We start from the raw sequence: 57,671 nt of genomic DNA, 5'->3' as shown, positions 1-57,671 counted from the left end.
AAGCCCGTATTGTGTACGGTCATTCATCGTTTGAGCATAAATATAGTAATGTTCTTCATCATCTTGTTTCAACCATCCTTTTTCTTGAAAATGGTTGAAGTTTTCTATTGCCTTTTCATAAACTTTCGGATCATGTTCGTCGGTTCCTGGTGCAAAATCGATTTCAGGTTTTATAATATGATATAAAGACTTTTCATTTCCTTCGGCTTCGTTACGTGCTTCTTCTGAATTTAGTACATCATAAGGCCTGGAAGCAACCTCTTCGATAAATTCTTTGGGAGGTCTTATTCCTTTAAATGGTTTTATTTTTGCCATCGTCGTTTTTATAAGTGGTTTATAATGATTACAAAAATAGCATTTGTACATACCCGGCGAAAGAATATTGTAATTGTCCTTTTCGCCGGGTATTTTTTATTTATTTACCCGATATTTGTCGATTCCATCTTTTAGGAAAGCAACCGATTGTTTTGCAGCAGCGATACCGGCGTTAATATTCGCTTCAGCGGTTTGAGCCCCCATTTTTTTCGGAGTGAAGAAATAACGATTTTCGAATTTTTCGGCAAATATTTCTGCATTATCTGGTTTAATATCAGATATATATCGAATATCGGTACGGTCTTTCATTATTTTTACTAATTCTTCTTCGTCGATAACTTCTTTACGCGCTGTATTTATCAATACGGCATTTTTAGGCATACGGTTCAATAGCTTATAGTTGATCGATTTTTTCGTTTCAGCGGTTGCCGGAATATGTAATGAAACATATTGGCAGTTCGAATATAATTCTTCGACGGTAGATACGGGTTTAACGCCGTCTGCTTCCATGATTTCGGCAGGACAATAAGGATCGAAGGCAAAAACTTCCATACCAAATCCTTTTGCAACGCGGGCGACGTTACGACCCACTTGTCCATAAGCGTGTATTCCTAATTTTTTCCCTTTGAGTTCGGTTCCTGAACTTCCGTTATAGAAATTACGAATTAGCATAACAGTCATTCCGAAAACCAGTTCTGCAACAGCATTCGAATTTTGTCCAGGAGTATTCATTACACATACTCCGTTTGCAGTAGCCGTTGATAAATCGATATTGTCATATCCGGCGCCAGCTCTAACGGCTACTTTTAATTTTTTTGCGGCATTAAGTACTTCTGCATCTATGATGTCACTACGAAAGATAATTCCGTCAGCATCAGCTATCGCATCGATTAATTTGCTTTTTTCACCGTATTTTTCGAGCAGTGCAAGTTCCATGCCTGCGGCTTCAATTTCTTCGCGTATACCGTTTATGGCAACAGGAGCGAACGGTTTATCGGTTGCAACTAATATTTTCATATCATCTGGTATTTAAGGGTTTATTTTTGCGATTAAACAAGTCGGGAGGTTGTCGCACATTTTTATTTATCTGGTGAGACAACCTCCCGGTAAATATTTCGATTCCGAAAATATCAATGATTTTTTTCGAATTCTTTCATTGTCTCAGTTAGTGCTTCAACGCTTGATTTGGGCATTGCATTATATATCGAAGCTCTGAAACCGCCTACCGAACGGTGACCTTTGATACCCACCATACCTTTGCTGGCTGCAAATTCTGCAAATTCGTTTTCGAGATCTTTATATTCGTCATTCATTACAAAACAAACATTCATAAGAGAACGGTCTTCTTCTTTTACTGTGCCTCTGAATAATTTGTTTCTGTCGATTTCGTCATATAAAATCGCCGCTTTTTCGATATTCATCTTTTCTATGGCTTTTATACCGCCCAATTGTTTATAATAGCGTAATGTCTGTAAAGCCGAAAAAACCGGTAAACAAGGAGGTGTATTAAACATCGATCCCTTTTTGATGTGTGTGCGATAATCGAGCATGGTAGGAATTTCTCTTCCTGTATTGCCCAATGCTCCTTCTTTAACGATAGCGATCGTAACACCAGCAGGGGCGAGATTCTTTTGAGCTCCAGCGTAAATAACGTCATATTTTGATACGTCGATAGGACGTGAAAAAATATCGGAAGACATGTCGGCAACCAAAGGAATTTTCACGTCGGGATCATAGCGCATTTCTGTTCCGAAGATGGTATTGTTTGTCGTAATATGGAAATAATCGGCATCTTCGGGTACTGTATAGTTTTTGGGAATATAAGTAAAATTAGCGTCTTTTGAAGAGGCAACAACATCGACTTCACCAAATAATTTTGCTTCTTTTATGGCATTTACCGCCCATGTACCAGTTTCGAGATAAGCTGCTTTTTTCTTTAACAGATTATAGGGTACCATACAGAATTGCATGCTTGCCCCACCGCCAACAAAAACAACCTCATAGCCTGAAGGAACTTCAAGTAATTCTTTTACTAATGCCATCGCTTCGTCCATTACGGCTACAAATTCTTTACTCCGGTGCGAGACTTCGAGCAGGGACAATCCGGTACCTGCAAAATTAATAACGGCATCTGCCGTGTTTTTAATAGTGTACTCGCTTAAAATAGAGGGACCTGCATAAAAATTGTGCTTCTTCATTTGATCGTACTTTATCGTTTATCAATTAATACATATTCCACTTAACGGGAACCCTGATGCGAAATTAATTTTTTTTTTGTTTAAAACCAAATAAATACAACAATTAGATAATTACCTGTCTTAAGTTTGTCATTTTGTTATATATAAAGTAAAATATGTGACAAAAATTAATTTTTTAATCGGTTTATTCTGATCTTTTATTACGTAAATTTTTGTTTCTATAAATAAACGATATAGGCCGTTATGCTGTGTTTTAAACGGCATTATTTTATTTGTACCTGTCGCCCCATAGATAATGTAAGTGGTCTTTCAGTTTATTTTCAGATGCGTTTGCCTGTGGTTCCCAAATCGACTTATTTTTAAGTTCATCGGGCAGGAATTGTTGTTTTACAAAATTGTTTTTATAATCGTGTGCATATTTATAATTTTTCCCGTAATCGAGTTCTTTCATTAGTGATGTGGGGGCGTTTCTAAGGGGTAACGGAACGGGCAGATTTCCTGTTTTTTCTACGAGAGATAGAGCGTCGTTTATGGCTTTGTAAGCCGAATTACTTTTAGGGCTACTTGCTAAATAAACCGTTGCTTCAGCGAGTATGATCCGACCTTCGGGCCAACCGATATTTTGTATTGCATCGAAGCAGGCGTTAGCCATCAGTAAAGCATTAGGGTTGGCGAGCCCTATATCTTCGGCGGCAGAAATAACAAGTCTTCTCGCGATAAATTTAGGGTCTTCACCACCAGCCACCATACGAGCCAGCCAGTAAATGGCTCCATCGGGATCACTCCCGCGTATCGATTTTATAAATGCGGAAATAATATCGTAATGCATTTCACCCCCTTTATCATAAGCCGCCGGGTTTTGTTGCAAACGGTCGGTGACGATGGCATCGTCTATTAGGATGGTTTCTTTGTCGGTTGCATTTACGATAAGATCGATGATGTTTAAGAATTTACGGGCGTCCCCTCCGGAGTATCTGAAAAGGGCATCGGTTTCTTTTATTTCGAATTTCCTCTTTTTAAGTTCTGTATCTTCTGAAATAGCTCTTTCGAGAAGTTTTTCCATATCTTTAACGGTAAGAGATTCGAGAACATAAATTTGACAACGTGAAAGCAACGGTCTTATTACTTCGAATGAAGGGTTCTCTGTTGTTGCACCGATGAGTGTAATTGTACCGTTTTCAACAGCGCCTAATAGTGAATCTTGTTGGGATTTGTTGAAACGGTGTATTTCATCGATGAAAAGTATCGGGCGTCCTTTTTGAAACATACGGTTATTTTTACACTTATCGATTACCTCCCGTACATCTTTTACTCCCGAGTGTATAGCGCTAAGGGTATAAAACGGGGCTTCGAGCTGATTGGATATAATACGAGCAAGCGTCGTTTTCCCGACTCCTGGAGGTCCCCATAAGATAAATGAAGATACTTGTCCGGAATCGATCATACGACGGAGAACTGCATTTTTACCGACAAGATGCTCTTGCCCGATGTATTCATCTAAATTTTTAGGCCTTAGCCTTTCTGCCAATGGTTGCAACATATAAATAGATCTGAAGCTTCTGCAACAAAATTACAAAAAATACCTGTAAGGGGAAGCCTTTATGTTTTTTTAGCGACAGGGGATAGATATGTGTTATTTTTGATTTTTTTTAGTTTATTGATGAATGTGGGATTAAACTTTTCCCGATTTTATTTGTCTGATATAATGTTCCGGGACAAGAACATAGTAGATAAATTAAATAAAAAAAATGATGAAAATTAAGGTTGTATTATTATCAATGGCATTTGTATGCAGTGCGGTAGTTTGGGCGCAGGCTCCTAAAGGCGAACCGCAAAAAAGGCAATACCCTTCTGAAAAGATGATAAAGGAGTTGAATTTGAGCAGTGATCAGGTAAAACAATTGCAGGATGCTCAAGAAAAAATGCGTACTCAAATGATGGATTTACGTAAAAATAATAAAGATTCCCGGGAGAAGCAAATGGATGAAATGAAAAAATTGCGTGCTTCACAGCGGGAAACTCTCAAAAAGATACTGACTAAGGATCAATATATTACGTATCTCGAAAACGAACTCGATCGTCGTGATGAGATGAATCGTGGGCCGAGGGTCGATAGAAGAGATGGCCGAATAGATAGAAGAGGAGATGTGAAGATGAAATATGCTCCCCGTCCTGATAGAGATAGTGAACAATAACTTGATTATACGGGGAAATTCCCTTTATAATATACATTTAAGATTGAGATGTTATGTCCTGTCGGAATTGGTTGTTCCGGCAGGATATTTTTTATTTAGGAGCTTTTCGGTAAAGATAAATGGCGATTATCGTATATATGATATTGGGCAACCATACGGCGATACGCGGGGAAGTCAGACCGCTTACTGCAAAAGTAGATGATACTGTTGAGAATAAAATATAAGAAAAACTCAGCAATAATCCTATTCCTATATTAAGTCCCATTCCTCCTTTTACTTTTCGTGATGCCAATGACATGCCAATAGATGTAAGAATAAAAGCAGCAGCAGTCATGGCATATCTTTTTTCGTATTCTATCTCAAATGCTTTTATATTGGCTACTCCTCGTTTTCTTTGTCGGTCGATGTATTCTTTCAATGCAGGTGTAGTCATAAGCTCGCTGTCATATCGGGAGATCAGAAAATCAGCAGGTTCGAAATTAATAACGGTGTCTAATTGAGTGCCTCTTTGCAATGTTTCCTTCAGTCCGTTAAAATTACGTATCATGTAATTTTTTATAACCCAATGGTAGGCAGTATCGTAAGTTACCGATTCTGCCGTAAGTCTCGACTTCAATGTTTTTCCGTCGAATTCTTCCATCGAAAAACGGTAACCTGTTCTGGTCTTATTGTCGTATCGGCTTATGTATGCGATAACATCGGGTTCTACTTGCAACTGTATATTATTGGCATAATTTACACTTTTGTCACTGACATATTTATTCTGAAAAGCAATACGGGTCTTATTTGCCGGAGGAATGACAAAACTGTTAAGATAAAATGTGCCGCCGGCGATTATCGCTGCCGATATCATGTAGGGTATCATCAGCCTTTTAAAGCTGATTCCGCTTGATAGCATAGCGATTATTTCAGAGTTATCGGCCAGTTTAGATGTGAAGAATATAACTGCGATAAAAGTGAATAAAGGGCTGAATAAGTTTGCGAAATAAGGGATGAAATTAAGATAATAATCGATTACGATAGCTTTTAAAGGGGCATTCAGGAACTTATCGAGTTTTTCGTTGATATCGAAGACCACTGCTATGGAAATGATCAGGATAATGGCGAAAATGTAAGTTCCCAAGAATTTTTTAATGATATAGAAATCGATCTTTTTTAACATTTCCTTTACTTTTACAGTCGGTATGTAACTCGTTTTATCATTTCGTCTTTCCAGCTTTTAAAGTTTCCGGCAATGATTTGCCTGCGTGCTTCTTGTGTAAGCCAAATATAAAAGGCTAAATTGTGCACCGAAGCTATTTGCATAGCCAGTATTTCGTCACTGATAAATAAGTGTCTTACATAGGCTTTCGAATAATGATGATCGACGAAAGAAGTCCCATATTCATCCAAAGGAGAGAAATCATCAGCCCATTTTTTATTACGCATATTCATAATTCCGTTGCGGGTGAAAAGCATCCCGTTTCGGCCGTTACGGGTAGGCATAACGCAGTCGAACATATCTACGCCTCTTTCGATACCTTCGAGAATATTGGCCGGAGTTCCTACTCCCATTAGATAACGGGGTTTTTCTTTAGGTAATATTTCGTTTACCACCTCTATCATTTCATACATCTTTTCGGTGGGTTCTCCTACCGCAAGGCCACCGATGGCGTTTCCATCAGCTCCGAGACCGGCGACATGTTTGGCAGCCTCCCGGCGTAAATCGGGATAAACACAACCTTGTACGATCGGGAAAAAGGTTTGACGGTATCCATATAGTCCTTCGGTTTCATTAAAATGTTTCCATCCTCTTTCAAGCCAGCGTTGGGTAAGAGCCAGAGACTTTTTGGCATAATTATAGTCGGCTTGTCCAGGAGTACATTCATCGAGAGCCATCATAATGTCCGAACCGATAATGCGTTGTGTATCTACAACATTCTCGGGAGTGAAGAGATGTTTGGATCCGTCGATATGGGAACGAAAATGTGCGCCTTCTTCGGTTAGTTTCCGGTTATCGGAAAGAGAAAAAACTTGGAATCCTCCGCTATCGGTAAGGATAGGCCGGTCCCAACCGTTAAATTTATGTAATCCTCCGGCCTGTTGCAATATCCCGAGCCCGGGTCTAAGATAAAGGTGATAGGTATTTCCTAATATAATTTGGGCTTCGATATCCTCTTTTAGTTCGTGTATATGTACGGCTTTTACCGATGCTACCGTACCTACCGGCATAAATATGGGGGTAGTTATGGAACCATGGTCGGTCGTAATAGTTCCTGCACGGGCATTGCTCCGATTATCGGCATATTCTAATTTAAAATCCATCCGGTAACAAAATTTCCCGCAAATATAGTTCTTTTTCGCCATACGACAATTATGTTATCTTTACAGATTATTGTCGATAAGGTTATCTGGAGTATTCTCGTCTTTTTTGCATTTTTTCGCGATTGTTTTTTATTGTGTAGGTAGGTTAAATTAGGCTGATATCAAATAATTGGTAATAGAAAAAAATATATTTGTAAAAATAATTCGAGGATGTTTCGTTGTGAAAATACGGTGAGGAGGTGTTTTTTTTATATTATATTACTGGTGCCTGCCGGTATATATGCTCAGCAAGATACGACTTTGGTCCTCGGTATTCATAAAAAGGAAAACAAAAAAATAGATATTCAGCCATATGTATCGCCGGATAATGTTATAAATCAGAAAACCGATAGTTTAAAAGAAATGTCTATCGATGCTTTTATTCAACCGTTCGATGTTAAAAAATATTTGGATAATAAATCGCGTTTGTTTTTGCCTCCCAATCCTTCTGAACATATAAAAAGAGCGCTTATCTTGTACATGGCCAATGACTTTAACTGTATTTCTCCCGATGATCGAAAAATGATCGAAAATGCGGCGGTGAATGTTCGAAAAATGTTTGAACGGTCAGGAATAAAAAAGATAAAAACAGCCCCCGGTTTTAATTTCGATCTGGCTGATTATGTGCGTCGGAAAAAACAAATGAAGAATTATGAAAAGTCTTTACAAATTACAGGAGAATTAAGTAAACTCCCCATGAAAGATACGATTGCCCGATAAATAAATTCATTCTCTTTCTAAATATTTCTATTTGAACAGTCTAATTTACGAACAATTCAAAATACCGGTTTGTTTTAGTGACAGTATGGCCAAAATGTCAGTCGGATAATTAGTTCACTGTGAATCTTATCGACAAGATATGTTGATTCATTTTAGGTTAAATATAGACAAATTGTCATTTTAAGATATTGAAAATCAGAAATTTTGACGTATTTTAAGTTTGGCATTCAGTTTGATTTTATTCGAGTGAATATTCAAAATCCCAATCGCAAAGAGAGGGTGCAAAAGTGAAGAGAAAGGAGAAATTAAGATATGAATTTTAATAATTTTACAATTAAATCCCAAGAGGCTGTGCAGAAAGCGGTACAGATTGTTAGTGATAAAAGCCAGCAATCTATAGAGCCAGTGCATTTGCTTAAAGGGTTACTCGATGTAGGAGAAAGCCTTACGGGGTATATTTTCCAGAAATTAGGAGTAAATATTTCACAATTAACCAGTATGGTAAATCGTGAAATAGATACGCTCCCTAAAGTTAGTGGCGGGGAACCTTATCTGAGTCGAGAATCGAATACCGTGTTGCAGCGTGCCAATGATTATTCATCGAAAATGGGAGACCAGTTCGTTTCTCTTGAAGCTATATTGATGGCTTTACTTCAGGTGAAAAGTTCAGCCTCGTCTTTTTTGAAAGATATAGGGGTTACCGAAAAAGATCTGGGAGCAGCTATTGACGAATTAAGAAAAGGTAAAAAGGTAACAGATGCTTCTGCTGAAGACACTTATAATGCATTGAGCAAATATGCTATAAATTTGAATGAAAGAGCTCGTTCGGGAAAACTTGATCCGGTTATTGGCCGGGATGATGAAATACGCCGGGTTTTGCAGATACTGAGCCGTCGTACCAAAAATAATCCTATCCTTATCGGAGAACCTGGTACTGGTAAAACAGCGATAGCAGAAGGTCTGGCTCATCGTATAGTGAGAGGTGACGTACCCGAAAATCTGAAAAGTAAACAGATATATTCTCTCGATATGGGCGCCCTTGTAGCCGGTGCTAAATATAAGGGAGAGTTTGAGGAGCGTTTAAAAGCGGTTGTAAATGAAGTGACACAAGCCGAAGGGGAGATTATCCTGTTTATCGACGAAATTCATACTTTGGTCGGGGCGGGGAAAGGTGAGGGAGCAATGGATGCTGCCAATATACTGAAACCTGCTTTAGCCCGGGGCGAATTGCGTTCGATAGGTGCTACCACATTAGATGAATATCAAAAATATTTTGAAAAAGACAAAGCTCTTGAAAGACGTTTCCAGATCGTTATGGTGGATGAACCCGACGAGTTGAGTACGATTTCTATTTTAAGAGGACTGAAAGAACGTTATGAAAATCATCATAAAGTACGTATCAAAGACGACGCAATTATTGCGGCAGTTCAGCTTTCTGAAAGGTATATTACCGATCGTTTCTTGCCTGACAAAGCAATAGACTTGATGGATGAGGCTGCTGCTAAATTGAGGTTGGAGGTCGATTCGGTACCTGAAGCTCTTGATGAGATCAGTCGTCGTATAAAACAGCTCGAGATCGAGCGGGAAGCCATTAAGAGAGAAAGTGATACCGGTAAGTTGAAACAGCTCGAGGAGGAAATTGCTAATTTAAAAGAAGAAGAAACCCGGTATAAGGCTAAATGGCAGGCCGAAAAAGAATTGCTCAATCGCATTCAGCAGAATAAGATCGATATCGAAAATATGAAGTTCGAAGCCGATCGTGCCGAGCGAGAAGGCGATTATGGGAAAGTAGCTGAGATACGATATGCTAAAATCACTCAGAAAGAAAACGAAATAAAAGAAATACAAGAGCAGTTACGCAAACAGCAAGGCGGGGCGGCTATGATAAAAGAAGAAGTGGATGCGGAAGATATTGCCGATGTCGTATCCCGGTGGACTGGTATTCCTGTTAGCAAAATGATGCAAAGTGAGAAAGAGAAATTATTACATCTCGAAGAAGAACTGCATAAACGTGTAGTTGGCCAGGAAGAGGCGATACAAGCTGTAGCCGACGCTGTGCGACGCAGTCGTGCCGGATTGAGTGATCCTCGCCGTCCTATTGGTTCGTTTATATTTTTGGGTACTACTGGTGTCGGTAAAACCGAGTTGGCAAAAGCTTTGGCTGAATATTTGTTCGATGATGAGAACATGATGACGCGTATCGATATGAGCGAATATCAGGATAAGTTCAGTGTGACACGTCTGATCGGTTCACCTCCCGGATATGTTGGTTATGAAGAGGGAGGTCAATTGACCGAAGCTATACGTCGTAAACCATATTCAGTGGTATTGTTCGATGAGATTGAAAAGGCGCATCCCGATATTTTCAATATTCTTTTACAGGTACTTGATGACGGTCGTCTTACCGATAATAAAGGTCGTTTGGTAAACTTTAAGAATACCATTATTATCATGACTTCGAATATGGGATCGTCGCTTATTCGGGAAAATTTTGAGAAAATTACTCCTGAGAATAAAGAGAAGATTACCGAAGAAACTAAGGTGCAGGTTCTCGATTTATTGAAACAGACTATACGTCCTGAATTTTTGAATCGTATCGACGAAACGATTATGTTTACGCCGCTTAACGAGGAAGAGATAAAAGAGATCGTGATGATGCAGATAAGGGGAGTTGAAAAATTATTGAAAAATAATGGTATCGATCTCGAGATTACACCCGAAGCTCTTGCTTTTATTGCGCATGAGGGCTATGATCCTCAGTTTGGTGCCAGACCTGTAAAAAGAGTAATTCACCGTTATATTCTGAATCAGTTATCGAAAGATTTGCTGGCACAGAAAGTAGATAAAGATAAACCTATTATTATCGATTCACACGGTGATAAGTTGATATTTAAGAATTAAGTGTAATAGCTAAAATTATAAAAAGGAGATGTGAAGTTCGTCTTTACGTCTCCTTTTTGGTTTTACTCTTATATTAAGGGAATGTTTAAAAAGCTTGTAAAATGGTTCTTTTTACAAGAACGGTTTGGAAAAGTCGATCGTGTTCGTTACTTTTACCCGATAAACAAATACATAAAGATTATGAGTCAGGAAGAAGATTTGTTTGAATATGATGATGAAGATTCTGTTAAATTTATCAGAAATTATCTCCCTCAGGAATTAAAAGAAAAGTTTAGCGACGACGATATTAATTATGTCATCGATCTTATCTATGAGTTTTATGAAGATAAAGGTTATATGGATGACGATGCCGATGAAGAAGTTGACATCGATGAAGATGAGTTAGTTGCCTATGTCGTTAAAAATGCGAAGAATAACGGTTTCGAGAATTTTACTCCCGAAGAAATACAGTTTATCGTTCAGGGTGAACTGAATTATTGTGATTCTTTGGGAATGTTTGATGATTAATTTGCTGTTTTTTCCTGCTTACCGCAGATAAGTTTAATCGCATAGCAAATACAGGATACCTTTGGCTTGGTTTTCTGTGTTTGTTTATTTTTGTTTTTTATTGAGAATGAAGAATAGACTGTATATAATTTTACTTTTTGCAAGTATTTTATCGATAACTTCCTGTACTCCGGTGAAGAAGGCGATGAATTCTACCCGTGATGCATTCGGTCGTTTGACCGAATCGAGTAAGAATCTTTTCCATCATAAGGATACGGTAGAAGCGCACCCCGATATACACCAATTCGCCCTCGATGAAAATCTGCTTGTTCCGGCAATACCGTCAAAATCCCTTGAAGAAATTCAGGACATGGTAACGCAAGAAGTACGTCGTTTGTCTAAAATAAAAAATCTACGGGTTTCTACCGTACGTCAGGGAGAAGTTATAAAAGTCGTGATGCCGCTTAATCAGTTATTCCTACCGAATGATACTACTTTGTGGGGTAGGGCCGATCTTTCTTTACGGCCTTTTATGCGTTATGTCCGCATTCCCGATTATTTCCATATCATGCTGGTCGTACATTCCGATAATACCGGAAGCCCTTTATATACAATGAATTTATCGAAATCCCGGAGTATAGCGGTACGAGATTGGTTTGTGTCGCAAGGTGGCTCACCCGAATATATCGTTACTTATGCCAAAGGCAGTACCGAACCTATTTATACGAATAATTCCGAAATAGATCGGGATCGGAACCGTCGAATCGAGATATATCTTATTCCGGCCGAAGGCGTTATAAAAGATGCCAGAAAAAAACGTATTAATTTTAGCGAATGATTCTCGGTTTTTATTCTGAGTGATATATTGAATGCAGTAGCTTTATAATATCCGAAAGTCCGACTTCTTAAAAAACGGAGATTTTTTTATATCCCTTTTATCTCTCGTCTTTTTTGTCTATTTTTGCACACCCGTAATACATAGATGCGGGAAGCGATCGAATATAAAGTAACAATCATAACAAAAATGGCAAAAGAATTAAAGGATTTGACCAAACGCAGCGATAATTATTCGCAGTGGTATAATGATTTGGTCGTAAAAGCCGATTTGGCCGAACAGTCTGCTGTGCGCGGATGTATGGTGATAAAGCCTTACGGATATGCAATCTGGGAAAAAATGCAGCGTCAGCTCGATGATATGTTTAAAGAAACCGGACATGTAAATGCCTATTTTCCGTTATTGATTCCCAAATCATATCTGAGTCGTGAAGCGGAGCATGTAGAGGGTTTTGCGAAAGAGTGTGCGGTAGTGACACATTACCGGTTGAAAAATGCAGAAGATGGTTCGGGGGTCATTGTCGATCCGGCGGCAAAACTCGAAGAGGAACTAATAATAAGACCGACCTCGGAAACGATTATTTGGAGTACGTATAAAAATTGGATACAGTCTTATCGCGATCTTCCTATCCTTTGTAATCAGTGGGCCAATGTGATGCGATGGGAAATGCGTACCCGACTTTTCTTACGTACTGCAGAGTTTTTGTGGCAGGAAGGGCATACGGCGCATGCGACTCGGGAAGAAGCAGAGGAAGAAGCTCAACGTATGTTGAACGTGTATGCCGATTTCGCTGAAAATTTTATGGCAATGCCTGTTATAAAAGGTGTAAAATCGGCGAATGAACGTTTTGCAGGAGCTCTCGATACGTATACTATCGAAGCCTTGATGCAAGATGGAAAAGCATTGCAATCGGGAACTTCGCATTTTCTCGGACAGAATTTTGCCAAGGCTTTCGATGTTCAGTTTGTAGATAAAAACAATAAACTCGATTATGTATGGGCTACATCATGGGGGGTTTCTACTCGTCTTATGGGTGCACTCATCATGTCTCATTCAGATGATAATGGTTTGGTGTTACCTCCTAAATTGGCTCCGATACAAGTCGTTATTATTCCTATCTATAAAAATATGGAACAGTTGGCTCAAATCGATGAGAAAGTTGCCGGTATTGTCGCTCGTTTAAAAACTATGGGAATATCTGTAAAATATGATAATGCCGATAACAAGCGTCCTGGATTTAAATTTGCCGATTATGAGCTGAAAGGAGTGCCGGTTCGTCTGGTGATGGGAGGTCGCGATCTTGAAAATAATACAGTAGAAGTTATGCGTCGGGATACTCTTGAGAAGGAAACAATTTCTTGTGATAATATCGAACAGGTAGTTAAAGATCTTCTGGAGGAGATTCAGGCTAATATTTATAAAAAAGCGGCAGATTTTCGTGCTTCTCAAATACGTGAAGTCGATAGCTATGATGAATTTAAGGAAGAGATCGAAAAAGGCGGATTTATTCTTGCACATTGGGACGGTACCCCTGAGACCGAAGAGAAGATAAAGGAGGAGACTAAAGCGACTATACGTTGTATACCTTTTGATGGAGATAAGACTCCTGGTGTATGTATGGTTACCGGTAAACCTTCTCAACGTCGGGTATTGTTTGCAAGGGCTTATTGATGTGATATATAGTTTATAAAAAACGACCGCTTTCAAGCGGTCGTTTTTTATAAACTATATATCACCATTTGATTTTAAAGGTTTTATTCTTGGATTTTATAATATAAATACCCGGTGTTAAAGCAGGCGTATATATATGTGTACCCGGTTTATTCTTTAACTGTTCTATCAGTTTTCCTTCGGTTGTATAGATAGAAATTAATTCTTCCTGCTTGCTTGTAACGATTAATTTTCCTGTTGATACATTTATATCAGTTGTCGTAGCGGTACGGATGATTGTTCCAGAAGACTTTCCTTTTACAGCTTCATTCCAGGAAGAGGCAACCCGTATGCCTCCGATTACGATATCTTGACCTTCGTATCCGGGGCGTATTCCGAGTCCGGCAGGTACAATATCTCCTTTATTTGCATCCGATAATGGGCCGATAAGTGGACTATCCGGTTCTGCATCGGGCATCGAATCGAATAAAAACAGACTTACTTTATCGTTATTGTTTCCCGAGACTATTTCATATTTGAGAACAAAAAGATACACTTTCTCCGGATCTATTGTTTCTCCGATTGTCATAACGCGTTTGCTATTATCGCCGAATGACAATCCTACATTTTTACCGTCTGCCGATCCATAGATCCGACCGTTATAAAGAAAATTCCTGTCGGTACCTCCGTTCCAAAAGGGAAGGTTTCCATCCCAAAGATGTATAAAATACTGATCTTTACTACTTGCTTTTATTCGGGCCAGAAATGCCATGTAAATATTTCCGGATTCGATTGCCGGGAAAGCAGTGCATTCCGCGGCACCATCATTCTCTAAACGTACTGCATATCCCTGGTTCGACCCCGGGTAACCCGGAAAAGAAAGTCCATCGGTAATATGCAAAACATCATTTCCTGATGAAAGCATTTCCCAGTTTTCCTGATTGCTTAATAAATTTCCAGTTCCATAGTTAAAATATTCAGTCCATACATTTTGTGCTTGTATAGTAAAAATGGAAGGGAACAGGAAAACAAAGGCGTGGATTAACCACGCCTTTGTCGGTATTATAAATTGTCTTTTCATCAGAGTTTAACCGATTGGGTTTTGTTTCCGACTTTTACCAGATAAATACCTTTTTGGGCTTTTTGTATACTGATCGTAGTAAGACCGTCGATAGCTGTCGTTTGTGCAACGATTTGCCCGAGAATATTATATACTTCGATATTCGATCCTGCGGGTGCGTTTACATAAACGGTTCCGTTAGAAGCATATACCTTTAGGGTATTTATGTCCGAAGTTTCTATGCTTCCGGGGATAGAAGTCACGAATGATTGGGGAACCAGTTGTATGGTCGTGTTAAATACCAGAACGACTCCGGTAATATCCTGTGCTTCGGCAGGTATTGGCTGTCCGATATAAGGCATATCGTCATACTGGGTTCTGATAACCGGAGAAGCGATATTTTTCAGGTTGTAACTCTGACCTTTTGCCCAATTACCCGTTGCGTCGATTTCGACATTTTTTATAAGTACTAATGCAGCGGCATCGTCAGCCGTAATATCGGCCGGAATTTTTTCTTGAGGGGTTACAGTTTTACCTGATTCTCCTTTTACGGCATCTGCCAGCGGTGCGAATTGCATCATTCCGTTATAAATAGAAAGTGTTCCTTTCAGATTGCCTATTTCATCTCCTACGGCATATTCACCGGTAATAATACCTTCCCGGTCAAATATCAAAAGGTTACCGGTGGCATCTTGAATATATTTTGCATGAGTATAATCGGGTGACACGAAAGTTACTACCGGTTTACCGGTAAGTGAAAATTCTTGATCGGGGTTGGTTTCGAATGCCTCCTTCATGGCGGCAATCGTTGCGACTTCCGTAGGAGTAGCTTTTCCGTTACCAGTTAAAGCTATTGTAACGGCTTTATCTCCCGCAAAATCGACTGCACTTGTAATAGTTACCGTACCGGTATAACTTTTAACTTCGGTGGGAGCAAATGTAATTTCAATGTCCTTTCCGGTTTCCGAAGTCAATTCAGCGGCGGTAATCGTACCACTTCCTGAGAATGCATCGCCGGTAACAGTATAATTGAATTCACTGTCGGTTAACTGGTCTCCTTTTATATTCAGTGTTTTCGGGGTTGAAGATCCTACATATTGAGTTTCGAAATCGAGATTTTCGGCTACAGTAAGAGTCGGTACGGTAGGTGCTTCATACTGCGAAATTTTAAGATCATGAATATAAGTGGCTCCTATTACTTCGATTTTTAGCGTAACGGGAGTTTTAATGTTCACGGTTTCGGTATATAATTTTCCTGTTTTATTATTTGCCGCACAATCATATACAAATGTTGCGACTTCATCTCCGTTTGCATTATTCGTTATTTTTACGGTTCTTGTTCCCGAAGCCGAACTCGATATGATACCGATTGTAATGTCTCCTATCGAAGCTACTTCAGGTAACACTAAAGTACTACTTTTAGTGTTATTCATTTGTAAGTATCCTTCTGAACATTCGCCTAAAGTAGTTCCGTTCGGATTTCCGGTTGCAAAGTTCATACACTGTGTAGCATTATAAGTTCCTGCACCTGTTACTTCTTGTGTAAAAGTGGAGTAGGATTTGTGTTCGGTCCAACTTTGAAAGTTCTCATCGATGAGATAAGTTTGCGCATTCCCAATAAAGGCCAGTGCGCAAAATAAGGAAATTAATCCTGTAATTCGAGTAAAATTCTTCATACAATAAACTGTTTTGGTTAATACTAAGTGGTATATATCATAGAAACAATCAAATTTAAGGATTCTGCAATAGAATTACAAATAATTTTTCATATTTCGATGTACTTTTTATTTATTAGCAAATGTAGATGAAAATGATTTTACAACTAATTACAAAATGATGACAATACCGATAATTTATGATTTTATTATATTTTATCTTACTAAAATTATAGGGCGATATATTTTGCAACTCGAAAGGATTATCGTACCTTTGTGCCGCTAATGCAAATATTAACTAATTAAAAAATTTCAAATGGCAACAAAAATCAGATTACAAAGACACGGACGCAAATCATATCCGTTTTATCAAATTGTAATCGCCGATAGCAGGGCACCACGTGATGGTAAGTTTATTGAAAGGATAGGTTCATATAATCCGAACACTAATCCTGCTACAATAAATTTGGATTTCGATAGAGCTTTGTATTGGCTGCAAACCGGTGCTCAACCCACCGATACCACTCGTAATATTTTGTCTGCGCAAGGCGTGATGCTGAAAAAGCATTTATTGGGTGGTGTAAAGAAAGGCGCATTTTCTCAGGAAGAAGCCGATAAGCGTTTCGATGCTTGGTTGAAAAACAAACAGAGTGCAACTGATGCTGAAAAGGCAAAATTAAGCGAAGCTAAGGCTCTCGATGCTAAAAAACGTCTCGAAGCCGAACAGGAAGTCAATAAAGCTATCGCTGAGGTGGTCGCTAAAAAGAAAGCAGAAAAAGCTGCCGCTGCTGCTGAAGCCGCTGCTGCCGCAACTGCAGAGGAAGCTCCTGCCGAAGAGGCTGCACCTGCTGCAGAGGAAACTCCTGCTACAGAAAGTGCTGAATAATAAATACAGCATAGAATTATTAAACGGTTGATCTTATCGGGATCAGCCGTTTTTTATTTACAATCTTCCGGTATGCTTTATTTTATTGAGGAGAGGTTTAATGAGGTGATTTATGTTGAAAATAACGCAGAATTAAATTATCCATAGGTATTGTTATCGTACAATAAATGAGGTATTTTGTTCTGTTGTACTATAAATAGTATTCTTACTTAATTATATTGGGATAGTAAACAATGATCTTTTTGTAGTTATTGATTCAACCTTTAGCTTATACATTGATGTTTATTTCTTTCGTGTTTTTCTTTTTTATCCGGTTGAAATGAATAAATAAAGTAATTACTGCGATAACGGATGCAATGAAGTCTGATGCCGGCATACTGGCCCATATTCCGGTTGTTCCATAATGTTTCGGCAAAATTATAAGACAGGGAATAAGAAATAATAATTGTCGGGAGAGAGAAAGAAATATAGATACTTGGGATTTGCCGATCGACTGAAAAAAGTTAGAAATAATAATTTGGCAACCCACCAACGGAAACATCAAGCAGGCAATGCGTAATCCTGTGTTGGCCAATTCGGTAAGTTCTGCACTGTTGGTAAACATCGCTACAACGGCGTGAGGAAAAATTTCGCTTATGAGAAAACCGAATGTGGTAATGCTTACACCCGCCAGTATACAATAACGTAGAGTTGTGCGTACGCGGTCGAATTGGCGGGCTCCGTAATTATATCCGATTATAGGCTGCATGCCTTGGGATAATCCCATGACAATCATTACAAAAAGGGTAAGCATACGGTTAACGATACCGTAAGCTCCTATAGCGAGGTCTCCGCCGTAGCTTCTTAGGCTGGTATTGATAATTATGACGACGATACAGGCGCAGGCATTCATGAGAAACGGAGACATTCCAATGGCATATATGCTCAGGATAATACGTTTTTTTAGCTTGTAATCTCCTTTTTCAAAATGGATAAAGCTTTTTTTATTATAAAAATGATTCAGAATCCATATCATACCGCAAACTTGAGAAAGAATTGTGGCAAATGCAGCACCACGCATTCCCCATTCCATCCAAAAAATGAATATGGGTGCGATAATAATATTGGCGCCCACGGTAAATAAAGAGGATAGCATCGCTTTTTTAGGATATCCTGTAGCCCGCATGATATTGTTAAGTCCGATAAATACAAACGAAATGGGGGAACCCAGTAATATGATTTGCATAAAATCTCGGGCATAAGGTAAGGTTTCGGTACTTGCGCCGAAAAACATCAATATAGGATCGAGAAAAACGTAAGTAATTGCCCCGAAGCAAACAGCGTGAACAATACAGAGAATAAAAACATTATGTAAAACTTCAGTTGCTCGTTCTGTATTTTTTTGTCCCAGATATATTGAACTGATGGTTGCTCCTCCGACAGCGACAAGTGTACAAAATGCAATGACAAGATTCATCAAGGGAAAGGTAATGGCAAGGCCGGTGATTGCCAGCGGGCCCACTCCGTGTCCGATAAATATACTGTCGATAATGTTATAAAGCGAGGTTACTGTCATTCCGATTATGGCCGGAATTGAATATTCTATTAGTAACTTCCCTATGGGACGCGTTCCCAGTACGAGTGGAGAGTTAGTATCTGTCATAAAAATTTCGCAACTTTTGTCGATGCAAAGGTACTAATTATTTGTATAGTCTTTTGCGATTTATTTACTTTGCAGCGTTAAAACAAAATAAAAAGAAAACATATGAAAACGATAAAAGCCGCTTTATTCGATCTCGATGGTGTTGTAGTGGATACCGAAACACAATATTCCAGATTCTGGGGTAAGGTAGGAGATAAGTTTCATCCCGAGATCGAGAATTTCGGTTATATTATTAAGGGGAATACATTAAATCAAATATTCGATCGGTATTTTAAAGATCAGAAAGAAATTCAGAAACAGATTAAGCAAGCTCTTGCATATTTCGAAACTCATATGCAATATGATTTTATTCCCGGGGTGTTGGCTTTTATCGATGATTTACATGCTAATGGAGTGAAAACGGCTATAGTTACCAGCTCGAATGACGAAAAAATGAAGAATTTGTATACTGCACGGCCGGAAATCAAAGATTATTTTGATGAGATTATTACGGCTGAGAATATTTCCCGTTCTAAACCCGATCCTGAAGGTTATCTGTTGGGAGCAAGAACTTTCGATGCTGATCCGGTAGAATGTTGTGTCTTTGAAGATTCTTTTGCCGGATTGGAAGCCGGGAATGCGGCCGGGATGACAGTTGTCGGGTTATCTACTACACATCCTGTCGAAAGTATTTGTAATAAGGCCAAGATTGTTATTCCTGATTTTATCGATTTTACGTATAAAAAATTGCTTGAAATATACAATGACTAATTTTTTAGAGTCATTGTTTTCAATCGGATGAAAGTGATCTTAGAAGAACGGATTAATACCGTATGGGGATCACTTTTTTTTACGTATTATGATTATTGCTGCGCCCGATAATAAGATAAAACATGCCAAAAATATATACATTCCCGAGGAATGACCTGAAATATCGTTAAGCGTTCCGGTTAGCAGCGGAACAACTGCACCTCCCGATACGGCCATGATCATTAGTCCCGATACTTCGTTTGCCCGTTCTGTACGATGTTGCAATGCGAGTGCGAGCAGAATTGAAAAAACATTCGAACACATAAGTCCAATGATAAAAATGCAGATAAGTATTACCATTATCGAGTTTGTCAGCATCATAAAAGTAAAAATCAGTACACCGATTATCATGCTGATGAGGAAAATTACCGAAGAACGGATACGTAACATCAGAAAAGCTCCGATGAGAGATCCTGTAATACGTGCAATAAAATAAAGACTGGGACCTAATCCGGCTTGGGTAAGGGATAGTCCGCATCTATCCCGAAGAAACTCGGGGATATTTACATTCATGCCTACATCGATTCCTACAAATAGAAACAGAGAGACGAAAAGCATAAGTATGTATTTGTCTTTAAATAGTAAAAAAATATTTTTTTCTTCTCTCGGTCGCCGTTGTAACTCTTTTCTTTCGAAAACGGGGATTTTCCATAACCATATACAGGCGGATAAGGTTAGTATTGCATACAGAATAAATAAGTTACGCCAATTCCCGGTAATGAGCAGTATCCCGGTAAGCAAAACTGGACCCAGAGCCGAGGAAAGCGATCGGAAGAATTGACCTAATGTAAGGCTGGAGGTAAGCCGTTCTGCTGATACGACATCCCCTAATAACGGATTAATAGAGGTTTGCATCAAAGTATTGCCTATGCCGACCAAAGCAAAGGCTGTTAGCATATGACCGAAAGAATATCCAGTGATCGGAATAACAAGTGCGACGAGCGTAATTATAAAACTTATCAGAACACTGTTTTTCCTTCCTATTTTATTCATTAGTAGACCGGAAGGAATTGCCAGGAAGGCAAAACTGATAAAGGCCAGCATCGGGAGAAATGATGTGGTGGAGTCACTTAATCTGAAATCGTTTTTTACATAATTGGCCGAAACGCCAACAATATCTACCAAACCCATAATAAAATATCCGAAAAATATGGCCGGCAGAGAGTTATTTATTTTTTTTATCATGTTTTACATTTCAGTTTCAATAATAGGAACTTCTTTTTTACGAGCCGATACTGCGGCGACTGAAAGTATGATTCCTAAAGCTACACCCAACAGAGCGGCAAAAAGTACCTGATATTGTGTGGGTAGTAGGAATGTTATCGTATGGGCCGGTATCCAGAAAAAAGGGATTGTTTTTTTGAAAACGAAATTCCATTGTATTTTCCAGTTAAGAGAACCTAATATTTTCCCGAAATGCATCGGAGTAACGAGTGCTTTCAGTTTTCCGCCATTTAGTAAAATATGAGTATCTGTAATTTTGTGCAAAGTCATAAAAACAGGGCCGAAAGTCGTATTCATCATTACACTGATGAGAAAAGCTCTGAATATGTTTTCGGTAAGCGGTAGTTTGCCGGTTACCGGTATTTCGATCCCAAAGCTTTGCATAAGACCCGGAATTCCCGAAGAAAATGTTTTCATTGCGATGGCAATCCAGATCCCCAGTAAACCCCATACGATAGCACGAGGCATTATGCCGAATCCCGGTTCGTCGTAATGCCCGTTTTTTATCCTCAAACCTATCATTTCACCGATAGTTGCGAGAATAGCAAATTTAAAAAAGGCCATTATATAGGCATGATCACGGTTAATATCCTGATAGAGATCATATGCTCTATCCCAGATAAAAAATGGAGCGAAAAGGAGTATTAGTACAGCGATACAGCCCAGGTCTTTTGTTTTCATAAGTATTTGTATAAGGAATGATTTCGTAAATCGGAACCGTTTTTGCTTTCGGTGTCAGAACTTATTTATGGTTTCCCGAATTGCAACCAGGCGTTTCAATAAACTTTCCAGCAGATCGAGTTGCAACATATTTGCGCCATCTGATTTCGCTTTCATCGGTTCCGGGTGTGTCTCCATAAAGAGGCCGTCTGTACCGACAGCGATACCTGCCCGGGCAATTGTCTCGATCAGTTGGGGCATACCGCCGGTTACACCCGACGTCTGATTGGGTTGTTGTAATGAATGGGTTACGTCGAGAATGACGGGAAATCCGAATTTCTGCATTTCAGGGATACCACGATAATCGACAATAAGATCATGGTAGCCGAATGAAGTTCCCCGATCGGTGATAGATACGTGCGGGTTACCGGCATCGACGACTTTTTGGGCAGCGAATCGCATCGCTTCGGGAGACAAGAATTGACCTTTCTTTATGTTTACGATTTTCCCGGTATGAGCAGCTGCCATAAGTATGTCGGTTTGCCGACAAAGAAAAGCGGGTATTTGAAGTATATCGACATATTCGGCTGCCATTTCGGCTTCTTCGGCCGAATGTATATCGGTAACTACCGGTATATCGAATGTTTCATTTACTTTACGTAAAATACGTAGAGCCTTTTCGTCTCCGATTCCTGTAAAAGAATCGATACGGGAACGATTGGCTTTACGGTAAGAACCTTTAAATATATAAGGGATTTTTAGTGCATCCGATATTTTTACGATGCGTTCGGCAATATTAAGAGCCATTTCTTCTCCTTCGATGACACATGGACCGGCCATCAAGAAAAAAAGATCGGAATCGTTATATTTGAGTTTGGGAGTTGATAATAACATTATTTCGTCGTTTTTTAGTTCGTTATCTTTCATTAATCAGTTGTAAAGTGTGGCAGGCGACAACCCCAGCGGTTTCTGTGCGCAGCCGGCTGTTTCCTAAGGAAATCGGTTTAAATCCGTTTTTTACAGCTATTTCTACTTCTTCAGTACTGAAATCTCCTTCGGGTCCGATAAGTACCAATGCGTTTCTCCCTGGTGTATAAGCTTTTTTCAAAGGGATTTTATTCTCATCGTCGTAGCAATGTGCAATAAACTTTTCGCCGTCGAAGGGTTGTGCAACCAGTTTTTTAAATTCAGTCATTCCCGATAATACAGGCAGTACGGCTTTTAGCGATTGCTTCATAGCCGAGACCAGTATTTTGGTAATGCGTTCGTTTTTTACTTCTTTTCTTTCAGAAAAACGGCATTTCAGCAGAATAATTTCATCGATTCCTATTTCGGTGCATTTTTCTGCAAACCATTCGGTACGGTCGATATTTTTAGTAGGAGCGATAGCTATACATATTTTTCCCGGCCAGGGATTGGTATAATATATGGTTTCGGTAATATCGACTTTACAATGTTTGGGATGCGACAATGTAATAACAGCCTTGTAAAAAGCTCCTTTTCCGTCGGTAAGGTGTATTTCGTCTCCTTCTTTTAGTCGAAGCACTCGCACACAATGTTGTGATTCCTCTTCCGGTAATTCTTTTGAAGTTTCTATTTCGGGGGTATAAAATATATGCATTCCCAGTTATATTTTAATTTCGAGTCAACTGATCAACATTCCGACGATCGTTGCTGAAAGACAGGAGGCCAGCATACCACTGATCATTGCAAGAAACCCATATTCGGTGAGTCTTTTCCGCTGGTTGGGAGCTAATACTCCGATTCCTCCGATTTGCATTCCGATCGAGCTGATGTTGGCAAATCCACATAGTGCAAAAGTAGCGATAATTATCGATTTTTCCTGCATAAAGGCACCTGCGTTTTTCAGAATATTGAGGTCGGTATATGCTACAAATTCATTCAATATTATTTTGGTTCCCAGTAAACTGCCGACATTGGTAATGTCGGAGCTATCTACTCCCATTACCCAGGCAAGAGGGGTAAACAGCCAACCTGTAATTGTTTGGAAGTTAAAAACGACAGGTTTACCGCAAATTTCTGATAGCCAGTTGTTCAGTCCGGTATATTTCCCTATAATGTCTCCGCTGAGGTAGTTAAAAAATGCGACCATTGCGATAAATGAGAGAAGCAAGGCTGCTACGGTCACAGCCAATTTTAGTCCTTGTACTGTACCTTTTGATATGGCATCGAGGATATTATCACCTGTGGAAATGTCGTTTACCGATAGTCCGTCTTGTATCGGTTCGGTTTGCGGAATGATGATTTTGGCAAGTACGATAGCACCCGGAGCTGCCATGACCGATGCAGAAATCAGGTAGCGGGCAAATAATATACGAACTTGAGGGTCATCACCGCCTAGCATTCCGACGTATGCCGACATAACGGCTCCTGCAATTGTAGCCATACCGGCAGTCATAACTAAAAATATTTCTGATCGATTCATTCCTTGCAGATAGCCTTTTGCCAGTAGAGGTGCTTCGCACTGTCCTAAAAATATATTTCCCGCGACGGTTAATCCTTCGGCTCCGGAGATGCGGAAAATACGGCGTAAGCACCAGGCCAAAGCTTTTACGAATATTTGAATTATATGCAGGTAATATAATAAACTGGTAAGAGCGGAGAAAAAGATAATGGTAGGAAGTACTTGGAAAATAAAAACATAACCTACCTTTTGTTTGTCGAGTAATCCTCCCGCTATAAATTCAGTCCCGGTACGGGTGAAGTCCATTACTTTTACAAATATCTTTCCTGCAAACTCAAAACAATTTTGTATAAAAGGTACATACATAATGCCGGCGGCAAGGATGATTTGTAATGCCAAACCGGTCACGACGACATTCCATTGTATTTTGCGGCGGTTTTTGCTAAGTAAGACGGCAATGCCGAGAAGTATGGCTATTCCGAGTATTCCCCGGCCGATAGAAAGGAAATTCATTGTATATCGTCTGTTTAAAGGGGCACAGGCAATCGATTTTTAAACTGTTTTTACTAAAGACAGGAGCCCCGTGAATTATAATATATTATTCTGTTATTTCTCGGAATATTCTTCGGTTTCGTGTTTATATTTAAATACGATTGCGAATAATATACCTATGGTTAATGCATAACCAGCAAAAACAAACCAAGCTGCAGGCCAGTCGGTTATTCCTTTGTGAGTAAAATGATCAACAACCCAACCGCTCGCATTTCCACCGATAATTGCGCCTAGACCATTGGTCATAATCATAAATAGTCCCTGGGCGCTTGCTCTTATCGATGGTGTTGTTTCTTTTTCTACAAATAAAGAGCCTGAAATATTAAAGAAATCAAAAGCCATACCATAAACGATCATCGATAAAATAAGTAATACAAGCCCGCTCCCCGGGTTTCCGAGACCGAATAGCCCGAATCGTAATACCCATGCAAACATACTCATTAGCATTACTTGTTTGATTCCGAAACGTTTTAGAAAGAAAGGAATCGCGAGGATAAATAAGGTTTCAGACATTTGTGAAATCGAAAGCAATATGTTGGGGTGCAGTACTCCGAAAGAATCAGCATATTCTGGTATGCTTTTAAAGCTATCCAGGAATGATCCTCCGAAAGTATTGGTTATTTGTAAAGCTGCACCGAGCAGCATGGAAAAAATAAAGAAAATTGCCATCTTTTTCTGTTTGAAAAGACTGAGGGCGTCAAGTCCGAAAGCTGAAAGTATCGTTTTTTTCTGGTTTTTAGATGGCTTACAAGCCGGCAATGTAAATGAATATATACCTAACAGAAAAGCAGCGGCGGCCCCTACATAAAGCTGCAATGAACTCCTCGAGATGCCGCTTAAATCGACCGCCCACATGGCACAGATAAACCCGACTGTTCCCCACACTCTTATCGGAGGAAAGTCTTTTATAATATCCAGTCTGTATTTCTCGAGTGCGTTATAAGAAACTGCATTGGTTAGAGCCAGAGTAGGCATATATACCATCATATTCAATAACATGACCCAGTACATCGAATGATATGATGTAAGGGTAGAAGCGTATAATAAAAGTCCGGCTCCTGTCAGGTGACATATTCCTAATAATCTTTCTGCATTTATCCAGCGGTCGGCTACAATACCCAAAAGTCCGGGCATAAAAACAGAGGCTACTCCCATTGTTGCAAATATTTTACCTGTTTGTCCTCCGTCGAAATGGAGTTCTCCCATCATATATCCTCCTAAAGAGATTAGCCATGAACCCCAAATAAAAAATTGCAGGAAGTTCATTATCGTTAAGCGAAGTTTTACATTCATTGTATGTTTCTTTTTTTGTTTGGGTATCAGATGTGTTCTTGTTTTATGCTTCTTTCTTGTTTCGCCGATTTATTTCTTGTTGTATATTGGCGGCTACTTCGTAAGCTTCGATGCGTATTGCCTTTTCAAGTTGTTTTTCGAGATCTTGGATAGAAAGTTCTTCAAGTCCTTTTTTTACATTCCCTGTTTCTTTTTCAGGCTCAGCGGTCTCTTCTTCCGATTCTTCTTCAAAAATGATTCCGGCCTCAGATATTATTTCGGGTGTTGTATAAATGGGTGCCTGTGCTCTTAGGGCGATAGCAATTGCATCGGAGGTGCGTGAGTCGATTCGAATTTGCCTTTTATTTTCGTCTTCGAATAATAGTTCCGAACTGAATACCCCTTCTTCGAAGCTATATATAAATACTTCGAGAAGTCTTATTCCGAAACCGTGGGCAAAACTTACAAATAAATCATGCGTCATGGGACGCGGCGGGGTAAGATGTTCGAGCCGTATAGCTATGGATTGAGCCTCGGCTGTACCGATGATGATAGGGATACGCCTCAAACCTTCTTCTTCGGCGAGTACTAAAGCGTAAGCGCCGTTTTGTATTTGGCTGTAAGTGATTCCTAAAATTTTTAATTTTATACGGTTTTCCACAGGATATTCTTTTTCGTTAAATACTTTTACCGAAAACAAATATATAAAATATTTTGTTGTTTTTGGGATTCATTTTCTGATATTTCAGTGTAAAAATCGCTTTTTATTTACTTTTGGATATTAAATCGACAGGTAAATACGAAAACAGGCAGATCCTTTCGAGACCTACCTGTCTTTTACAGCGTTATGCAGTTTTAGAAATTAATTAGCCGGAGTGGTTGATTCTTCTTTTTTAGGAGTTTCTGCCGCCGGAGTTGCGGGAGCTTCCTGTTTTTGTTGAGCGCCGAATCCCGGAGTGGTATTTACCGGAAGTTCTTGTTGTACGGCATCTTTGATTTCTGAATTCTCACCTATGTTTCTCGAAGGGAGGAAAGCTGCCGCTACAATACTTAATACAATAATGGTACCGGCAAGTGACCAAGTTGCTTTTTCAAGAAAATCGGTAGTTTTACGTACACCCATAATCTGGTTTGAGGAAGAAAAACCAGAAGTCAGTCCTCCGCCTTTAGAATTTTGTACTAATACGATAAGTATTAATAAAACGGCTGCAATGAGAATTAAAATTGTGATAAACAAATACATGTTGTTATTCGGTTTTTATGTTAGTAATCAATTTCTCTAAAAATCTGATTTGGTCTGCAAAGTAAATATTTTTTTCCGGATATTTCAAACTTAATTTTTTAATAATTTCCAATGCTTTTGAATATCTTCGTTGTTTAATATAAATTTTTGCAAGACTTTCAGTTAAAAAGGCCTCTTCTGTTACGATTTCATCTGCGATAACCGTTTCTCTATTTTCCTTTTGTTCAAGGACTTCATTCTCGAAAATAAAATACGGTGTATCTTGATTCTCCGTTTTCTCTATAAAAGAATCGATAAGATCGATATGTTCCAACTCGGAATGAATGTTTTCCGGTGTTTCTTCTTTTTCCGTATTTAACATCGAAAGATAGTCGGTTGATACTGTACCCGGGTTTGAAATAGTTTGTTCTAATATCGACCGTTCATCCTCCATTGTCTTTCCCTCTTGAGTATAAGCTGAAAGAAACTGATCGATAAGGGTGAACGCGTCGGTTTCTTCAAAAGACTTTTCCAGAGAGTTTTTCTTGTCGAAAAGCTGAGACCAACTTACGTGACGACCTTCTGTTTTCAGAAAAAGTCCTTCACGGTCTCCGACATAAACCGCCGCTTTTTTAAGTGCTCCCGTGTATCGTATCGATTCCGGGTTCTCCAGTATTTGCAGGTGTAACAAACGTGCTGCCTGAAAATATGGATATTCAAGCATAATCTCCTCGATGTCGTCTATATTTACCGACGAATTCCCGGAGAGAATTTCACGTATCGTTTTTCCACTAATCATTTACTACCAGTTTGCTACGGTCGCATTAAAAATGAGATCGGCCAATTCGGCTACAATTTCTTTAATCAGTTCATCCTGTACTTGTGTAAGCATCAGGTTACTGTTAAAATCCCGGTAAGCTCGAAAAGTTTGGTCTTCGATATCGAATTGCGGATCTTTTGTGTTGGTGTACCTGACTTTTACACTTATAGTAAGTCGTGTTTGCGAAGCATATGCATCGGCTGTTACAGCCTGGGGACTCAAGTCATATCCGGTAATTTCTCCTTCGAGCAACAGATCTCCGTCATTTTTCACCAGACTCAGTCTTGTTTGTCGGGTAAAAATATCTTTCAGAGCCTCGTTAAAAGCCGGTCCTAAAGGAGGATACACGAGAGTTGCCCGAATCGGAAAATCTTTTATAGTAATTGTCTTGGTTGTATTATAATTGATCGATGCGCCGTTAAATTTGTATGAGATACGGCACGACGAAATAAATAGGGTTAATAGTAAAGAAAAAGCGATAAATCGATTCATACAGTTTATTCTAAATTATATTCTTTTATTTTCCGGTATAAGGTACGTTCCGAAATTTTTAATTCTTCAGCCGTCTTTTTTCTTTTCCCGTTATTTCTTTCAAGTGCTTTGCGAATGGTTTCCCGTTCTACATCTTCCATCGTATAAGGTTCTTCTTCATATTCGTTTTCGGTATGAATAATTTCTCCTTCGCTGGCATTTTCATCAAGATGATAGGTTTTAAGAACGGGATGTATTGGTGAATTATTATGCTTAATAACAGGTTCTTGAGCATAAACATCGAGTTCTTCGTTCACCGCAGAATGTTGTTCCGCCATCAGGTTGTGTACAACATGTTTTAATTCGTTTACTTCTTTTTTCATTTCGAAAATTACCTGGTAGAGCATTTCTCGTTCGTTTCCGAATTGGAAACCGTCTTTATTGTCGTGGTTGGCACTTAGAACCGGTAATCTTTCGATATTATAAGCCGGTAAATAGGGGCGTAATACGGCGGCACTTACTTCACGAGATGTTTCGAAAATAGATATTTGTTCGGTAACGTTTTTCAGTTGTCGTATGTTTCCCGGCCAACGATAAGAAGTAAGCATTTCCCGAGCATCGTCTGTAAGCTGTATAGCCGGCATCCGATATTTTTCGGCAAAATCGTTCGAGAATTTACGGAATAATAATAAAATATCTTCTACCCGGTTGCGTAAGGGCGGCAATTCGATGGGCACGGTATTGAGTCGATAGAATAAGTCTTCTCTGAATTTACCTTCCGATATAGCTTTTACCATATCCAGATTGGTCGCAGCTACGATACGCACATTGGTTTTAAGTACTTTTGAAGATCCTACTTTTATAAATTCTCCCGTTTCCAGTACGCGCAATAACCGAGCTTGGGTAGTCAATGGCAATTCTCCCACTTCGTCAAGAAATATAGTTCCTCCGTCTGCTTCTTCAAAGTAACCTTTCCGGTCGGACAGTGCACCTGTAAATGAGCCTTTCTCATGCCCGAAAAGCTCCGAATCGATCGTCCCTTCCGGTATAGCTCCGCAATTTACGGCAATATACCGCCCGTGTTTGCGGCGACTGTTGGTATGTATGATTTGAGGAAAAAATTCTTTCCCGGTTCCACTTTCACCGGTAATAAGTACCGACAAGTCGGTGGGGGCTATCTGTAACGCCCGGCTTATGGCCCGGTTAAGTCCGGGAGTATTCCCGATGATCCCGAATCGCTGCTTGGCCTGCTGTATATCAGATGTAGTCATATAATTCTTGATTGTAGAATAATGTCACTTTACAAAGATATAAATATTATGTGAGATGTGCACTTTTTATGTATTCATACCGGTTTGTTTTTTTGAAGAATATCGTGTTCTTATAATTTCTTCAGCTTGTAGGTCTGTTCTTTCAGATAGGTTCCCAAGGATTTCAGATCTTTATATTTATTCAATTCAGATACGGGGATCGGTTCTCCTATCGTGATCTTGAATATTTTATGTTCTTTGTTAAATACTTCATTCGGAAGTCTTAGAGTTCTTAGTTTCCAACTGATAATACCTAACAAATTGTAAAAAAGAGAATTGTGTCCGTGAAAATAGATGGGTACTACCGGTACTTTGAATTGTTGAATAAGTCTGATTACGGAAGGTTGCCATTCCCGATCTTCGATACGTAAGTTCGGTCTTATTTTCGAAACGGCTCCAGCGGGGAAAAAACCGATGGGATGCCCTTCTCGTACGTGTTTCATTGATGCACGTATTCCGCTCATCGAAATCTGTCGGTGTTCAGAGTTGGGGGTCGGTTCTACAGCGATAAAGTTTACCGACATAGCCTCTATGTAAGTAAGTATCCAATTTACCATTACTTTATAATCTGGTCGATGTGAAGCTAAGAGGTGAATCAGTAAAATACCGTCGAGTGCTCCGTAAGGATGGTTAGATACAGTAACGAATGCGCCTTTGGGGAGACGATTCAGAATTTCTTCGTTCTTTATTTCAAATTTTATTTTTAAGTCTTTCAGCAATGAATCTACAAATTGAGCACCCTGTAAGTGACAGGAATTGGCATATGTTTGATTCACTTTCTCTATTTTTGCCAACGAATATAGTAATTTAAGGGCCATTGCGCCTGTTTTACTTCTAAATGCTGGAATAATATATTGTAGGTCTTCAAAGTTGAGAACGTATTTTCTTTTGAATTTTTGTAAAGTTTGTATGTCTGTATTAGGGTTATTCATTTCTGAAAGAACTGTTTTAATCGAATTTATTCTATATATTCAATATGAAATTATATACATTTTGTTATTTCAAAGGTTACAAATTTATCATTTTTTTTAGTCTTACGTAGGGTATATCGTTATAAATTCTTAGTTGTTGTTTTTGATATTGTATAAAAAATACTTTACGATCGTTATTTTAGGTTTTAAAAGGATTCTTGTTTTCTTCCCTTAATGTTGAATGTTTGGTTTGAATATTTTTCGGGTTTGGCGTTTGTGGTATTTTTAGTTTGTATTTTTATAATATTAAAAGAGGCAAGTAAAAATAAATATACTCGATTTATAAAAAACTCCCCCTGTTGCCATTGTTTGGCAACAGGGGGAGTAATCTTGTTTTCAGTCTATTTTTTTATTTATACTGAAGTTTTCAGAGAATATGTTCTATTTCTTTCAGGTTTTGAGCAACTTCCTCGTCGGTAACTTCATGATTGGTCAAATCACCGGCAAGATATTGATCGTATGCAGCCATATCGATAAGGCCATGCCCTGAGAGATTGAAAAGAATGGTTTTTCTTTCTCCGGCTTCTTTAGCTTTTAATGCTTCTTGGATTGTAGCAGCAATAGCATGAGCTGATTCCGGTGCCGGAATAATTCCTTCACATTGGGCAAACAAAGTAGCCGCCTTGAAGGTGTCGAGTTGTTTGATATCTACAGCTTCCATTAATTCATCTTTTTTCAGCTGGCTTACGATCGAGCCGGCGCCATGGTAACGTAATCCTCCTGCATGGATATTTGCGGGTGCGAAATTATGTCCCAATGTATACATGGGTAATAGAGGTGTGTAACCGGCTTCATCACCAAAATCATATTGGAATTGTCCTCGGGTGAGTTTAGGGCAAGATGCCGGTTCGGCAGCGATGATGCGTATCTCTTTTCCTTCGGTAAGTTTGTGCCTGAGGAATGGGAATGAAATTCCCGAGAAGTTAGATCCCCCGCCGAAGCAGCCGATAACGATGTCAGGATATTCACCAGCCATCTCCATCTGTTTCTCAGCCTCGAGACCTATCACGGTCTGATGCAGCATCACGTGATTAAGGACACTTCCTAAGGTATATTTACAGTTCGGTGTCTGTAGCGCAAGTTCTATTGCTTCCGAAATGGCAGTACCCAGACTACCCTGATAATTGGGGTGATCGGTAAGTATCTTGCGTCCGGCTTTCGTCGACATACTTGGCGATGCGATAACTTGTGCCCCGAATGTTTGCATAATAGAACGGCGGTAAGGTTTCTGGTGATAGCTAACTTTTACCATATATACCGCTAAATCGAGCCCGAAGATTTTAGCTGCATAGGAGAGGGCTGCGCCCCATTGTCCTGCACCGGTTTCGGTAGTAATATTGGTAACTCCTTCTTTTTTGCAGAAATAGGCTTGTGCCAAGGCCGAGTTTAGCTTGTGAGAACCGATTGGGCTTACACTTTCGTTCTTGAAATAAATATGAGCCGGAGTGTCGAGGGCTTTTTCCAGCCCCGATGCCCTAACTAAAGGGGTAGGGCGCCATACCTTATATTGTTCGCGAATTTCGTCGGGTATTTCAATCCATGCATCTGTGGTATTCAATTCCTGATGTACCAGTTCTTTTGCAAAAATAGGATAAAGATCTTCGGGAGTAAGCGGCTTTTTAGTTTCGGGATGTAAGGGTGCCAAAGGCTTATTTTTCATGTCGGCAACCACATTATACCATGCGCGTGGTATGTCGTTTTCGTTGAGTAAAAACTTTTTTGTACTCATGGTTAAATTTTGTTTATTATGTTGTATATTTGTATTATAATTGTAAAAATATGTTTTGTATATATATGCGTAATGCGCTAAATCATAAGCAAAGTAAAGAATAAAATTCCGTTTGACAATTATTATAAAGAAAAAAATGACTGAAGAGTGAATTGGTACAAAAAATACGTCTGTGGTATGGTATATTTACCATTGAGTATATGAAATATTTAATGGGGTAAGCTGTTTTTTTAATGATTGGAGTTTTAGGGGATTCAGGTAGAATAAAAAAGCAAAGAGAGGGACTATTCACATAGTATTCCTCTCTTTTAGAATTCATCACATTATGCTTATTTTAAAGTGCTAGAAAAAGTTACGCGTCACGCGCTACTATATTTTTAAAGTGCGAATTTACTTTTATATAAATCTTTTCTCTACTACTTCCCAGTCGACGATTTTCCACAAGTCGTGTAATTGATCGGCTCTACGGTTCTGATAGTCGAGATAATAGGCATGTTCCCAAACATCGAATGTGAGCAGCGGTATAAATCCTTTTGTCATAGGATTTCCGGCATTACTTTCTTTAACGATATCGAGTTTGCCTTCTTTATTTTTTACCAGCCACACCCAACCAGATCCGAAAAGAGAAGTACCAGCATCTACAAACGCTTTTTTAAACTCTTCGATGGTTCCCCATTTTTCTTTTATCGCTTCGGCCAGTTTTCCTTTCGGTTCTTTGCCTCCGTCAGGAGTGAATGTAAAGAAATAGAAGATATGATTCCAAGCTTGAGAAGCATTATTGAATAATGCGCCATCGGCTTCTTTGATAATAGTTTCTATTGGAATCTCTTCATATTTCGTTCCCTGAATTAAATTATTCAAGTTATTTATATACCCTTGTTCATGTTTTCCGTAATGGAATTCAATGGTTCTTTTACTGATTACAGGTTCGAGAGCATCACTCGGGTATGGCAATTGTGGCAATTCATATTTCATAATCTTTCTGTTTTAAAGGCGTTTTTATTTTAACCATTCGAGAACAAAAAAGTTCATAAATTATGCCTTTTTTTAATTGCTCGACTAAGTTAATAATTTTAAAAATACCCACCAACTTTTTTGTGGAAAAGTTTACATTTTATGTGGTAATTTTAAAAATATTATTATTTCACGCCACTTTGTTATGTCTTTATAACAAGTCCTTCTTGCATTTGTTCAAAGATAAAGGAAAAATTTTAATTACATTTGTACCAAAGAATATTTTAGTGGAAAATTTTTTACAGGAACTCAATAAAAGCCAGCAGGATGCGGTATTATATAATGAAGGGCCTTCCTTGGTTATAGCCGGAGCCGGATCGGGGAAGACTCGGGTCCTTACTTATAAAATAGCGACATTATTAGAGTCGGGTTATGCACCTTATAATATATTGGCTCTTACTTTTACCAATAAGGCGGCCCGGGAGATGAAAGAGCGCATCGCCGGGCTGGTAGGCCTTCCGTTGGCTTCCCGATTGTGGATGGGGACATTTCATTCTGTCTTTTCACGAATTTTACGGGCAAATGCCGATCGTATTGGTTTTACATCTGATTTTACGATATACGACAGTTCCGATTCTCGCAGTCTGATTAAAAGTATCGTAAAAGATAAAGGACTCGATGATAAACTATATAAGCCGTCATCGGTACAGGCGATCATTTCGAATGCAAAGAATGCGCTGATTACTCCGGCAGCCTATCTTTTGAACAAAGAATTGATGGAAAGTGATATGTATTCTAAAAGGCCGTTGATACAGGAAATATACCAGACTTATTGGAACAGATGCTTACGGGCCGGAGCTATGGACTTCGACGATTTGTTGCTATATACTAATATTTTATTTCGTGATCATGCCGATGTTCTTGAACGTTATCGTTCTATTTTTCGTTTTGTTCTTGTCGATGAATATCAGGATACCAATTTTGCACAGCACCTTATTGTTCGACAATTGGCTCGGGAACATGGCCGTATTTGTGTTGTAGGCGACGATGCGCAAAGTATTTATTCGTTCCGGGGTGCTAATATCAGTAATATTCTGAATTTGAAAGACGAATATCCCGGTTGTCGCACGTTTAAACTTGAACAAAATTATCGTTCGACTCGTAATATCGTCAGTGCGGCTAACAGTCTTATCGAAAAAAATAAAGAGCAGATCAGAAAAAATGTATATTCAGAAAATGCCGAAGGCAGTAAAATCGAAGTACTGAATGCTTATTCCGATTATGAAGAGGGATATTTTGTGGCAAACCGTATTTTGGAAATGCATTCCTCCGACGGATATGTTTTCAATGATTTTGCAATACTTTACCGTACGAATGCGCAATCGCGTATTTTTGAGGAAGCTTTACGAAAACGTAGTATTCCTTACCGGATATACGGAGGCTTGTCGTTTTACCAGCGCAAAGAGATAAAAGATGTGATATCTTATTTCAGGCTGGCTGTGAATCCTCACGACGAAGAGGCTCTGAAGCGTATTATAAATTATCCTGCTCGCGGTATAGGGGATACGACATTAGGGAAAATTATCGAGTGTGGGGTAAAACATGATGTGAGTTTGTGGCAGGTAATTGTGTCGCCTTTGGAATATGCACTTCCTGTGAATAGCGGAACGTTGGGTAAATTACAGAAGTTTCGTGAACTGATTGAAGATTTTATTGAAGAGAATCGTTCTCTCGATGCGATGGAAATTGCAGAAATTATTATCCGGAGATCGGGAATTTTTAAAGAAATATTTTCTGACAGGTCGGTCGAGAATATCAGCCGACAAGAGAATATTCAAGAGTTGATGAACGGGATACAGGAATATTGTTCTAATCGTCGGGAAGAAGGGAATGAACATATATCTTTGGTAGATTTTCTGGCGGAAATTTCTTTGGCTACCGATCAGGATACCGAGGAAGACGGCACATCGGATAAAGTTACCATGATGACTGTGCATGCATCTAAAGGTCTCGAATTTAAAAACGTATTTGTCGTTGGACTCGAAGAAGACCTCTTTCCTTCTTCTTTGAGTAAAAGCAGTGAATCTGAAATAGAGGAAGAACGCCGTTTATTGTATGTAGCGATAACCCGGGCTGAAGAGAATTGCGTTCTTTCATATGCTGCAACACGTTACCGGAACGGTCAGCCTACAGCTATGCCTCCCAGTCGTTTTCTGAAAGATATTGATCCCTGTTATTTGAAATTACCTTCGGCTTTGTCCTCCGGTAATAAGATCCCCGGTCTCGATAGAGAGCCCCATTTTGGGAAATATACTTCGCATGCTTCCATATATAGAAATAAAACAACTGGTTCCCGATCTTCTTTTCCGATGTGGGATGCCGAAATGTCGGCTTCGACATCCAGTTTAAAGAAGGTATCTTCACTTGTTTCTTCTTCTACCGAAAGCGAAGAACGTACGCTTACCAGTATCGGAAACATTTCGGTAAACGCCCGTATCCGACACGACCGTTTCGGAGAAGGAACAGTTGTCGAAATATCGGGTGAAGGTGATAACTGTAAAGTGGGTGTGGAATTCGATCAGGTTGGTAAAAAACAGCTTTTACTGAAATTTGCGAAATTCACGGTTATATAAATGTGTATAAATGTAATATTGAATTATGGATATCGATAAAATTCCTGTTCCCTGTTATGTCCTTGATGAACAACTATTCAGAAATAATCTCTCTCTTATCCGTTCGGTAAAGGAGAGGGCCGGTGTGAATATTATTTTGGCCTTTAAAGCTTTTGCTCTATGGAAAGCCTTCCCCATTGTCAGAGAATATATTCCGTATTCTACGGCAAGTTCTAAATTCGAGGCGCGTCTTGCTCTCGAAGAAATGGGGAATCCGGCACATACTTATTCTCCGGCATATACGGAGGAAGATTTTCCTGAAATCATGCGATGTAGCAGTCATATAACTTTTAATTCTTTATCGCAGTTCGAGCGATTTTATCCCCAAGTACTCGGAAGTGGAAAGAGGATATCATGCGGATTACGTGTAAATCCGGAATATTCGGATGTCGATACCGAACTGTATAATCCATGTGCGCCGGGAACACGTTTAGGGGTTGTTTCCTCTCTTTTGGGAGATAAACTGCCGAAAGGAATAGAAGGTCTTCATTTCCATACGCTTTGCGAATCGTCTTCTTATGATCTGGAAAAAACACTCGAACGAGTAGAAAAAAAGTTCGGGCATTTGCTGCCATCGGTAAAATGGTTGAATATGGGAGGCGGCCATCTTATGACTCGAAAAGGGTATGATATCGAGCATCTGATCGGATTACTTAAACGCTTTAAAACTAAATATCCTAATCTTGAAATTATCATGGAGCCGGGAAGCGCCTTTGCATGGCAAACCGGAGTATTGGTTTCTTCAGTGGTAGATATTGTAGAAAATAACGGTATAAAAACGGCGATACTCGATGTTTCGTTTACCTGCCATATGCCCGATTGTCTCGAAATGCCTTATAAACCGGCTGTACGTGGAGCCCGTATCGATGCGGGAGGGGAACATGTTTATCGGTTAGGTGGAAATTCCTGCCTTAGTGGGGATTATATGGGAGATTGGACCTTCGATCATGCATTGCAGGTGGGAGAAAAAATTGTATTCGAAGATATGATTCACTATACGATTGTAAAAACCAATATGTTTAACGGGATTTCTCATCCGGCTATTGCGCTTTGGACTTGTGACGGAAAGCTTAGAATGTGGCGAGAGTTTGATTATGAAGATTATAAAAATCGTATGGCATGATATCTTCCTGTTATCCTGAGCAAGGATACAGATCTTCCAAGAGAAATCTTGGAAAGATATTATGCTAGTTGCTCAGGATGACAGGAATAGAAAATTTCAAAAATGCCGGTTTTATTGTCTTATCGTATCAATTTTTTCTCATATATTTTTCGAAATTTTTTATATCTTTTTCTTTTACTATCTCGCCATTTTTATAAATAATTCGTTTTCCCGAGAATTTATCTTTGTCCGAAAAACTGTCGCGTATCAGCCATTCTCCGTCTTTCTTTCCGTTTTTATCATAACTACCCTTTTTATAGATAGTTCCGTCAGAAAATGTTTCGGAATACTTTCCTATAAGTTTCCCCATATCGTATTGCGAGCGGATGACATATTCTCCAACATTACTGGTGATATATTGTACCTGATTGCCATGCAACTTGCCGTCTTTATAATGCATATCGGTTGTTATTTTACCCGATTCGTAATCGTATTCTCTATCTATACCGTCTTCTATACTCATTTTATACTCTTTTTCTGTCTCTGGTTTACCATTGGTATAGTAACTTACTACGATTCCGTCGAGTTTACCGGCTGTATAAGGTATCTCTTTTTTTACTTTTATTCCATCTGAATAATATTCTTTATACACTCCGTTTTTTCGGCCTTCTATAAACGATCCTTCTTCTTTCAGTTTGTTATTTTTATAATGCCTGTATTTACCATTGTACATACCCTCCTTAAAATCGGCGATAATGTATTCCGATCGATATCCGTCGATAAGACGATGCTCTCCCTGCAAAGGAGTTTTTTCTTCGTCTATTTGTCGGAATAGTAGTCGACCGTCACCGTAGTTGATGACCGATATTTCATCTATCTGATATACTTTTTCCTGCGCTGGCGCGATAAATACATATGCCGTTAATAAAAGCCCTAAAATTTGTTTTTTCATTATTGTTTGTTTTTGTTGTAATTTAGATATTTTGTCAGTTATATTTTATTTTCCTTTTTATTGAATATTATTTTTTCTGAAGCGTATGCGATGAATGAACCTAAGGCGTAGCAAAGAATATCTCTCCAATCGAAAACTCGACCGATGGCGATTGCTAACAACGAGTCGGAAGCTACTGATAGCTGATCTGCAATATCGAATGCTTGCATTAGTTCTACCGATACGGAAATTAGAAAAATATACAAGGGCAAGTAATTTTTAAAGCCCTTGTAAAAAGACCGGAGAAAGCTATATATGAAAACAACAGCCAAAACATCGCCTATATAGTCCCGAAAAAAGCCTCTGCCATAGCTGGCGATGAGTATTTCTATTCCCAAAAGGAATAAGGTGGCCATTAAGTATCCTTTGTTTATTGTAAATTTATTAGTTCCCATTATCTTTAAATTTAATGAACGGTAAATGGTTATGACGAGAACTACACGAAATATAAACTTTATAAGTTATCATCGCCATCGCTTAATGTATAAGTAGAAGATTCATTATATCCGGTTTCCCTTTAGCATAATCCCATACTGAACGATCGTTATCATCGGTAACTGTAGTGTCTGCACCGGTATCTAACAACAGTTTAACAATATCCCGATTCCCTTTTTCAATGGCGACTAATAAAGATGTACGCCCTTTGTTATCATATGTTTCTATATTTGCATCATGCGCGATAAGTTTTGTAATTGCTTTTATATCTTCATTTTCAATCGCGTCGATTAGCGGATTAAAAGTATACGATCTTATATCTGCCTTATGATCGAGCAAAAGATCGAGTATATCATATCGTTTTTTTCTACAAGCTATTCTTAGTGGGGTCATATCGAAACGGTTTTTCCCGTCAGTATCCGATCCGGCGGAAAGAAGAATTTTAACAAGATTGTAATTTCCCGATTCGGTTGCTTTTAACAGTGGATAATTGCCGAGTCTATCACAAAGATTTAAATCGGCTTTATTTGAAATAAGAGCTGTTACTATATTTTCGTAACCGAGAGTAGTTGAGATCAACAGGGGGGATGACCAAGCGTATAATTTAGTATGAAATTCATCTTCTAGAATTGTATCATTGCAAAGCTGGTTGTTTATGCTGCCTGAAATCAGATTTTTTATGATTTCGATACCCATTTCTTCCCGGTACATATCGATGGCAGACAAAATAAATGCTTCCATTCTTTTCGTTTTATTATCTGTAGCCCCGGCTTTTAATAATAAATCGTAGCAGTCTTTCTTTGCCATGTCGATAGGATATATCCCTTTTTTATCCGGAATATTCATGTTTGCTCCGTGATCGATCAGATAGCTGACGAGTGGCAGCAGATTATTCTTTACTGCATGCCATAAAAAACTGCAATGGCTTTTATCGACGGCGTTTATATCTACTCCCGAATCAAGCAAAATTTCTAATGCTTTCAGATTTCGTATATCGGTATTTCCGTTAAAGTACGGTTTGGCCCCATGATCGAGTAGAAAACGTATATATTTTTCATCGTATATTTTTGACGCAACATTTATAGGCCTCATTTTAATGCTCCCGCAATTTACATCGGCTCCTTTTTCTATTAATATTTTCATTAGTTCTAAGTTGGGGGAAAAAGTCGCTTTGCACAAAAGAGTCGGATAAAATTCGAGGCGCCCTTTTTCAACGTGATTGATATCAGCACCCAAGCGAATCAGTTTATCGAACAGGTAAAACTGTCTGCGATAAAGCGCGTCGGTTAATAAATCGAATCTGTCGGTAAAAAATTCTGGCCCGGTAACGGGGAGGGACCAATCGATAAGATCAGAAATAAATTCTTCCGAATAGGTTTTCATAGCCATATCGACGATATTATTCATTTCTCCGTATTCGCTTACCCATACACATGCCTTCATATCGGCACCAAGAGAAATCAGTTCTTTGGTGAGTGGAACAAACTCTAAACGAGCCGCTATCATAATTGGTGTAGTGCCTTCGTAAAAACGAATGAACAATTCCCTTTTTTCTTCATTTATTTCTATGGTTTCATATTCTTCCACCGGAACATCCCCTACCGGAAATATCCATGTTGTCGCTAATGGTGTATCTATACCCTGAGACAATAAATGATATAGCGTATCTGCACATTCATTATTTGGTATATGGGTCAGTAACGAGTCGATCTTTGCGAATTCGGCGGCTGTCAGTTTCCGGCCGTTTTTATTATCATTATTAATACCATAACTATAAACTACTTGTAAAATGATAAGACAACACAGTATATTCTTTTTCATAATAGTGGCTATTAATCTATTTTTTTGTGTATCCGTTTCTTGATATTTTAAAATATAGTGCTCTGAAAATATCTTCAAATTATATCCCGGCTATTTAGAAATTTTCTATACAAATCAAGACAAAAATAATAATAATTTTTAATCTAATTACTATAAATTAAAAGACTTGATGGTAAATTAAAAGATCAAAAAGTAAATTTCTGGGGTTATAAAGTCAAAATCATATATTCATAAGCCATTTAAAGAAAGTGTTAAAAGAAAATAAAATATAAGATTGCTTCTTTTTTCCGGAAGAACGGAGGAATAGAAAACCAGAGTCAACATTAACTAAATAAATACAGGTATATATATTGGGGCTTTTTCTTATAGAAAACCCCTTTTCAGTGTATATATCTATTCTTAGATTAGCTTTCGATAATCGAATTAAAAAGCGTTTCCGGTAATATATATATTAATAAATGTAAAATATTTTTTTTAAGTGTCTGTTTTATTAGACTTAAATGTCTATAAAATATAAGGAGTTTTTTATATACGATAACTTAATCTAATGAATCATGAAAAGAATTTTATTCCGTTTGTATGTTTTCTTGCCTTTTTTATTCTTATTTGAAGGAATTTCATATTCTCAAGTACAGCCGGTAGGTATTCCGGTAGATCCTCAGGTTAGTATCGATGGGACAGAAATCTGGTATAATATGATGACGTCTCACATGACGGAAAGCGATCGTCAGAATCGTTTTCTCTCCTGGGATGGAACATCTTTGGTTACAGAGAAATTCGATGCTGGCATATCCGCAGATAATCAGGCAGAAAAGTATCTTTGGAAATTGGTTCGTGGATCGACCGATAATATGGTATATATCGAAAGTATGGCAGGCAAGCGTTTGTTTGCTCCGGCTTCGATTGCTTCTGGTACAAATACCTCTTTAACGATGGATAATACCGGAATTGAATGGGAAATGAAATTATCTTCGGCAACAGGCCAAAGCCAGACCGCAACTAAACAGTATTGTTTTAATTTTTTGGGCGGATCTACCGCCAGGTATTTAAATGCGAGGGATGGTAGTGGGGATTCCCCGTTTGAAGTAACCATTTATAGCGGCGGCGTACATCAGGCATCGGGTTGGTTTTTCTATGAAGCCGTGCCGGCTGTTATAACAATCACTCAACCCGAAAACGGTACGATAAGCGTTACTAAATCGGACGGAACCGATATAACGAGTGGTGCTACTGTTGCTGTGGGAGAGACTCTGACTGTAAATGTAGCTGACGGAACTTCATTAAATCTGAAAAAAGTCCTCGTAGACGGAGTCGAAATATCGGGAAACAGCATAAAGGTAGTGAAGCCGGTGACCATATCTGCCGTTTTATCGTCCGATTGTAAAGTCACATTTACGGCTTCTGCAGGAGGAAATATATCGGTTGTTAAGACTGATGATTCTTCTGTTATTGTCAATGAACAGGAAATACCTACAGGAACAGGTGTAAAAATTACTTTAACGGTAGAGGAGGGGTATGAAATCGGTTCGGTTATGATCGATGGTGTCGAATCGAAAGCCGATTTTACAGTCGAAAACAATTATACCATAGATAAAACGGTTACCAAAAATATAAGTATCGTAGCTGTATTTGTAAAAAAGACATTTCCGGTTAATATTACAACAACAGGCGAAGGAGGTACTCTTGTTATAAAAAATGGAAATTTTGTCGTTTCGACGGGTGATAGAATAGAATACGGTACTGTACTGACCGGAGTTTTAACCTATGAGGTACCAATTATCGTTAGTGTACTTACGGTAAATTCGGAAGATTATCTTTCCCGGGTTACCTCGAAGAAATTTAGTGTGACTATCGAGGGTGAGACCGATATCGTCGCTGAGTTTTCCGTACCGTCTTTTCCGGTAACTTTCAGCGTTACAGGTAAAGGGGCGATGCATATCACCAAAGATTCAGATAACCAACCTGTAACTTCAGGGCAGGAACTATCGACAGGAACAGATATAACAATTGCATTAATACCTGAGGAAGGACAAAATCTGCTGTCGTTTATGGTGAACAATGTTGACCGAACAGATGAAGTTATTGAAAATGAATTTTATATTAGTGTAGAAAGCGAGTTGAATATTGTTGCTAATTTTTCACTTTTGAATTCTGTCGATAAATATAGCAATGATCGTCTTCTGGTTATAAAAGACCGTTCGGACGAAGGTTACCTTGAAGTGGAAAATGTTCCCGAGAACAGTAGGATGGAAATATTCGGTATGTCGGGACAAAAACTTTGTTCAAAGATATTGAGTGGTAATGTTAAGATTGATATAGATGCTTACGATAAAGGTTTTTATATTCTCGTAATACGTACCGGAAAAGAAAATATTACCCGAAAATTCATTATAAAATAAATCGGTAGTGGAAGTAACAGAGACTCAAAAATGTCATTTTTCGGTCGTTTTTATTTCCCTTTTTGATAACATAAAAAATATTCGCAATGAATTGTAAAGCTAAATTAATTTTTATTTTATCATTGTTTTTATCCTGTACATCTTTTGCAAGCGCCCAGGATTTTGTGGTTAGCGACCCGTTTGAAACAATGATCAGGCTCGGTTCTATGAAAGCGGAAAACGCTTTGTATACCATGCCGGCGGGTAATGCCGGAAGCATGTATATTACTTCGGCCGTTACCACTGGCGATGGTGTCGAATTCCCGCTAGGCTATCAGGTTACATTTTCGCCAGCAAAACATTTTGTCGTTGTTTCGAGAGCTACCTCTCTGATAGAACGCGGGAAAAGTTTTGATTTGAGAATCTCTCAAAAAAATGTAACCGGTAGTATGGCTGTAAATTTATATTTCGATTGGAATCGTGACGGCATTTTTGAATCATCTCAAACGGTGCAGATAGTCGGAGACGGACAGAATTTTGAGCAGAATATTGTGGTACCTGATGATGCGGATTTGGGAAAAACTCGTATCCGTCTGCGATATGATTCGTCTGCGCCCGCTTCTTCAGATGCGCGGGTAAATAATGGCCGGGTATACGATTTTGTGGTATATGTGATGGAACCGAAAGAGTCGAATGATTTTTTTATTTCGGTGAATGCCAATAATACAAATGGACGGGCATTTATAGAAACTTTACCTAACGTATCGGGTAAATTCGATCGTGGAACTTCGGTTACTGTCGTAGCCGAGCCGAATGAAGGAACTACTTTTGAAGGTTGGAAATTGGGTGATGTTACAGTAAGTAGCCAAGAAAGATATACGTTTACGGTTGAAAAGAGTGTACATCTTACGGCGTTTTTTACATCGAACGAGCCCTTATTGGAAGCTCCTAAACCGAGTACAGCTTCGAAACCGATATGGTATCAGATAAAAAATGCTCATACTGCAGAAACCCGACGCGACAGATATGTGGCATACGATGAGACGGTAGATGCTACTTATACATCGGCGCTTCGCTGTGAAAAACCAGCTGATATTACCGATAAGTTCCTCTGGCGTCTCGAAACGACAACAGGTGATAAAGTGAAATTTATACATAGAGGAACCAACCGGGAAATTTACAGTACTGGAAATCTTACAGATGAACTCGTTTTGTCGGGAAACGGTAGTGAATTTGTCGTTTCTCCCAGTGGAAATGCCAATGAAAGTTATTCTATTAAATATAAGGGCAAAGATAATTTATTGATGAATGCTAAAGACGGTACATGGCAAGTGGTATTATATGATGCCGGGGTAGGTACCGGGTCGGGGTGGTATTTTTATAAAGCGCCGATACTTACCGGTTTTGAGAAAGCAAAGATAAACGTGCCAAATGCTTATTTTCAGGATAATTTACTGAAAATAAACGGAATTTCCGATAATTGCCGGGTAAAAGTTTTTAATATGACCGGACAAATAGTAGCCGAATATCTGACCGAAGCGCATGCCGCTGGATACCACATCGATTATCCGTCGAATTTTTTTGTTATCGCTTTCCATTATCCTACCGGAGAAAAATATACACTGAAGTTAAGTAAATTTTAAAAACAGATAAAGATATAATATGAATACAAAATATTTTTTATATCTCTCGAGTGGTCTCGTATTGCCTTTTTTATGCAACAGCGTGAAAGCTCAAAATCCTCGGCCTGCCACCGCCGATATGCCGAATGTCATTTATTTATTGTGTGACGATATGGGATATAGCGATATCGAGGCGTACGGACAACAAATGATCGCTACGCCTAACCTTAATCGGTTAATAGAGAAGGGAATGGCATTCACTCAGTTTTATGCCAGTACGGCGGTGAGTGCTCCTTCGAGAGCATCTTTAATGACAGGTCAGCATACGGGACATACCAAAATACGGGGTAATAAGGAAGTACGGCCTGAAGGACAGGAACCGTTAGATCCCTCTGTAAAGACGATCGGTAACCTGTTTCAGGAATCAGGATATGTTACCGGGTGCTTCGGAAAATGGGGAATGGGATATCCGGGTTCAGTAGCCACTCCCAATAAAGTAGGATTCGATGTGTTTTTCGGTTACAATTGCCAGCGGCAAGCGCATTCGTATTATCCCGATCATTTGTGGAGTAACGAGGAAAGGGTGAATTATCCTTCCCGTGATGTATATTCCCAGGATGCGATTCACGAGCATGCGTTACAATTTATCGACGATAATAAAGATAAGCGTTTCTTCGGGTATTTCACTTATACGATACCTCATGCCGGGTTAGAACAGCCCGATGATTCTATTGTAGCGATGTACCGGGGTAAATTTTATGAACCCAGGTCTTATGGCGGCGAGGGAGATTATGCTCCTGCCCCCGAGCCCAGAACCCAGTTTGCCGCTATGATTACGCGTCTCGATACCTATGTAGGCGAAATTATTGCTAAACTGGAGGAACTCGGGCTAGCCGATAAGACATTATTTATATTTACCAGTGATAACGGACCTCACGATGAAGGAGGAGCCGATCCGGTATTCTTTAATACCGAAGAAAGATTGAGAGGACTTAAGCGGGCTTTATATGAAGGAGGTATGCGTGTACCTTATATCGCTTACTGGCCCGGTAAGATACAGCCGGGTACGGTCACCGACATTCAGGCCGCTGGTTGGGATATGATGCCTACGTTTTGCGAATTACTGGGAAAAGATGCCTCGTGGAGGCCTCAACCTATGGACGGAATCTCTATACTGCCTCAACTGCAGGGCCGGGAGGGGCAAAAACATCATGATTTCCTTTATTGGGAATTTCATGAACAAGGTGGCCGGCAGGCTGTAAGGGCAGGCGACTGGAAACTGATACGCCAGAATATTAGTTCGGGAAATCCTACGCATGAGTTGTATAACATTGCCGAAGATCCTCACGAAGATCATAATATTGCGTCGCAACATCCAGAAAAGGTTGAAGAACTGAAAGTTATCATGGACAGAGAGCATACGCCTTCGGATATGTTTAATTTCGGGAGGTAGTATTTTCGATTAATTATAAGTGAAGGAAGAACTGTCTGGATTTTTCAGACAGTTCTTTTTAAAAGCAAGATTTTTGTTTAACTTGTCGATTATGAGAAAATCTGAGAACTTATAAGGAAAATCGATTTTAATAATGACTGTATAGCGGATTAATATGAGATTTACCCGATTTTTATACCGGAAAAACCCATAAATGCCATGGCTAAGAGTCCTGCTGCGATAAGAGCGATAGGTACACCCTGTAGGCTTTTGGGGACACATGTTATACTCAGTTGTTCGCGTATGCCAGCAAAAAGAGCCATGGCCAGGGTAAATCCGATTGCTGAGGAAATGGCGAATACGACCGATTCTATGAGGTCGTAATTTTTTTGTATTACCATGATGGCGACTCCGAGTATAGTACAGTTTGTGGTAATTAAAGGTAAAAATACACCTAAGGCTTGGTAAAGGGGAGGAGATACCTTTTTCATGATAATTTCTACCATTTGTACTAATGCGGCGATAACCAGGATAAATACAATTGTTTGGAGAAATTCCAAGTGAGCAGCTTCTAACAAGTATATTTGTAAAAGGTAGGTAACGATTGTCGATAAAGTCATGACGAATGCCACGGCGGCTCCCATACCGATAGCCGTATTTACCCGCTTAGATACTCCCAAAAAAGGGCATATACCCAGAAATTGTGCCAGTACGATGTTATTTACGAAAATAGCAGTTATGAAAATCGATATATAGGTAATCATGATTTTTTATTTTTAAATTTGTTTACCAAGGCGATAAGGTATCCCAAAGCGATAAATGCGCCTGGTGCGAGAACGAATATAAGTGAACCGTAGTGTTCTGGATACAAAATCGCGTCGAATATTTTACCTGTACCCAGAAATTCTCTTACCGCGCCTAATAATGTAAGGGCAAGTGTAAAACCGATCCCGATTCCTATTCCGTCGAAAATAGAGTCGGAAACATGATGTTTAGAAGCGAATGATTCTGCCCTACCTAAAACAATGCAATTAACGACGATTAATGGAATGAATAGTCCTAAACTCGAATATAATTCGGGGGTATAGGCTTTCATACACATTTCGAGTATCGTAACAAATGCTGCTATAATTACGATATAGGAAGGAATACGTACTTTATCGGGAATCATATTTTTGATAAGGGAAATTACAGCATTGGAACAAATGAGTACGAAGGTTGTAGCCAACCCCATTCCCAATCCGTTAATGGCTGAAGAAGTTGTACCTAATGTGGGACACATTCCCAATAAAAGAACGAATGTTGGGTTTTCGGTAATAATACCGTTCAGAACGATTTTTATTTTATTCATTTTTCCCTCCTTCCTTATTTTCGTTCCATTTTGGTGAAGCCCCGCTTTGGGCATCGGTTTTGTTCATGAAAGCATTATACCCGTTTTCGATGGCATCCAAAAATGCTCTCGAACTGATGGTAGCTGCTGTGATAGCATCTATGTTTCCTCCATCTTTTTTCACCTTCAATCCTTTTGCATTTTTTCCTATGATGCTTCTATTTCCATTTTCGTCTTTAAACCATTTTTCCATTTTAGAACCTAAACCAGGTGTTTCAGAATGGTTAAGGACCATGTAATTTATAATTTTTCCATCGTTGTCGAAACCAACCATAACTTTTATATTTCCTGAAAATCCATTATTAGTTTGTGTTTCTACGGCTGCGCCTATCGGTTTCCCATTTTCTTTTGCCGGGAAAATCGTGATTGTCAGCGAATCTTTGGTACCGGCATTTAATACTCGTTCGTATTTTTCTGCAATCGGATCGTTATTGTAATGCGGCGCTACTTTTTTAATTGCTTTTTCCTGTTTCGCTTTTTCAGCTAATTTAATCGGACCTTCGGTTATTTGGTTAACATATCCTAATAAAGCTCCTATTATTACTGTGATCGATGTAAGTACGATCAACATGTTTAAAAATGATGATTCTGTTTTAGCCATGGTGCACCACCTTCCCGAAACGTTTAGGTTTGATATACATATTGATTAATGGAGTAAAAGCGTTCATAATGAGAATTGCGAATGAAACGCCTTCAGGGTATATCCCCCACCGTCTGATGATTACGGTAAGTAATCCGATGAGAATACCATAGATGATCATTCCCTTTTGAGAAAGAGGTGAAGTAACATAATCGGTAGCCATAAAAATAGCCCCCAGTAAAAGCCCTCCCGATAGTAATTGTACGACCGGATTCATACCGATTAAAGCTGAGAAAACGGCAACAGTAACCAATATCGAAACCGGAATATGCCAGGTAATTATTTTTTTCCAGAGTAGGTAAACGAAACCCAGTAATAGCGCTATAGACCCTACCTCTCCAAGGCTGCCTCCCATATTTCCCAAAAGCATATCGGAATATTCGGGTGTAAAAGTTGCCCCCGATTTCAGAATCGATAGAACGGTAGCTCCTGTTTTGGCATCCAGGTAGCCGGTAGTCCCCGGTAGTGGCCAGCTCGCCATTTGTGCCGGGAAAGATATTAGCAGAAATACTCGTCCTACGAGAGCCGGATTGAATATATTGCAACCTAAACCACCAAAAGACATTTTCCCGATACCGATAGCTGCGAGAGCCCCGATAATGATAATCCATATCGGCAGATTCGATGGCAGGTTAAAAGCGAGAAGTACCCCCGTGAGTATAGCCGATCCGTCGGCTATATCCGGTTTTCTTTCTAATAGAAAACGGCTTATGAGGTATTCGAAAATTACGCATGCAAGAACCGAGGTAGCGGTGACTACCAGCGCACCAAGACCGAAGTAAAAAACTGAAACGATAAATGCCGGTATAAGTGCGATAAGCACACCATACATACATTTTGCTACAGAATTTTCACTATGTATGTGAGGAGATGCTGAAATGATATATTTTTGATTCATACGACAATATGTTTTTGCGGTTATTTTTTTACCACCCTGTTGCGAATAATGTTTCCCGTACGATTTTTTCCGAGACGTATCAGGTCGAGAAGTGGTCGGTATGATGGACAGGTGTAACTGCAAGAACCACATTCGATACAATCCATAATATGGAGTTCTTCGGCTTTTTCCCATAAGGAAAATTCAGATACATTCATCAGAGAAACGGGTTCGAGTCCCATCGGACATACGCCGATACATTTTCCGCACCGGATACAAGGTTTGGGAGATTTTCTAAAAGCTTTTTGTCGGTCTATCATGACTATACCCGAGCAACCTTTAGTTACAGGGATACCGGTATCGGAAAAAGCCTTCCCCATCATGGGTCCCCCGAAAATTATTTTAGCGGTATTTTCAGGTATTCCGCCGGAAGCCTTTATTATTTCGTTTACAGGTGTTCCTATTCTTACCCTGAAGTTGGAGGGTTGAGTTACAGAGTCTCCTGTGACAGTTACGATTCTTTCTATTAGCGGTTTGTTTTTTTGTACAGCTTCGTAAACTGCAAAAACGGTCCCTGCATTTTGCACGATAGCACCTACAGAAACAGGCAATCCTCCCGAAAGAATTTGCTTTTTTATAATTGCGTCGATTAACTGTTTTTCGCTACCTTGAGGATATTTGACTTTTAAAGGGCAAATTTCTATTGATGGATAATCTGCTGCCAGTTTTTTTAAATGGTCGATAGCATCGGCTTTGTTGTTTTCTATTCCGATTACGGCTCGATCTACATTTGTGGCTTTCATCAGTAATTTAGTTCCGATTAGAATTTCCTTTCCCTTTTCAAGCAACAGCCGATGGTCAGCGGTAAGATAAGGCTCACATTCTACGGCATTAATCAGGAGAATTGTAGCTTTCATTCCTGGGGGAGGCGATAATTTTACATGTGTCGGAAAAGTCGCACCTCCTAATCCGACGATACCGCAGCTTTTTATTTTTTCGATGATTTCTTTTCCCGATAGGTTGCATGTGTCGGATATTGTTTCTGATCGGTCGATCGCTTGTTCCCATTCGTCACCCTGTACATCGATAAAAACAGCTTCTTTTTTATATCCCGATACGTCGGTTACGGTATCTATTTTAATAACGGTTCCCGATACGGGCGAATGTATGTTGGCAGAAACAAATCCGGAAGCTTGACCGATGAGCGTACCTGTTTTTACCTGATCACCTTTTTTAACGACAGGTAGAGCCGGAGCTCCGATGTGTTGAGAAAGCAAAACAACGGCTTGGTTCGGTAAATCGGCATTTTCTATTTTATTCCCGGCCGACAATTTATTTTCGGGAGGATGAATACCTCCTTTACGAAAAGTCTTTAACATGTTGTTGGGTTTTGTAACTGTAACATTTTAATCTATGCGGTAATCGTTTCCATTTTTTGGGGTGGGAAATTGATTGCATGGATGGCACCTGTAGGACAAACATCGACACATTTCCGACAAAGTCGACATTTATTGTCGTCGATATACGCAATGTTGTTTATTACGGTAATAGCACCGAAAGGACACTCTTTTTCGCATTTACCGCAGCCGATACAAGCGGCAGTACAGGCTTTTCTCGCTATAGATCCTTTGTCTTTATTAACGCAGGAGACATAAATACGTCGTGATTTTGTCCCTTTTTTCCTTAATTCGATAATGTTTTTGGGACATGCCTTTACACAGGCTCCACATGCAGTACATTTATTATCATTTATTTCTGGAAGCCCCGTTTCTTTATTTATGTGTAAAGCATCGAAAGTACATGCTTTTTCACAGTCGCCGTTCCCCAGGCAACCGTATGAACAACCTGTTTCTCCGCTATATAACAACGCTTCTATCGCACAGTTACGTTCTCCGTCGTAAATATTCATTTGTTTACGATTATTACAGCTACCGTTACAGCGTATTACAGCAGTCATCGGTACGGCGGATTTTACTTCTTTCCCTACAATTGCAGCAATATTTGCCATAACAGAAGTACCCCCCACGGGGCATAACATTCCGTCGAGGGTATCCGTTTTTACACAAGCTTCGGCAAAGCCCTGACAACCGGGGTAACCGCATCCTCCGCAATTGGCACCGGGTAATATTTCGGTAACAAGATCGATGCGGGGATCTTCATAAACGCGAAATTTACGGGATACGAAATAAAGAATTACGGCGCTTATCGCTCCGATACTTCCTAATGATAATATGGATACGAGTATAATATTCATTAAAAGATATGATTTAATCGGTTTTGTGTAATGAGAATACGAATTTCTTTTTCAGTTTCTTTTTATATAATCCGATAATAATATAATAAGGTACTAAAATGGCGAGGGATGTAATCCCGGCTATTGTCTCATTTCGTGATAAAAAATATACAATGATCAGAACGGCGACCAAGCAGAAAAAAGGATATACAAAAGCGATAAGCAGTGCCTCGCGTTCGATATCGGAATTTGATATAAGGATTACGGTTTCACCTGTTTTAAAAGAGTTTCCGTTACAGGATACTTCGATTATTTTTTCTTTTTTGTCGCTTGCCGAGCAGTAAGAACGAGCATGGCATCCCGAGCAGGCCGAAAGTTGAGTAATCTCTACTTTCGCAATTCCGTTTCTGATGTCTTTGATAATACCTTTGTGTTTGATTAATTTACTCATTTTGCTATCTCGACATTGCAAATATAGTATAAATATCTTTTATTTTGAGATTTCGTACCGAATTTTACGTATTTATATGGTAAACTTTTTAATTATATAATACTTAAGCGATAAGATAATTATCATATAAAAAAGGAAACCATTCAGCTGAATGGTTTCCTTTTTCTCTATTTTTATCGATATTAAATCGCTCCTGCGGAGAGCAATACTTGGCCGATGAAAACGATTGCTCCTCCTAAATATCCCAGCAATGCGAGTAACGTGATATTCTTGAGATACCATATAAAATTTATTTTTTCGAGTCCCATAACTACTACACCTGCTGCCGACCCGATAATAAGCATACTGCCTCCTACTCCTACGCAATAGGAAAGAAATTGCCAGAAGTGACCGTCTTGAATGAAATAGGAGAGGTAAGCGGCTTGAGAGGGATCTGCCGAAGCCAAGGTAATCGGGTCTATGATCGGGTACATTCCGATAGCTGCAGCGACTAAAGGTACATTATCGACAATCGAAGATAAAACTCCCAGCAGAATACTAATAATATATATATTGTGAACGTTCGTGTCCAGCCATTGTGCCGTAGAAGTAAGTATACCTGTAGCCTGTAATACGGCCACAGCCATAAGTATACCTAAGAAAAATAAAATGGTAGGTATATCTATGCGTTTTAATATTCGGGGTACCCGATTTTCGTCGATAGGGTCGATATTGAGTTTGTTATACATACATTCAGTAAATACCCATATAATGCCTAATGAAAGTAGTATTCCCATAAAGGGGGGCAAATGTGTCGCGGCTTTGAAAATAGGAACAAAAATAAGACCGAGTATACCTAATATTAATATTGTTGTTTTTTTCCCTTTAGAAATACGGTTACAAGTTGTATCGATTTCTGCTGTACCGATTGACTGTAATTCGCCTCGTAAACGCTTGGAAATAAAGAATACCGGAATAATCATCGATACCAGACTGGGAATGAGTACGAACTCGATCAGTTTCATTGTGGTAACATTTCCTTTTACCCATAGCATGATTGTGGTAATATCCCCGATAGGAGACCATGCGCCACCACTATTTGCCGCAATTATTACCATGCATGCGTATAACCATCTTTCACGTTGTACGGTGATTATTTTTCGCAATAGCATAATCATTACAATCGAAGTGGTGAGATTGTCGAGTATAGATGACATAAAGAAAGTAAGGAATGCCAAAAGCCATAATAATTGCCGTTTTTTTCGAGTGGTAATGTTGTTGGTGATTATGGTAAAACCTCCGTGGACATCTATAAGTTCTACAATTGTCATTGCACCGATGAGGAAAAATAATATTTCCGAAATATCACCCATGTGTTCGATAATTTGCACATTAACGATGTAGTTTATACATTGTTGCACTAAAGGCAAATTTTGTAGAGACGGAGAGGCGGCTATATAATCTTTAAGAGCTTGTCCGTCGACAGCAGGAACAATTTCCCCGGCTCCTAAAGTATATATAACCCATAAAGACATTCCCAGCAGCAAAGCAATGGCTGCTTTGTCGATACGTATCGGATGTTCCAGTGCAATAAGAAGATATCCGATGATAAAAACGGCAACTATAAGTACTAACATAATAAATCAGATATTTAAAAAAATGAATAAATATGTTTTTCACAGAATAACACGAAACAGGAGATTCTGTTTCTGCGTCGTTTTTAAATAAATATTTAGAAATTGTCATTATCTTTGGTGCGATGAACATTTTTTGATCATACACATAATGCTTATTTCCATACGCTATTAATAAAAGCGCTTGCAAATTTAGAATTATTTTTTGTAAATGTGATATGTTATTCATTAACTTCTAAATATAATTTTATGAGATTTTTTAAGTCACTATTACCTGCATTGGCAATGGCGATGCCATTATATGCGCAGTGGGCTCCGGCCGGAGATAAAATAAAGACGGCTTGGGCTGAGAATATCGATGTGAACAATGTACTGCCCGAATATCCGAGGCCGATGATGGAACGGGAAGAGTGGCAAAATCTTAATGGCCTTTGGGATTATGCGATTACCGATGCCGGAACCGCTTCACCGGCAGTGTTCGAAGGGAAGATACTGGTTCCTTTTGCTGTAGAATCGAGTTTATCGGGCGTTGGAAAGAGATTAGGGGATAAAAAAGAACTCTGGTATCAGCGTGAATTCAAAATACCATCTTCCTGGAATAAAAAAAATGTTTTGTTACACTTCGGAGCGGTAGATTGGAAAACCGACGTATGGGTAAATGGAATAAAAGTAGGTTCACATACGGGAGGATATACCCCTTTTACTTTTGATATTACAGCGGCTCTTAATAAAGGTGAAAATATACTTAAAGTTAAAGTATGGGATCCGACCGATCGTGGTTATCAACCGCGTGGTAAACAGGTAAATCGACCTGAAGGTATTTGGTATACTCCTGTAAGTGGTATATGGCAGACTGTTTGGCTTGAACCTGTTCCCGAACGTTACATAAGTGGTATGAAAATTGTGCCCGATATCGATCGTCATTTATTGAAGGTAGATGTAAATACTAATATGGCGAGTGTAGGGGATAAAATAGAAGTAAGTGTTTACGAGGGGAATGTAAAGGTTGCCGAACAAGCGGTGATCAATGGCGGATCGGTAGAAGTACCTATGCCGGCGGATGCTAAATTATGGTCTCCCGATAGCCCTTTCCTTTATGATTTGAAAATAACACTGAATAATAAAGGTAAAAAGATGGATGAGATTAAGGGATATACGGCTATGCGTAAATATTCTACCCGAAGAGATGCAAATGGAATTGTACGTTTACAGTTAAATAATAAAGATATATTCCAGTTTGGGCCTCTCGATCAGGGATGGTGGCCCGATGGGCTGTATACCGCTCCTACCGATGAAGCATTATTATACGATATACAAAAGACAAAAGATTTCGGTTATAATATGATTCGCAAGCACGTAAAAGTTGAACCTGCCCGTTGGTATACTCATTGCGATAAATTAGGAATCATCGTATGGCAGGATATGCCCAGTGGCGACCGTTCTCCTCAATGGCAAAGCCGGAATTATTTCAATGGTGCAGAAAATGTACGTACCCTCGCATCGGAAAAAAATTATAGAAAAGAGTGGAAAGAGATATTGGATTATCTGTATTCTAACCCTTGTATAGGGGTATGGGTGCCTTTTAATGAAGCGTGGGGGCAGTTTAAGACTCAGGAAATTACCGAATGGACAAAACAATATGATCCTTCACGATTAGTAAATCCGGCCAGCGGAGGAAATCATTATACGTGTGGCGATATTCTCGATTTACATAATTATCCCGGTCCCGATATGTATCTTTACGATGCCCAGCGAGCCACAGTGTTGGGTGAATATGGTGGTATAGGAATGGTTGTAAAAGATCATTTATGGGTTCCCGATCGTAACTGGGGGTATGTACAATTCGATAATTCGAATGATGCCACCCGAGAATACATTAAATTTGCCCGTCAATTAAGAAAATTGATAGACAGGGGCTTTTCGGCAGCTGTTTATACACAGACGACCGATGTCGAAGTCGAAGTGAACGGTTTGATGACATATGACCGTAAAGTGATAAAATTGAATGAAGCTTTATTGAAAGAAGTTAACAATGAAATATGTAATGCTTTAGAATAAAATGTGGCTGGAATAACAGAACATTTTAGCGATGAAAAAAAAACGGGTTAGGGGAATATTCTTTTAACCCGTTTTTTTCGATATATATTTTTTATTTTAAATTATTTATTTATATTTAGCCAAATTATTAATATCGTATATGAATTGCAGGTGGAGGTTACTTGATAATACAACTTATTACTTAATAAATATAAATCCTATAATATTGTGAGTTTATGGAAACATTCTGGAAGATAATCTTTTATTTATTAAATGTTGCCCTGTATCCGTTCTTGATCTGGTGGGTATTGTTTAAGATTTTATTAACATCGATGGCTGCTCCCGATCTTATATATTTTATATTTTTCTTTGTCCTGATTTTTTTGGTTGTAAGCACTATCAGTTATATACTGGCACACTTTTTTTGGGGCAACGGCTATTGGGAAATGTTCTTTAAGAATTTAGGGATATACTTGTCTACTTTATATATTCTATATTTGATATTTTGTTGAGAGTAAATAAAATTATTTCGTTATAGTCGTTTTCGTTATGCGCGAAAAAGTATTTTTTTGTTATTATGAAAACTGAATAGACCGGTTTTTATAAAGAAGGAAGAGTGTTAAGTTTTAAATAAAAATTAACTTGACAATTTGGTATAAACCTTCAAAAATCAAAAAAATATTGTAAGTTTGTCTCTACATTATTGTTTGGAGGGAATAAAGCATAAAATATATAGAAATGAGCAAATTGGTAATAAACAGTTACGAAGAATTTGAACAGTGTGTCGGTAAAGAATTAGGTGCTTCGGATTATCTTAAAATCACACAAGATATGATAAATACGTTTGCTGACGCAACTTTAGACCATCAGTGGATACATGTGGATGTTGAGAAGGCGAAGAAGGAAAGCCCGTACGGAACTACGATTTCACACGGTTATTTGAATCTTTCTATCCTTCCTTATCTTTGGAATCAGATAATCGAGGTAAATAACGTAAAACTGTTGGTTAATTACGGTATTGAGAAGTTGCGCTTTAATCAACCTGTTTTGGTCGATAACGAAGTTCGTTTACGTGCTAAACTGATATCATTGACCAATTTACGTGGCATAGCGAAAGCTGAAATAAAGGTTGCTTTGGAAATAAAAGATAATAAAAGAACGGCACTTGATGCTACAGTCGTATTTCTTTATCATTTTAATAAGTAATTTCAGATAATAAATATAAATAAAAGCCTTTACCGGCTTCAGACGGTAAAGGCTTTTATTAGTATATTATCGCGTTAATTTATTGCATCGATATTAAATGGATTATAAATTTTGAAGTTTCTTTATTTTTTCATTATAAAAATATAACTTTGTACTCTTTCCGCACTTTATTTTCTAAATACGCTTTCGATTCAATATCTATGGGTTAAGAGGATTGAATATTAGTTTTTGTAGGAGCCTGATTATTTGGGTAGTAGATGAATTAGGAATAAATTGCTGACTTTATTTTGCTGAATTAATTAAAAGTCTATATTTATGAATAAGCTGAGTTTTATTTTATGGTTATTGTTCTGTTTTATCGATTGTTTTTCCCAGAACCAAACTATACCTGTACCCAAGCCGCAACAATTGAAATGGCATGATGCCGAAATGGGTGCGATATTCCATTATGATTTACATGTTTTCGACGGGGTTAGATACAATCAGGTCAGTAATCGTATAAATCCCATAAATGACTATAATATATTCGATCCTCAAAAATTAGATACAGATCAATGGATACGCTCTGCGAAAGCTGCCGGCTGTAAGTTTGCTTTATTGACGGCTACACATGAGACCGGATTCGGTCTTTGGCAAAGCGATGTGAATCCGTATTGCCTAAAAGCCCTTAAATGGAAGAATGGAAAAGGTGACATCGTGCGTGATTTTGTGAACTCTTGCCGTAAATACGGATTGCAACCGGGTATCTATCTCGGAATCCGTTGGAATTCTCTCTTGGGAGTTCATAACTTTAAAGTTGGGGGTGAAGGTGAATTTGAGCGTAAAAGGCAGGAGTGGTACAAACATTATTGTGAAAAGATGTTGACCGAATTATGCACCCGTTATGGAGACTTATTCATGATTTGGTTCGATGGCGGAGCCGACGATCCTTTGGGAGATGGACCTGATGTAGAGCCGATTGTAGAGAAATATCAGCCGGAATGTCTTTTTTATCATAACATAAATAGAGCCGATCTCCGTTGGGGTGGGTCGGAGAGCGGTACGGTAGGTTATCCTTGTTGGTCGACTTTTCCTGTTCCCGCTTCTCATAATAAAGGAATCGAACGGGAAGAAAATTGGCTCGAGTTGCTTCGTCATGGAGATAAAAACGGGAAATATTGGGTACCCGCAATGGCCGATACACCGTTAAGGGGTATAAATGGTCGTCATGAATGGTTTTGGGAGCCCGGAGACGAGAATAATATTTATTCGTTGAATGAACTGATGGATATATATGAAAAGTCGGTAGGCAGGAATGCGACATTAATCATCGGTCTCACTCCCGATCCACAAGGTCTGATACCGGAAGGAGACAAAAAACGACTTGAAGAATTCGGAAAAGAAATCGATCGAAACTTTTTAAGACCGCTAGCTCAGACGTCCGGGAAAAAAGATTCGCTAGTCCTTGATTTAGGTGGGGAACAACAGGTTAACTATTGTATCATTC

Annotated in this window: 50 protein-coding genes (2 of these 50 cut by a window edge); 16 read left to right on the top strand and 34 right to left on the bottom strand. The window is 38.9% G+C overall.

Annotated elements, in window-relative coordinates; translation table 11 throughout:
- The 4 genes from NMU02_RS07910 to NMU02_RS07895 all read right to left on the bottom strand — a co-directional run.
- On the bottom strand, nucleotides 1–315 hold the start of the coding sequence (locus NMU02_RS07910) for a DUF1015 domain-containing protein (RefSeq protein WP_255027221.1). It extends 930 nt beyond the left edge of the window; 315 of the gene's 1,245 nt are visible here — the first part of the coding sequence; it begins with the start codon at nucleotides 313–315; its stop codon lies off the left edge, out of view.
- 96 nt (nucleotides 316–411) lie between these two features.
- Nucleotides 412–1,332, bottom strand: coding sequence for an NAD(P)-dependent oxidoreductase (locus NMU02_RS07905; protein ID WP_255027220.1), 921 nt, complete (start codon nucleotides 1,330–1,332; stop codon nucleotides 412–414).
- Between the two features lie 113 nt (nucleotides 1,333–1,445).
- Entirely contained in the window at nucleotides 1,446–2,513 is a 1,068-nt protein-coding gene (gene serC / locus NMU02_RS07900; protein ID WP_255027219.1) for a 3-phosphoserine/phosphohydroxythreonine transaminase, read from the bottom strand.
- A 268-nt stretch (nucleotides 2,514–2,781) separates the two neighbouring features.
- Entirely contained in the window at nucleotides 2,782–4,050 is a 1,269-nt protein-coding gene (locus NMU02_RS07895; RefSeq protein ID WP_255027302.1) for a replication-associated recombination protein A, read from the bottom strand.
- Between the two features lie 211 nt (nucleotides 4,051–4,261).
- Here NMU02_RS07895 and NMU02_RS07890 point away from each other — a divergent pair, with 211 nt between their 5' ends.
- Nucleotides 4,262–4,708, top strand: coding sequence for a DUF4890 domain-containing protein (locus tag NMU02_RS07890; RefSeq protein ID WP_255027218.1), 447 nt, complete (start codon nucleotides 4,262–4,264; stop codon nucleotides 4,706–4,708).
- Nucleotides 4,709–4,799: 91 nt separating this feature from the next.
- Here NMU02_RS07890 and NMU02_RS07885 read toward each other — a convergent pair whose 3' ends face one another.
- Both NMU02_RS07885 and tgt read right to left on the bottom strand, forming a co-directional pair.
- Nucleotides 4,800–5,870: an LptF/LptG family permease gene (locus NMU02_RS07885; protein ID WP_255027217.1), complete on the bottom strand. Its 1,071-nt coding sequence runs from the start codon at nucleotides 5,868–5,870 to the stop codon at nucleotides 4,800–4,802.
- Nucleotides 5,871–5,881: 11 nt separating this feature from the next.
- On the bottom strand, nucleotides 5,882–7,012 hold the full coding sequence (tgt, locus tag NMU02_RS07880; protein ID WP_255027301.1) for a tRNA guanosine(34) transglycosylase Tgt: 1,131 nt from the start codon (nucleotides 7,010–7,012) through the stop codon (nucleotides 5,882–5,884).
- Between the two features lie 210 nt (nucleotides 7,013–7,222).
- Here tgt and NMU02_RS07875 point away from each other — a divergent pair, with 210 nt between their 5' ends.
- The 5 genes from NMU02_RS07875 (at nucleotide 7,223) to proS (ending at nucleotide 13,664) form a co-directional block, all read left to right on the top strand.
- Entirely contained in the window at nucleotides 7,223–7,771 is a 549-nt protein-coding gene (locus NMU02_RS07875) for a hypothetical protein (RefSeq protein ID WP_255027216.1), read from the top strand.
- A 312-nt stretch (nucleotides 7,772–8,083) separates the two neighbouring features.
- Complete coding sequence (clpB, locus tag NMU02_RS07870; protein WP_255027215.1) at nucleotides 8,084–10,672, top strand: ATP-dependent chaperone ClpB; 2,589 nt, start codon at nucleotides 8,084–8,086, stop codon at nucleotides 10,670–10,672.
- 180 nt (nucleotides 10,673–10,852) lie between these two features.
- A complete protein-coding gene (locus NMU02_RS07865) occupies nucleotides 10,853–11,179 on the top strand; it encodes a hypothetical protein (protein ID WP_255027300.1) in 327 nt (108 codons plus the stop codon).
- Nucleotides 11,180–11,285: 106 nt separating this feature from the next.
- Entirely contained in the window at nucleotides 11,286–11,996 is a 711-nt protein-coding gene (locus NMU02_RS07860; RefSeq protein WP_255027213.1) for an OmpA family protein, read from the top strand.
- A 186-nt stretch (nucleotides 11,997–12,182) separates the two neighbouring features.
- Nucleotides 12,183–13,664, top strand: coding sequence for a proline--tRNA ligase (proS, locus tag NMU02_RS07855; protein WP_255027212.1), 1,482 nt, complete (start codon nucleotides 12,183–12,185; stop codon nucleotides 13,662–13,664).
- A gap of 61 nt (nucleotides 13,665–13,725) precedes the next feature.
- Here the strand turns inward: proS and NMU02_RS07850 are convergent, their stop codons facing one another.
- Both NMU02_RS07850 and NMU02_RS07845 read right to left on the bottom strand, forming a co-directional pair.
- Entirely contained in the window at nucleotides 13,726–14,724 is a 999-nt protein-coding gene (locus tag NMU02_RS07850) for a T9SS type A sorting domain-containing protein (RefSeq protein WP_255027211.1), read from the bottom strand.
- The gene (locus tag NMU02_RS07845; protein WP_255027209.1) at nucleotides 14,724–16,379 is read right to left on the bottom strand and encodes a T9SS type A sorting domain-containing protein; all 1,656 of its coding nucleotides are present in this window, start codon (nucleotides 16,377–16,379) and stop codon (nucleotides 14,724–14,726) included. Before NMU02_RS07845 ends, NMU02_RS07850 begins: the two co-directional genes overlap by 1 nt.
- A gap of 295 nt (nucleotides 16,380–16,674) precedes the next feature.
- Between NMU02_RS07845 and NMU02_RS07840 the strand changes: the two genes are divergently transcribed.
- A complete protein-coding gene (locus tag NMU02_RS07840) occupies nucleotides 16,675–17,244 on the top strand; it encodes a 30S ribosomal protein S16 (RefSeq protein ID WP_255027207.1) in 570 nt (189 codons plus the stop codon).
- A gap of 268 nt (nucleotides 17,245–17,512) precedes the next feature.
- On the opposite strand, the gene NMU02_RS07835 is transcribed toward NMU02_RS07840, so the two are convergent.
- Nucleotides 17,513–18,886: an MATE family efflux transporter gene (locus tag NMU02_RS07835; protein WP_255027206.1), complete on the bottom strand. Its 1,374-nt coding sequence runs from the start codon at nucleotides 18,884–18,886 to the stop codon at nucleotides 17,513–17,515.
- Between the two features lie 102 nt (nucleotides 18,887–18,988).
- Between NMU02_RS07835 and NMU02_RS07830 the strand changes: the two genes are divergently transcribed.
- Nucleotides 18,989–19,636 carry an HAD family hydrolase gene (locus tag NMU02_RS07830; protein ID WP_255027204.1) on the top strand — a complete coding sequence of 216 codons (648 nt, stop codon included), beginning with the start codon at nucleotides 18,989–18,991 and terminating at the stop codon, nucleotides 19,634–19,636.
- 69 nt (nucleotides 19,637–19,705) lie between these two features.
- Here the strand turns inward: NMU02_RS07830 and NMU02_RS07825 are convergent, their stop codons facing one another.
- From NMU02_RS07825 to NMU02_RS07760, 14 genes are all read right to left on the bottom strand, one after another.
- Nucleotides 19,706–20,860, bottom strand: a complete 1,155-nt coding sequence (locus NMU02_RS07825) for an MFS transporter (protein ID WP_255027202.1) — start codon at nucleotides 20,858–20,860, stop codon at nucleotides 19,706–19,708.
- A 3-nt stretch (nucleotides 20,861–20,863) separates the two neighbouring features.
- Nucleotides 20,864–21,580 (bottom strand): Mpv17/PMP22 family protein, encoded by a 717-nt coding sequence (locus tag NMU02_RS07820; protein WP_255027200.1) that lies wholly within the window; start codon nucleotides 21,578–21,580, stop codon nucleotides 20,864–20,866.
- A 54-nt stretch (nucleotides 21,581–21,634) separates the two neighbouring features.
- Nucleotides 21,635–22,453, bottom strand: coding sequence for a 3-deoxy-8-phosphooctulonate synthase (gene kdsA / locus NMU02_RS07815; RefSeq protein WP_255027299.1), 819 nt, complete (start codon nucleotides 22,451–22,453; stop codon nucleotides 21,635–21,637).
- Nucleotides 22,454–22,475: 22 nt separating this feature from the next.
- Entirely contained in the window at nucleotides 22,476–23,180 is a 705-nt protein-coding gene (locus NMU02_RS07810; RefSeq protein WP_255027198.1) for a 16S rRNA (uracil(1498)-N(3))-methyltransferase, read from the bottom strand.
- A 24-nt stretch (nucleotides 23,181–23,204) separates the two neighbouring features.
- Nucleotides 23,205–24,497, bottom strand: coding sequence for a NupC/NupG family nucleoside CNT transporter (locus tag NMU02_RS07805; RefSeq protein ID WP_255027196.1), 1,293 nt, complete (start codon nucleotides 24,495–24,497; stop codon nucleotides 23,205–23,207).
- 93 nt (nucleotides 24,498–24,590) lie between these two features.
- Nucleotides 24,591–25,829, bottom strand: coding sequence for a nucleoside permease (locus NMU02_RS07800; protein WP_255027194.1), 1,239 nt, complete (start codon nucleotides 25,827–25,829; stop codon nucleotides 24,591–24,593).
- Between the two features lie 43 nt (nucleotides 25,830–25,872).
- Nucleotides 25,873–26,469, bottom strand: coding sequence for a bifunctional nuclease family protein (locus tag NMU02_RS07795; RefSeq protein ID WP_255027192.1), 597 nt, complete (start codon nucleotides 26,467–26,469; stop codon nucleotides 25,873–25,875).
- A 201-nt stretch (nucleotides 26,470–26,670) separates the two neighbouring features.
- Nucleotides 26,671–27,051, bottom strand: a complete 381-nt coding sequence (secG, locus tag NMU02_RS07790; RefSeq protein ID WP_255027190.1) for a preprotein translocase subunit SecG — start codon at nucleotides 27,049–27,051, stop codon at nucleotides 26,671–26,673.
- A 4-nt stretch (nucleotides 27,052–27,055) separates the two neighbouring features.
- The gene (locus NMU02_RS07785; RefSeq protein ID WP_255027188.1) at nucleotides 27,056–27,829 is read right to left on the bottom strand and encodes a DUF8458 domain-containing protein; all 774 of its coding nucleotides are present in this window, start codon (nucleotides 27,827–27,829) and stop codon (nucleotides 27,056–27,058) included.
- Between the two features lie 3 nt (nucleotides 27,830–27,832).
- A complete protein-coding gene (locus tag NMU02_RS07780; protein ID WP_255027186.1) occupies nucleotides 27,833–28,342 on the bottom strand; it encodes an LptE family protein in 510 nt (169 codons plus the stop codon).
- 5 nt (nucleotides 28,343–28,347) lie between these two features.
- A complete protein-coding gene (locus NMU02_RS07775) occupies nucleotides 28,348–29,592 on the bottom strand; it encodes a sigma-54 interaction domain-containing protein (RefSeq protein WP_255027179.1) in 1,245 nt (414 codons plus the stop codon).
- A gap of 110 nt (nucleotides 29,593–29,702) precedes the next feature.
- Nucleotides 29,703–30,563 carry a lysophospholipid acyltransferase family protein gene (locus tag NMU02_RS07770; protein WP_255027177.1) on the bottom strand — a complete coding sequence of 287 codons (861 nt, stop codon included), beginning with the start codon at nucleotides 30,561–30,563 and terminating at the stop codon, nucleotides 29,703–29,705.
- 406 nt (nucleotides 30,564–30,969) lie between these two features.
- Nucleotides 30,970–32,331 carry a TrpB-like pyridoxal phosphate-dependent enzyme gene (locus NMU02_RS07765; RefSeq protein WP_255027175.1) on the bottom strand — a complete coding sequence of 454 codons (1,362 nt, stop codon included), beginning with the start codon at nucleotides 32,329–32,331 and terminating at the stop codon, nucleotides 30,970–30,972.
- Nucleotides 32,332–32,727: 396 nt separating this feature from the next.
- Complete coding sequence (locus NMU02_RS07760) at nucleotides 32,728–33,306, bottom strand: superoxide dismutase (RefSeq protein WP_255027174.1); 579 nt, start codon at nucleotides 33,304–33,306, stop codon at nucleotides 32,728–32,730.
- 266 nt (nucleotides 33,307–33,572) lie between these two features.
- Between NMU02_RS07760 and NMU02_RS07755 the strand changes: the two genes are divergently transcribed.
- Entirely contained in the window at nucleotides 33,573–35,918 is a 2,346-nt protein-coding gene (locus tag NMU02_RS07755; protein WP_255027169.1) for an ATP-dependent helicase, read from the top strand.
- A gap of 25 nt (nucleotides 35,919–35,943) precedes the next feature.
- Nucleotides 35,944–37,080 carry a carboxynorspermidine decarboxylase gene (gene nspC / locus NMU02_RS07750; RefSeq protein ID WP_290427121.1) on the top strand — a complete coding sequence of 379 codons (1,137 nt, stop codon included), beginning with the start codon at nucleotides 35,944–35,946 and terminating at the stop codon, nucleotides 37,078–37,080.
- Between the two features lie 127 nt (nucleotides 37,081–37,207).
- Here the strand turns inward: nspC and NMU02_RS07745 are convergent, their stop codons facing one another.
- The 3 genes from NMU02_RS07745 to NMU02_RS07735 form a co-directional block, all read right to left on the bottom strand.
- A complete protein-coding gene (locus tag NMU02_RS07745; RefSeq protein ID WP_255027167.1) occupies nucleotides 37,208–38,011 on the bottom strand; it encodes a toxin-antitoxin system YwqK family antitoxin in 804 nt (267 codons plus the stop codon).
- A 38-nt stretch (nucleotides 38,012–38,049) separates the two neighbouring features.
- Nucleotides 38,050–38,445 (bottom strand): ribosomal maturation YjgA family protein, encoded by a 396-nt coding sequence (locus NMU02_RS07740; protein WP_255027165.1) that lies wholly within the window; start codon nucleotides 38,443–38,445, stop codon nucleotides 38,050–38,052.
- Nucleotides 38,446–38,527: 82 nt separating this feature from the next.
- Complete coding sequence (locus NMU02_RS07735; protein ID WP_255027163.1) at nucleotides 38,528–40,306, bottom strand: ankyrin repeat domain-containing protein; 1,779 nt, start codon at nucleotides 40,304–40,306, stop codon at nucleotides 38,528–38,530.
- Between the two features lie 554 nt (nucleotides 40,307–40,860).
- On the opposite strand from NMU02_RS07735, the gene NMU02_RS07730 reads away from it, so the two are divergent.
- From NMU02_RS07730 to NMU02_RS07720, 3 genes are all read left to right on the top strand, one after another.
- Nucleotides 40,861–42,705 carry a T9SS type A sorting domain-containing protein gene (locus tag NMU02_RS07730; RefSeq protein ID WP_255027161.1) on the top strand — a complete coding sequence of 615 codons (1,845 nt, stop codon included), beginning with the start codon at nucleotides 40,861–40,863 and terminating at the stop codon, nucleotides 42,703–42,705.
- Nucleotides 42,706–42,791: 86 nt separating this feature from the next.
- Entirely contained in the window at nucleotides 42,792–44,327 is a 1,536-nt protein-coding gene (locus NMU02_RS07725) for a GEVED domain-containing protein (RefSeq protein WP_255027159.1), read from the top strand.
- A 19-nt stretch (nucleotides 44,328–44,346) separates the two neighbouring features.
- Complete coding sequence (locus tag NMU02_RS07720; RefSeq protein WP_255027157.1) at nucleotides 44,347–45,759, top strand: arylsulfatase; 1,413 nt, start codon at nucleotides 44,347–44,349, stop codon at nucleotides 45,757–45,759.
- Nucleotides 45,760–45,920: 161 nt separating this feature from the next.
- On the opposite strand, the gene NMU02_RS07715 is transcribed toward NMU02_RS07720, so the two are convergent.
- From NMU02_RS07715 to nhaD, 8 genes are all read right to left on the bottom strand, one after another.
- Nucleotides 45,921–46,499: an electron transport complex protein RnfA gene (locus NMU02_RS07715; protein ID WP_255027297.1), complete on the bottom strand. Its 579-nt coding sequence runs from the start codon at nucleotides 46,497–46,499 to the stop codon at nucleotides 45,921–45,923.
- On the bottom strand, nucleotides 46,499–47,089 hold the full coding sequence (locus tag NMU02_RS07710) for an RnfABCDGE type electron transport complex subunit E (protein WP_255027155.1): 591 nt from the start codon (nucleotides 47,087–47,089) through the stop codon (nucleotides 46,499–46,501). The genes NMU02_RS07715 and NMU02_RS07710 overlap by 1 nt, the downstream gene beginning before the upstream one ends.
- A complete protein-coding gene (locus tag NMU02_RS07705; protein ID WP_255027153.1) occupies nucleotides 47,082–47,729 on the bottom strand; it encodes an RnfABCDGE type electron transport complex subunit G in 648 nt (215 codons plus the stop codon). Before NMU02_RS07705 ends, NMU02_RS07710 begins: the two co-directional genes overlap by 8 nt.
- Complete coding sequence (locus NMU02_RS07700) at nucleotides 47,722–48,666, bottom strand: RnfABCDGE type electron transport complex subunit D (RefSeq protein WP_255027151.1); 945 nt, start codon at nucleotides 48,664–48,666, stop codon at nucleotides 47,722–47,724. Before NMU02_RS07700 ends, NMU02_RS07705 begins: the two co-directional genes overlap by 8 nt.
- Nucleotides 48,667–48,686: 20 nt before the next feature.
- Nucleotides 48,687–50,024 (bottom strand): electron transport complex subunit RsxC, encoded by a 1,338-nt coding sequence (rsxC, locus tag NMU02_RS07695; protein WP_255027149.1) that lies wholly within the window; start codon nucleotides 50,022–50,024, stop codon nucleotides 48,687–48,689.
- A gap of 32 nt (nucleotides 50,025–50,056) precedes the next feature.
- Nucleotides 50,057–50,899: a Fe-S cluster domain-containing protein gene (locus NMU02_RS07690; protein ID WP_255027147.1), complete on the bottom strand. Its 843-nt coding sequence runs from the start codon at nucleotides 50,897–50,899 to the stop codon at nucleotides 50,057–50,059.
- A gap of 13 nt (nucleotides 50,900–50,912) precedes the next feature.
- Nucleotides 50,913–51,329, bottom strand: a complete 417-nt coding sequence (locus NMU02_RS07685) for a SoxR reducing system RseC family protein (protein ID WP_255027145.1) — start codon at nucleotides 51,327–51,329, stop codon at nucleotides 50,913–50,915.
- A gap of 182 nt (nucleotides 51,330–51,511) precedes the next feature.
- The gene (gene nhaD, locus NMU02_RS07680; protein ID WP_255027143.1) at nucleotides 51,512–52,945 is read right to left on the bottom strand and encodes a sodium:proton antiporter NhaD; all 1,434 of its coding nucleotides are present in this window, start codon (nucleotides 52,943–52,945) and stop codon (nucleotides 51,512–51,514) included.
- Between the two features lie 246 nt (nucleotides 52,946–53,191).
- Between nhaD and NMU02_RS07675 the strand changes: the two genes are divergently transcribed.
- The 3 genes from NMU02_RS07675 to NMU02_RS07665 all read left to right on the top strand — a co-directional run.
- A complete protein-coding gene (locus NMU02_RS07675) occupies nucleotides 53,192–55,000 on the top strand; it encodes a glycoside hydrolase family 2 protein (protein ID WP_255027141.1) in 1,809 nt (602 codons plus the stop codon).
- A gap of 717 nt (nucleotides 55,001–55,717) precedes the next feature.
- Nucleotides 55,718–56,185 carry a MaoC family dehydratase gene (locus tag NMU02_RS07670; protein ID WP_255027139.1) on the top strand — a complete coding sequence of 156 codons (468 nt, stop codon included), beginning with the start codon at nucleotides 55,718–55,720 and terminating at the stop codon, nucleotides 56,183–56,185.
- A gap of 315 nt (nucleotides 56,186–56,500) precedes the next feature.
- On the top strand, nucleotides 56,501–57,671 hold the 5' portion of the coding sequence (locus NMU02_RS07665; RefSeq protein WP_255027131.1) for an alpha-L-fucosidase. Its footprint extends 218 nt past the window's final position; the window shows 1,171 of its 1,389 coding nt (coding positions 1–1,171); the start codon lies at nucleotides 56,501–56,503; its stop codon lies off the right edge, out of view.

It is taken from the genome of Coprobacter tertius (assembly GCF_024330105.1).
In the GTDB taxonomy this organism is placed as follows: Bacteria; Bacteroidota; Bacteroidia; order Bacteroidales; family Coprobacteraceae; genus Coprobacter; species Coprobacter tertius.
The sequence above is the reverse complement of the archived record's forward strand: the minus strand, read 5'-3'. Positions and strand labels throughout refer to the sequence as shown.

What these genes read in the sequence shown, in the direction of transcription:
- NMU02_RS07745 (WP_255027167.1), bottom strand. Translation starts at nt 38,011, where the DNA reads ATGAAAAAACAAATTTTAGGGCTTTTATTAACGGCATATGTATTTATC.
- NMU02_RS07825 (WP_255027202.1), bottom strand. Translation starts at nt 20,860, where the DNA reads ATGATAAAAAAAATAAATAACTCTCTGCCGGCCATATTTTTCGGATAT.
- NMU02_RS07885 (WP_255027217.1), bottom strand. Translation starts at nt 5,870, where the DNA reads ATGTTAAAAAAGATCGATTTCTATATCATTAAAAAATTCTTGGGAACT.
- NMU02_RS07830 (WP_255027204.1), top strand. Translation starts at nt 18,989, where the DNA reads ATGAAAACGATAAAAGCCGCTTTATTCGATCTCGATGGTGTTGTAGTG.
- NMU02_RS07740 (WP_255027165.1), bottom strand. Translation starts at nt 38,445, where the DNA reads ATGGGAACTAATAAATTTACAATAAACAAAGGATACTTAATGGCCACC.
- tgt (WP_255027301.1), bottom strand. Translation starts at nt 7,012, where the DNA reads ATGGATTTTAAATTAGAATATGCCGATAATCGGAGCAATGCCCGTGCA.
- nspC (WP_290427121.1), top strand. Translation starts at nt 35,944, where the DNA reads ATGGATATCGATAAAATTCCTGTTCCCTGTTATGTCCTTGATGAACAA.
- NMU02_RS07685 (WP_255027145.1), bottom strand. Translation starts at nt 51,329, where the DNA reads ATGAGTAAATTAATCAAACACAAAGGTATTATCAAAGACATCAGAAAC.
- NMU02_RS07760 (WP_255027174.1), bottom strand. Translation starts at nt 33,306, where the DNA reads ATGAAATATGAATTGCCACAATTGCCATACCCGAGTGATGCTCTCGAA.
- NMU02_RS07845 (WP_255027209.1), bottom strand. Translation starts at nt 16,379, where the DNA reads ATGAAGAATTTTACTCGAATTACAGGATTAATTTCCTTATTTTGCGCA.
- NMU02_RS07850 (WP_255027211.1), bottom strand. Translation starts at nt 14,724, where the DNA reads ATGAAAAGACAATTTATAATACCGACAAAGGCGTGGTTAATCCACGCC.
- NMU02_RS07770 (WP_255027177.1), bottom strand. Translation starts at nt 30,563, where the DNA reads ATGAATAACCCTAATACAGACATACAAACTTTACAAAAATTCAAAAGA.
- serC (WP_255027219.1), bottom strand. Translation starts at nt 2,513, where the DNA reads ATGAAGAAGCACAATTTTTATGCAGGTCCCTCTATTTTAAGCGAGTAC.
- proS (WP_255027212.1), top strand. Translation starts at nt 12,183, where the DNA reads ATGGCAAAAGAATTAAAGGATTTGACCAAACGCAGCGATAATTATTCG.
- NMU02_RS07705 (WP_255027153.1), bottom strand. Translation starts at nt 47,729, where the DNA reads ATGGCTAAAACAGAATCATCATTTTTAAACATGTTGATCGTACTTACA.
- NMU02_RS07875 (WP_255027216.1), top strand. Translation starts at nt 7,223, where the DNA reads ATGTTTCGTTGTGAAAATACGGTGAGGAGGTGTTTTTTTTATATTATA.
- NMU02_RS07730 (WP_255027161.1), top strand. Translation starts at nt 40,861, where the DNA reads ATGAAAAGAATTTTATTCCGTTTGTATGTTTTCTTGCCTTTTTTATTC.
- NMU02_RS07865 (WP_255027300.1), top strand. Translation starts at nt 10,853, where the DNA reads ATGAGTCAGGAAGAAGATTTGTTTGAATATGATGATGAAGATTCTGTT.
- rsxC (WP_255027149.1), bottom strand. Translation starts at nt 50,024, where the DNA reads ATGTTAAAGACTTTTCGTAAAGGAGGTATTCATCCTCCCGAAAATAAA.
- NMU02_RS07820 (WP_255027200.1), bottom strand. Translation starts at nt 21,580, where the DNA reads ATGAAAACAAAAGACCTGGGCTGTATCGCTGTACTAATACTCCTTTTC.
- nhaD (WP_255027143.1), bottom strand. Translation starts at nt 52,945, where the DNA reads ATGTTAGTACTTATAGTTGCCGTTTTTATCATCGGATATCTTCTTATT.
- NMU02_RS07810 (WP_255027198.1), bottom strand. Translation starts at nt 23,180, where the DNA reads ATGCATATATTTTATACCCCCGAAATAGAAACTTCAAAAGAATTACCG.
- NMU02_RS07780 (WP_255027186.1), bottom strand. Translation starts at nt 28,342, where the DNA reads ATGAATCGATTTATCGCTTTTTCTTTACTATTAACCCTATTTATTTCG.
- NMU02_RS07725 (WP_255027159.1), top strand. Translation starts at nt 42,792, where the DNA reads ATGAATTGTAAAGCTAAATTAATTTTTATTTTATCATTGTTTTTATCC.
- NMU02_RS07905 (WP_255027220.1), bottom strand. Translation starts at nt 1,332, where the DNA reads ATGAAAATATTAGTTGCAACCGATAAACCGTTCGCTCCTGTTGCCATA.
- NMU02_RS07800 (WP_255027194.1), bottom strand. Translation starts at nt 25,829, where the DNA reads ATGAATGTAAAACTTCGCTTAACGATAATGAACTTCCTGCAATTTTTT.
- kdsA (WP_255027299.1), bottom strand. Translation starts at nt 22,453, where the DNA reads ATGTTATTATCAACTCCCAAACTCAAATATAACGATTCCGATCTTTTT.
- NMU02_RS07840 (WP_255027207.1), top strand. Translation starts at nt 16,675, where the DNA reads ATGGCAACAAAAATCAGATTACAAAGACACGGACGCAAATCATATCCG.
- NMU02_RS07805 (WP_255027196.1), bottom strand. Translation starts at nt 24,497, where the DNA reads ATGAATTTCCTTTCTATCGGCCGGGGAATACTCGGAATAGCCATACTT.
- NMU02_RS07735 (WP_255027163.1), bottom strand. Translation starts at nt 40,306, where the DNA reads ATGAAAAAGAATATACTGTGTTGTCTTATCATTTTACAAGTAGTTTAT.
- NMU02_RS07835 (WP_255027206.1), bottom strand. Translation starts at nt 18,886, where the DNA reads ATGACAGATACTAACTCTCCACTCGTACTGGGAACGCGTCCCATAGGG.
- NMU02_RS07775 (WP_255027179.1), bottom strand. Translation starts at nt 29,592, where the DNA reads ATGACTACATCTGATATACAGCAGGCCAAGCAGCGATTCGGGATCATC.
- NMU02_RS07890 (WP_255027218.1), top strand. Translation starts at nt 4,262, where the DNA reads ATGATGAAAATTAAGGTTGTATTATTATCAATGGCATTTGTATGCAGT.
- NMU02_RS07765 (WP_255027175.1), bottom strand. Translation starts at nt 32,331, where the DNA reads ATGAGTACAAAAAAGTTTTTACTCAACGAAAACGACATACCACGCGCA.
- NMU02_RS07670 (WP_255027139.1), top strand. Translation starts at nt 55,718, where the DNA reads ATGAGCAAATTGGTAATAAACAGTTACGAAGAATTTGAACAGTGTGTC.
- NMU02_RS07675 (WP_255027141.1), top strand. Translation starts at nt 53,192, where the DNA reads ATGAGATTTTTTAAGTCACTATTACCTGCATTGGCAATGGCGATGCCA.
- NMU02_RS07720 (WP_255027157.1), top strand. Translation starts at nt 44,347, where the DNA reads ATGAATACAAAATATTTTTTATATCTCTCGAGTGGTCTCGTATTGCCT.
- clpB (WP_255027215.1), top strand. Translation starts at nt 8,084, where the DNA reads ATGAATTTTAATAATTTTACAATTAAATCCCAAGAGGCTGTGCAGAAA.
- NMU02_RS07700 (WP_255027151.1), bottom strand. Translation starts at nt 48,666, where the DNA reads ATGAATCAAAAATATATCATTTCAGCATCTCCTCACATACATAGTGAA.
- NMU02_RS07690 (WP_255027147.1), bottom strand. Translation starts at nt 50,899, where the DNA reads ATGAATATTATACTCGTATCCATATTATCATTAGGAAGTATCGGAGCG.
- NMU02_RS07860 (WP_255027213.1), top strand. Translation starts at nt 11,286, where the DNA reads ATGAAGAATAGACTGTATATAATTTTACTTTTTGCAAGTATTTTATCG.
- NMU02_RS07785 (WP_255027188.1), bottom strand. Translation starts at nt 27,829, where the DNA reads ATGATTAGTGGAAAAACGATACGTGAAATTCTCTCCGGGAATTCGTCG.
- secG (WP_255027190.1), bottom strand. Translation starts at nt 27,051, where the DNA reads ATGTATTTGTTTATCACAATTTTAATTCTCATTGCAGCCGTTTTATTA.
- NMU02_RS07710 (WP_255027155.1), bottom strand. Translation starts at nt 47,089, where the DNA reads ATGAATAAAATAAAAATCGTTCTGAACGGTATTATTACCGAAAACCCA.